Genomic DNA, 54963 nt, shown 5'->3' with positions numbered 1-54963 from the left:
TCGTGATCACGGACGTACGGGCCGAGTCGGTGGACCGCGTCACGGCCAGGCACCCCGGGGTGACCGCCGTCGCCGACACCGACGCGCTGATCCCCACGAACAACACAGCCCCTCGGCTATGCCGGCCAGGATCTGCTCGTGGCCACCGCGGTCGCTGCGTAGAGCAGGGCCACCGTCACCACCAGCAGGGGGGAGTGGCCGTCGGGCGGCAGCATGAGCGCCGCCACCCCGGCGGCCGCGACGAAGGCGACATTGAAGAGCACGTCGTAGAGCGAGAAGATCCGGCCGCGGAAGCCGTCGTCCACCGAGGTCTGAACCACCGTATCCGTGGCGATCTTCGCGCCCTGGGTGATCAGGCCCAGGACGAATGCGGCGACCAGCATCGGCGCGGGTTCGAAGGGCAGCCCGAGGCCGGGCTCGAGGACGGCCGCGGCGGCCGAGCAGACGATCACCCAGCGGACTTGGACATCCGGACTCAGCCTGGTGGCCGTCCGGAGCCTGTCGACCGCCCACGGTGTGACCACTGCCGCAGCGAAGAACCCCGCGCCCGACGCGGCGACGGCCAGGCCGAGCAGGGCAAGCCCATGGGATTCGCTGTTCGACCAGGCGTACCGGCAGAGCATCAGCACCATCACGGTCAGCGCGCCGTAGCAGAAGCGCATCAGTGTCATCGCGGCGAGGGCGCGCGCGGCCACGTGGCGCTCGGCCAGGTGGCGTAGTCCGGCGGTCAGCCCCTGGGTGGTGTTTCCGAGGGCCTCTCGCAGCCGGGGCCGGACCAGTTCCGGGTCCGGACCCAGCAGCCCTCGTGCCATCCGCAGCGCCGCGAGCGCCGCGCAGAGATACAGTCCTGCGCCGAGCAGCACGGTCACCGCATCCGAATCCGAGCCGGCGAGACGTACGGCGAAGGCCAGCCCGCCGCCCGCGGTGGCGGCGAGTGTCCCCACTGTCGGCGAGAGCGCATTGGCGACGACCAGACGGTCGCTGTCGACCACCCGGGGCAGGGCGGCGGAGAGAGCCGCCAGGACGAAGCGGTTCACGGCGGTCACCGACAGCGCTGAGGCGTAGAACAGCCAGTCCGGCACCCCCGCGATGATCAGCAGGGCCGTGCCGGAAGCCAGTACGGCCCGGAGCAGATTGCCGTACAACAGGACCTGGCGCCGGCGCCAGCGGTCCAGGAGAACACCCGCGAACGGACCGATCAGGGAGTAGGGCAGCAGCAGCACGGCCATGGCTGACGCGATGGCGGCCGGTGAACTCTGCCTCTCGGGTGAGAACACGACATAGGTGGCGAGCGCGACCTGATAGACCCCGTCGGCGGACTGGGACAGCAGACGCACTGCCAGCAGCCGGCGGAAGCCGCGCAGCCGCAACAGCACCCGCAGATCACGCAGAACAGCCATGGCGCACAGCCTCACACAGCGCACGGACCCCCAGGCGGATTGCCCGGAGGTCCGTGATCAGAAGCCAGGATCGGCGCGGTGTCGGCGCGCCGAGCCGTGCCGGGGGAGTTACTGGTCGACCTCGCCCTTGATGAACTTCTCGACGTTGTCACGCGCTTCGTCGTCGAAGTACTGCACCGGCGGCGACTTCATGAAGTACGAGGAGGCCGAGAGGATCGGGCCCCCGATGCCCCGGTCCTTGGCGATCTTCGCGGCGCGCAGCGCGTCGATGATGACGCCGGCGGAATTGGGGGAGTCCCACACCTCGAGCTTGTACTCCAGGCTCAGCGGGACGTCGCCGAACGCGCGGCCCTCGAGACGCACGTACGCCCACTTGCGGTCGTCCAGCCAGGCGACGTAGTCCGACGGGCCGATGTGCACGTTGTTCTCGCCCAGCTCGCGGTCACGGATCTGCGAGGTGACGGCCTGCGTCTTGGAGATCTTCTTGGACTCCAGGCGCTCGCGCTCGAGCATGTTCTTGAAGTCCATGTTCCCGCCGACGTTCAGCTGCATCGTGCGGTCCAGGATGACTCCCCGGTCCTCGAACAGCTTGGCCATCACACGGTGCGTGATCGTCGCGCCGACCTGCGACTTGATGTCGTCACCGACGATCGGAACGCCTGCCTCGGTGAACTTGTCCGCCCACTCCTTGGTTCCGGCGATGAAGACCGGGAGAGCGTTGACGAAGGCGACCTTGGCGTCGATGGCGCACTGCGCGTAGAACTTCGCGGCGTCCTCGGAGCCGACCGGCAGGTAGCAGACCAGAACGTCGACCTGCTTGTCCTTGAGGATCTGGACGACATCGACCGGGGCCTCGGAGGACTCCTCGATGGTCTGGAGGTAGTACTTGCCCAGACCGTCGAGGGTGTGACCGCGCTGCACGGTGATGCCGGTGGACGGCACGTCGGTGATCTTGATGGTGTTGTTCTCGCTGGCACCGATGGCATCCGCGAGGTCGAGCCCGACCTTCTTCGCATCGACGTCGAAGGCGGCCACGAACTCGACATCACGGACGTGATAATCGCCGAACTGCACGTGCATCAGACCCGGCACGCGGCTGTTCGGGTCGGCGTCCTTGTAGTACTCGACGCCCTGCACCAGCGAGGCGGCGCAGTTGCCCACGCCGACGATGGCTACGCGAACCGAACCCATTCCGGTTGCTCCCTGTGTGTACTCGACGAAGCCCTGCCCGATGCAGGACCTCACTTGGCGGTGTCGTCGGACGGATCCGGCCGGGAGCTACCCCGGTCCCGGGGCAGGCCGCCCGTGCTCCCTGACTGGTTCTGAGATTCCTGTGATGCGCTCTGCTCGGCGGGGCCGGACGGGGGCCCCGGCACCGACCCGGCGCCCTCTGTGCCCGATCGGCGCTGATCACGCCCTGTCCGCTCACTCTCGATCAATTCGTTGAGCCAGCGGACCTCCCGCTCCACCGACTCCATACCGTGCCGCTGCAGCTCGAGGGTGTAGTCGTCCAGCCGCTCGCGCGTCCGGGCCAAGGAGGCTCGCATCTTCTCGAGGCGCTCCTCCAGCCTGCTGCGGCGCCCCTCGAGCACCCGCATCCGTACGTCCCGCGAGGTCTGCCCGAAGAAGGCGAAGCGGACGCCGAAGTGCTCGTCCTCCCACGCCTCGGGACCCGAGTGGGCGAGCAACTCCTCGAAGTGCTCTTTCCCCTCCGCCGTCAGCCGGTAGACGATCTTCGCCCGCCGGCCCGCAAGCGACGCGGCGAGCGCGTCCTCGGGCGCGCTGCCCGGCTCTTCGATCAACCATCCCTGGCCGACCAGAGTCTTGAGGCAGGGGTAGAGGCTGCCGTAACTGAACGCGCGGAAGACGCCCAGCGACGTGTTGAGCCGCTTGCGCAGCTCGTAACCGTGCATCGGGGACTCGCGGAGCAGACCGAGAACGGCGAACTCGAGGATGCCGGAGCGTCTGCTCATCCTCCGCCTCCCCTGCCTCTTCGTCCCTTATACCGACGTGATGTATCGACTCGATACATCCAGACGATAGAACGGTCGTCCGGCTGCGACAAGAGGGATCACGGTGAACGGCGTCACATCACCGATTCGTACGAATCAACATGACTGATTTGGGGTGAAGATACGCGCTGAGTGGGTTTTGGCCGTGCGTAGTCTGTGCGCCATGCAGACCAACGGGAACCGCGAGACACCCTGGAGCGTCCTCGTCCTCGGTGCAGTGCGGCCTGCCGCCCGTAGAGGCAGGGCCGCACTTCGGGGGGACCGGAAGTCATCTGTCGCCTTCAGGCGGCAGCGCCTGCCCGAGGAGTAGCAGTTCCATGAGCGAGCACCGTCGCAAACCACCTCAGCCACAGGGTGGTGGACGCGCCGCGGCACGGCGCGGCGCGCAGCAGCCGCCGTCCGGCCGCCGAGCCGCGCCTCAGCGCGGCGCCACCGGGTCCGCCGCGGGCCCGGCAGGTGATCAGCGACCTTACGGCGGCCGCGCGGAGGCGCGCCGCGCCGCACAGCGGACCGGAGGTGGCCGACGGCGAGCAGCCGTCGGCCACGATGGCGGAGGGCGAGGCCGCGCGGCGGCCCGTGAGCCGCAGCAGAAGCGGCTGATCGACTACCCGCGCTCGGACCGGTACGGTCCGCGCCGCTGGGTCCCGTCGTGGAAGCAGGTCATCGGGTCCTGCATCGGCTTCTTCGGCCTGATCGTCCTCGCGGCCGGCGTAGCGCTGGCGTGGGTGGATGTGCCGAACCTCAACGACGCGGCCAAGACCCAGAAGAACGTCTACTACTGGTCGAACGACAAGCGCATGGCGGTGGCCGGCGGTGGCGATCTGAACCGTCAGATCGTGCCGATCGCCAAGATCCCGAAGTCGATGCAGTCCGCTGTGATCTCGGCCGAGAACGCCACGTTCTACGAGGACTCCGGCGTCGACCCCGTGGGCATCGCCCGGGCTGTGGTCAATATGGCCATGGGCGGCAGCACCCAGAGTGGTTCCACGATCACGCAGCAGTACGTGAAGAACGCCATGCTGAGCCAGGACCAGACGGTCAAGCGAAAGCTCAGCGAGCTCTTCATCTCCATAAAGGTCGGCGCCACCAAGGACAAGAACGAGATCCTCGAGGGCTATCTGAACACCGCGTACTACGGACGCGGTGCGTACGGCATCCAGGCGGCGGCGCAGGCGTACTACGACAAAGACTGCGAAGACCTGAACGCGAGCGAGAGCGCCTTTCTGTCCGCGGTGCTCAACGGCCCAAATCTCTACGACCCTGTCGGTGGGGAAGGCCCCACCGCGACCGCCGCTTTGAACACCGACCGGGCGCAGAAGCGCTGGGAGTGGACCCTCAATCGTGAGGTCGAGGTCGGGCGGATGTCTGCCACCGAGCGTGACAAGTGGGTGAAGCAGCGCTTCCCGATGCCGGAGAAGCCGAAGCCGGCGACGGACAGGGCAGGCCAGAAGGGCTACCTGATCAACCTCGCCGACAACTTCGTCGTCGCCAACAGCAAAATCACCAAGGCGCAGCTGGACAAGGGCGGCTACGAGATCCACACCACCTTCGACCAGAAGAAGGTCGGGCAGCTCGAGGCAGCCGTCAAGAAGGTCACCAAGGAGAACCTCGACCCGAAACAGCGCAAGGTGGACAATCACGTCCAATTCGGCGGCGCGTCCGTCGAGCCGCACACCGGCAAGATCGTCGCGATCTACGGTGGTAAGGACGCCACGGAGCACTTCACCAACAACGCCGACTACACCGGTGTCCAGGTCGGCTCCACGTTCAAACCCTTCGTGCTGGCCGCGGCCATGACCGACGGCAAGCGGGACCCGAAGGGCGAGCGTCAGCAGGGACCGGATGAACGGAAGCTGGTCTCGCCGGCGAGTATCTACGACGGCGACAACAAGCTGACGCTCAAGGACTACGACGGCTCCGTCTGGCTCGACGAGCACAACAGGGAATGGCACCAGAAGAACGACGGGAACGAGGACCGTGGCCCCATCGATCTCCGTAAGGCCATGCAATTCTCCGTGAATACCCCGTACATCCAGCTCGGCATGGACGTCGGCACGGACAAGGTGAAGGAAGCGGCGATCCGCTCGGGCCTGAACGAGGACCAGCTCGCCTCGATCACACCGTCGTTCTCGCTCGGCACCTCGGCGCCCAGCGCCATCCGGCTCGCCGGGGCGTATTCCACCTTCGCGGCCAGCGGTAAGCAGGTCGATCCGTACTCGGTCGAATACGTCGAGAACAAGAACGGCGAGGCCTTCCGCTACAAGGCCAAGCAGAAGCCGGGAATCACGGAGAACGTGGCGAACAATGTCACGGATGTCCTGAAGAACGTGGTGGAGAAGGGCACCGGAACCTCGGCCCGCCTTCCCGGCCGGCCGGTGGCGGGCAAGACCGGTACGACCGACGGCAACAAGTCCGCGTGGTTCGCCGGCTACACCCGGCAGCTGTCCACCGCGATCGGCATGTTCCGGGTGAACGACCAGGCGAAGAGCCAGAAGTTCCTGGAGATGTACGGCGTGGGTGGTGAGAAGAGCATCCACGGTGCCTCGTACCCCGCCGAGATCTGGGGCGACTACATGGGCAAGGCCATGCAGGGCAAGAGGGTCATGCCCTTCCCCAAGCCGGAGCCGATCGGAGAGAAGATCTTCGGCAACGGCGCCAGCCCGTCCCCGACCCCGACGCCGTCCGTGACGCCGTCGGAGACCCCCTCCGAGTCCCCGTCCGAGTCGCCCAGCAGTACGCCGTCCACCTCGCCGAGCCCGACGGACAGCTGCAGCGTCTTCGACCCGCAGTGCCAGACGAGCGGTGGCACCAGTGACGGCGCCGACGCCGGAGCCGACGGCGGTACGGACTCCGGGTCCTCGGGTTCCCCGTCGCCCCCGGGCAACGGGAACGGCAATCCCGACGGAGGCGGAATCTTCGGAGGCCCGACCGGCACACGCCGCGACTGACCTCTCCCCCGCCACCGCAGCCGACACAGCCCCCGCCCGGTCCGACCGGGCGGGGGCTCCGTCGTACGGACTCGTACGGCAGGATGTGGCCCATGACGAGCGTGCACGAGGACCGGCAGCCCGTACGGCCGACCGTCCAGGACGAGGTGGCCGCGGCCGGCAGCGAGCTGATCGGCGGGCCGGTCGGCCGTCGCGCGCTGCTCGGGGCGGGCTGGTGGACGCCGGTGCGGATCATCGCACTCGTGGCCATTGCGATGTTTGCGCTGGGCATGGTGCAGAAGCTGCCGTGCTACAACGGCGGCTGGTTCTTCGGGGCGGGCAGCCAGTACACGCACGCGTGCTACTCGGACATTCCGCACCTCTACAACGGCCGCGGATTCGCCGACGGCCTGGTCCCGTACTTCGACCGGCTGCCGGGCGACATGGAGTACCTGGAGTACCCGGTCCTCACCGGGCTGTTCATGGAAGCCGCCTCCTGGCTCACCCCGCACAGCGGCTCCATCCAGGACCGCGAGCAGATCTACTGGCTGGTCAACGCCGGCATGCTGATGGTGTGCGCCGCGGTCGTCGCCGTCTGCGTGGCCCGTACGCACCGCCGCCGCCCCTGGGACGCGCTGCTGGTCGCTCTCGCCCCCGCTTTCGCGCTCACCGCCACCATCAACTGGGACCTGCTCGCGGTCGCCCTCACCGCCGCCGCGATGCTCATGTGGTCGCGCAGCCGGCCGCTCGCCGCGGGCGTCCTGATCGGCCTGGCGACCGCCGCCAAGCTCTATCCGGTGCTGCTGCTGGGACCGCTGTTCGTGCTGTGCCTGCGTGCCGGGCGCTGGCGGGCATGGGGAATGGCGGCAGGCGCTGCCGCCGCCTCCTGGCTGGTCGTGAACCTGCCGGTGATGGCCCTAGCGCCGGAGGGGTGGAAGAAGTTCTACACCTTCAGCCAGGAGCGGCCGGTCGACTTCGGCTCGTTCTGGCTGATCATCTCGCAGCGCACCGGCAACCCGCTGGACGGCGCGAACGCGTGGGCCACGGCGCTCACGCTGCTGCTGTGCGCCGGTATCGGCGCCCTCGCCCTCTACGCGCCCCGGCGACCGCGCTTCGCCCAGCTGGCCTTTCTGGTCATCGCCGTCTTCATCCTCGTCAACAAGGTCTACTCGCCGCAGTACGTGCTGTGGCTGATTCCGCTCGCGGCGCTGGCGCGCCCACGGTGGCGCGACTTCCTGATCTGGCAGACCTGCGAGGTGATGTACTTCATCGGCATCTGGATGTACCTCGCGTACACCTCGAGCGGCGACAAGCACCAGGGGCTGCCGCCCGAGGGCTACCAGTTCGCGATCCTGCTGCACCTGCTGGGGACGCTGTATCTGTGCGCCGTGGTGGTACGGGACGTCCTGCTGCCGGAGCGGGACGTGGTGCGCCGGGACGGCTCGGACGACCCCTCGGGCGGGGTGCTGGACGGGGCCGCGGACGTGGTCGTGCTCGGCCGGCGGCGGCAGCCCCGGCACGCGGCGGCGCACTTCGAGGGGACATATGTGCGGTGGGGGGCCCAGCGGGGCGGGATGACGCAGTCCGCTCCCATGGAGTGAGCCGTTTCCGGCTCAGGCGGGCCGGTCGGCTTCGCCGCCCGCCTTCCAGCGCCCGGCTGCTCAGGACCGACCGGCTGCTCAGGGAAAGGGCCCGACGCCGCGAGAGTCGGAGTTGCGGCCTCGGGCCCGGGTTCAGTGGCGGGAGCTTCCGCCGCGGAGCTCAGCGGTCGACCACCCGGTCGAACTGGGTCGTGGTGTGCCGGAGGTGCGCCACCAGCTCCTCGCCCACCTTCGGTTCCGGCGCGTCGCTCGGCACGAACAGGATCGACACCTGCATATGCGGAGGCTCGGCGAACCAGCGCTGCTTTCCCGCCCAGACGAAGGGTGAGAGGTTGCGGTTGACCGTCGCCAGACCGGCCCGGGCCACGCCCTTGGCACGCGGCATCACGCCATGGAGCGCCTTCGGGGCCTCCAGGCCCACGCCGTGCGAGGTGCCGCCGGCGACGACGACCAGGTACCCGTCGGACGCGGCTCGCTGCTGGCGGTAGCCGAAGCGGTCGCCCTTGGCGACGCGGGTGACATCCAGGACCCCGCCGCGGTACTCGGTGGCGTCGTGGTCACCGAGCCACAGCCGGGTACCGATCCGGGCCCGGAAGCGGGTCTGCGGGAACTGCTGCTGGAGACGCGCGAGTTCGTCGGCCTTGAGGTGGCTGACGAACATCGTGTGCAGCGGCAGCCGGGCGGCGCGCAGGCGGTCCATCCAGAGGATGACCTCCTCGACCGCGTCGGAGCCGTCGGTGCGGTCCAGCGGCAGGTGGATGGCGAAGCCTTCCAGTCGTACGTCCTCGATGGCGGCGTGCAGCATGGGAAGGTCCTGCTCGCTCACGCCGTGCCGCTTCATGCTGCTCATGACCTCGATGACGACCCGTGCGCCGACGAGGCCGTGCACGCCCTCGACGGACGACACCGAGCGGATCACCCGGTCCGGTAGCGGCACCGGTTCCTCGCCGCGCCGGAAGGGGGTGAGGACCAGCAGGTCGCCGCCGAAGAAGTCCTTCATCCGAGCGGCTTCGTACGTCGTGCCGACCGCGATGATGTCGGACCGGAACCTGCTGACCTCCTCGGCCAGACGCTCGTGGCCGAAGCCGTAACCGTTGCCCTTGCAGACCGGGACTATCCCGGGGAACTGCTGGATAACCGACTGCTGGTGCGCCCGCCAGCGCGCGGTGTCGACGTAGAGGGTGAGCGCCATGGCCGGTCCGGAACCTCTCTCGTATCTGCGGTGTATAGGAGGTATGAAGCAAACAACGTGGGTGACGGTTTCGTCGTCGAAGCCGGGGCCGGAGTGGGTGCCGGCACCCGGGGGGTCAGCGGCGCGACATGTAGAAGTCGAGAGCCTTGTGCAGCAGCTTGTTGAGCGGGAAGTCCCACTCGCCGAGGTATTCGGCAGCCTGCCCACCGGTGCCGACCTTGAACTGGATCAGTCCGAAGAGGTGGTCGTTCTCGTCGAGCGAGTCACTGATGCCGCGCAGGTCGTAGACGCCGGCGCCGAGCGCGTAGGCATCGCGCAGCATGCGCCACTGCATCGCGTTCGAGGGCCGGACCTCGCGCTTGTGGTTGGCGGAGGCGCCGTAGGAGTACCAGACGTGGCCGCCCACGATGAGCATGGTGGCGGCGGCGACGGCCTCTCCCTCGTGCGTGGCGAAGTAGAGCCGCATCCGGTTGGGGTCCTCGGAGTTGAGGGCTGTCCACATACGCTGGAAGTAGCCGAGCGGCCGCGGGCGGAAGTGGTCGCGCTCGGCAGTGATTTCGTACAGCCGCTGCCACTCGGCGAGGTCGTCGTAACTGCCCTGGACGACCTCGACGCCTGCCTTCTCGGCCTTCTTGATGTTGCGGCGCCACAGCTGGTTGAAAGCCTTGTGGACGTCCTCCAGGGAGCGGTTCTCCAGCGGGACCTGGAAGACATAGCGCGGCTGGACGTCACCGAAACCGGCGCCGCCGTCCTCGCCCTGCTGCCAGCCCATGCGGCGCAGCCGGTCCGCGACCTCGAAGGCACGCGACTCGACGTGGGTCGCCTCGACATCACGCAGCCGCTTCACGTCCGGGTCCTGAATGCCCGATTTGATCGCTGCGGCGTCCCACCGCCGGATGACGACGGGCGGGCCCATCTTCACGGAGAACGCGCCCTGCTGCTTGAGGTGGGCGAGCATCGGCTGCAGCCAGTCCTCGAGGTTCGGCGAGGTCCAGTTGATCACCGGCCCCTCCGGCAGATACGCCAAGTACCGCTTGACCTTGGGCAGCTGGCGGTAGAGGACCAGGCCTACGCCGACAAGTTTGTCGTCCTTGTCGAACCAGCCGAGGTTTTCGGAGCGCCACTCCGCCTTGACGTCGGCCCATGCCGGAACCTGCATGTGGCTCGCCGAGGGCAGGTTCTGGATATACGCCAGATGCTGCTCGCGGCTGATGGTCCTCAGGGTCAGGCTCATGCGGGGCGCTCCTCGGCAGGCTTGTCCCCAGGGTCGGGGCTCCGGCTCTCGCCGGGAAGCCTACTGCGCCAAGCCAGGTCCCCTCCCGGGCACGGTCTCCTCACCCGGAGTCCCCGTCTCGCCACGCTAGCCGAGCAAGCTGCCGAAGAGCCCGCCGTGCGCCATACCCAGGTAGAAGCCGACTGCGGCTGCTCCGAGGCCGATGATCAGGAGGAACCGCTCGCCGGTGGTCGACGAGATCATCTGGCCCCATGCGCCGGAGAGGACGCCCACCAGTCCGGTCCAGGAGCTGATCAGGTGGAGATGGTCGAACTGCGCTGTGATGAACGCGACCGCGCCGAGCACCAGAGTCGCCGCGACAAAGCTGTTCTCGACGGGGTGCGCCTTGCCGTCGCTGTTGAGGACAGAGCTGAGGGCCGAGCGGGGGCCGTGATGTGGTCGGACTGGTTGCGCCATGGGGTACCTCCTGGCGACGGGCGGCGCACTGTAGCGCCGCACACACCCGATGTGTACAGATTGCGGCCATCCAGGGCCGGATTTCAACCGGAAGCCTCCCTACAGGTACTCTGTACGGTCTGCACCGGTGTCTGTCCAGACCGGCGGCGGCACCGCTTCATGCGGGGCCAACCGCGCTGTCAGTGGCAGCCGATACCGTTGCTACGCATCACGACCCTCCTGCCACGGAAATGCCGTGGCCGCTGAGTCCAGAGGAGGTGGGTTCTACATGCGTCACTACGAGGTGATGGTCATCCTCGACCCCGATCTCGAGGAGCGAGCTGTCTCCCCGCTGATCGAGAACTTCCTTTCCGTTGTCCGTGAGGGCAATGGGAAGGTCGAGAAGGTCGACACCTGGGGCCGTCGTCGTCTCTCGTACGAGATCAACAAGAAGCCCGAGGGCATCTACTCGGTCATCGATCTGCAGGCCGAGCCTGCGGTCGTCAAGGAGCTCGACCGTCAGATGAACCTGAACGAGTCGGTCCTCCGGACCAAGGTCCTCCGTCCCGAGACCCACTGACCTCAGTCCGACAGGACTGGGCGTTTCAGCGGTAACCGGGTTCGAGTAGCAAGCAGCCAGCAGCACACCCGCCGAGAGGTTCACCCATGGCAGGCGAGACCGTCATCACGGTCGTCGGCAATCTCGTCGACGACCCCGAGCTGCGCTTCACCCCGTCCGGTGCGGCGGTCGCGAAGTTCCGCGTCGCGTCCACTCCCCGCACCTTCGACCGCCAGACCAACGAGTGGAAGGACGGCGAAAGTCTCTTCCTCACGTGCTCGGTATGGCGTCAGGCGGCGGAGAACGTCGCCGAGTCGCTCCAGCGCGGCATGCGCGTCGTCGTGCAGGGCCGGCTGAAGCAGCGGTCCTACGAGGACCGCGAGGGCGTCAAGCGCACGGTCTACGAGCTGGATGTCGACGAAGTCGGCGCCAGCCTGCGCAATGCCACGGCCAAGGTCACCAAGACCACCGGTCGCGGCGGCCAGGGTGGTTACGGCGGTGGGGGCGGTGGCGGCCAAGGTGGCGGCGGCTGGGGCGGCGGCCCCGGCGGTGGCCAGCAGGGCGGCGGCGGTGCTCCCGCCGACGACCCGTGGGCCACCAGCGCGCCGGCCGGCGGCCAGCAGAGCGGTGGCGGCGGTGGCTGGGGCGGCGGCTCCGGCTCCGGCTCCGGTTCCGGCGGCGGCTACTCGGACGAGCCGCCCTTCTAGACCGCATCCGCGGTCCGGTCTGGGCGACCTGCACAAACTTCTTGATCACACTGGAGAGAGACAATGGCGAAGCCGCCTGCTCGCAAGCCTAAGAAGAAGGTTTGCGTGTTCTGCAAGGAGAAGATCTCCTACGTCGACTACAAGGACACGAACCTGCTGCGGAAGTTCATTTCCGACCGCGGCAAGATCCGTGCCCGCCGGGTCACCGGCAACTGCACTCAGCACCAGCGCGATGTCGCCACGGCCGTGAAGAACAGCCGTGAGATGGCGCTGCTGCCCTACACCTCGACTGCGCGATAAGGGAAGGGTGACCGAATCATGAAGATCATCCTCACCCACGAGGTCTCCGGCCTCGGCGCCGCGGGCGACGTCGTGGACGTCAAGGACGGCTACGCTCGCAACTACCTGGTCCCGCGCGGTTTCGCGATCCGCTGGACCAAGGGTGGCGAGAAGGACGTCGCACAGATCCGCCGTGGTCGCAAGATCCGCGAGATCGCTACGATCGAGCAGGCCAATGAGGTCAAGGCCCAGCTCGAGGGCGTGAAGGTTCGTCTGGCCACCCGCTCGGGTGAAGCCGGCCGTCTCTTCGGCTCCGTCACCCCGGCCGACATCGCCTCGGCGATCAAGGATGCCGGTGGTCCGGACGTGGACAAGCGTCGCATCGAGCTCGGCTCGCCGATCAAGACCCTTGGTTCGCACCAGGTGTCCGTGCGTCTGCACGCCGACGTCGCCGCCAAGGTCGGCGTCGAGGTTGTCGCCGGTTGATTCGCAGTACTGGCATGGCGTGACGAAGGGCCGCACCCCTCGGGGTGCGGCCCTTCGTCCTTCCCGGACGCCGGTCCACGGACCGGGCACTGACGGCAGTGCACCCAGGTGGGGAAACGGGACAGTGATGGTCAGCGGGTGGCGCCGGTGACGATCCAGCGACCCGAGCGGGCACGGAGCGCGAGCCCGAGCAGACGGACCGACATCATCAGGCCCATCACCCACCACAGCGCAGTGAGTCCGCCACCCAGGCTCGGCACGGCGAGCGCCACCGGTGCGAACACCGCCAGCGTCACGATCATCGCCCAGGCCAGATACGGGCCGTCGCCCGCACCCATCAGCACTCCGTCGAGTACGAAGACCACCCCCGAGACCGGCTGGGCCACCGCGACCACGAGCAGGACCGGCAGCAGCAGTTCGTGCACGGCGGGGTCACTGGAGAACATCGGCAGAATCAGCGGCCGGGCGAGTACGACGAGCAGGCCCAGGACGACGCCCGCCGCGATGCCCCACTGCACCATGCGGCGGCAACCGGCTCGCGCCCCCGCCTCGTCCCCGGCGCCGAGATACCGCCCGATGATGGCCTGCCCGGCAATGGCGATGGCGTCCAGTGCGAAGGCCAGCAGCGACCAGAGGGTGAGGACGACCTGGTGGGCGGCGACATCGGCGTCACCGAGCCGGGCCGCGACCACCGTGGCGATCATCAGGACGGCCCGCAGTGAGAGGGTCCGGACCAGAAGTGGTGCTCCGGCCCGGGCGCAGGCCCGTATACCGGCGGCGTCGGGGCGCAGCGAGGCCGCGTGCTTCCTCGCGCCCCGCACCACGACGGCGAGGTAGACCGCGGCCATGCCGCACTGGGCGATGACCGTGCCCCAGGCGGAGCCGGCGATGCCGAGTCCGGCTCCGTAGACGAGGCCTGCGTTGAGTGCCGCGTTGGCGGCGAATCCTCCGACGGCGACATACAGCGGAGTGCGGGTGTTCTGGAGGCCGCGCAGGACTCCGGTCGCGGCCAGCACGACGAGCATGGCCGGGATGCCGAGTGCGCTGATGCGCAGATAGGTAACGGCATACGCTGCCGCGTCACCGGAGGCTCCGAAGAGGCCGACGATGGTGGACGCGGTGGGGAGGGCCGCGGCAACAACGGCTATGCCGAGGAGCAGAGCGAGCCAGATGCCGTCCATGCCTTGGCGGATCGCGGCCGGGAGGTCGCCCGCGCCGACCCTGCGGGCCACGGCCGCGGTGGTGGCGTAGGCGAGAAAGACGAAGACATTGACGGCAGTCAGCAGGAGCGCGGCGGCGATACCGAGCCCGGCCAGTTGGGGGGTGCCGAGATGGCCGACGACAGCGCTGTCGACCATGACGAAGAGGGGCTCCGCGACGAGTGCGCCGAAGGCGGGAAGGGCAAGCGCGATGATCTCGCGATCGTGGTGGCGGACGCTGCGTTTCCCGGTCGCGGGGGCCTGAGTCATGGGCTCCAATGTAATCTTCCACAGGTAAGAGACACAAGTAGCTGCCGGTCCTTACTCGGTGACCCGAGGGGCGTTCTTCTGTGTGCCGTTTGTCGCGATCTTGATCCGCTGGGGAAAGTTTTTCTTCTGCACAGCCCGTGGATGGAGAAAGTGCAGGTCGGAGCGGATGGGTCGGGGCGCCTGTGTGTTTGTCCACAGCGCCGTCCCCCGCTCCGTGCACAGGTTCGGTGAGGTTCTCCACAGGTTGGGTCCACTCGTCCACACGGCCTGTGGATAACCATCTTGGCTGACGGTGCCGCCGGCCATACCGTGGTGCGGCGCCCGCGGTCCGTCCCGGCCTCGAAACCATGTGAACTCGAAGCGTCGTAACCGGAGTCGGGCGTCCTAATTGTCTTAGCCGTGCCGTAAGAAAGAGACGCACGGGGAGCCGGGTGTGCGCAGGGCCCGGGAGGGCCCCGCGCCGCGGGACGGGAGGAGGTGTCGGGGTGAGCCAGCAGGAGACGGAAGACCCGTGGGCGGCGGACATGGGTCCGAGTGACCGCCTGCCGGCCGCCCGGACCCGCCGCGGCGACGACCGAGGGCAGCGATTCGGCGACCGGCACGACCGCGGTCCGGACGACTGGTCGGGTGGCCCCGGTTCCGGTTCCGGTTCCGGGCCGGGTTCCGGCTCCGCTTCCGGCTTCGAGCGGGTACCGCCGCAGGACCTCGACGCCGAGCAGTCGGTGCTCGGCGGCATGCTGCTCTCCAAGGACGCCATCGCCGACGTGGTGGAGGTACTCAAGGGCAACGACTTCTACCGCCCCGCCCACGAGACGGTCTACCAGGCGATCCTCGACCTGTACGCCAAGGGAGAGCCCGCCGACCCCATCACGGTCGCCGCCGAGCTGACCAAGCGCGGCGAGATCACGCGCGTCGGCGGCGCGTCGTATCTCCACACCCTGGTCCAGTCGGTGCCCACGGCGGCCAACGCCGAGTACTACGCGGAAATCGTCCATGAGCGTGCCGTGCTCCGCCGGCTCGTCGAGGCGGGCACCCGTATCACGCAGATGGGATACGCGGCCGACGGCGACGTCGACGACATCGTCAACAACGCCCAGGCGGAGATCTATGCGGTCACCGAGCAGCGGACCAGCGAGGACTACCTGCCGCTCGGCGACATCATGGAAGGCGCGCTCGACGAGATCGAGGCGATCGGCTCGCGCAGCGGCCAGATGTCCGGGGTGCCGACCGGATTCACGGACCTGGACTCGCTGACGAACGGGCTGCATCCCGGCCAGATGATCGTCATCGCCGCCCGCCCCGCGATGGGCAAGTCGACCCTGGCGCTGGACTTCGCCCGGTCCTGCTCCCTCAAGAGCAATCTGCCGAGCGTGATCTTCTCGCTCGAGATGGGGCGGAACGAGATCGCGATGCGGCTGCTGTCCGCCGAGGCACGGGTGGCGCTGCACCATATGCGGTCGGGCAGCATGACCGACGAGGACTGGACGCGGCTCGCCCGCCGGATGCCCGATGTGTCGGCGGCGCCCCTCTACATCGACGACTCACCGAACCTGTCGATGATGGAGATCCGCGCCAAGTGCCGCCGTCTGAAGCAGCGCAACGACCTGAAGCTGGTGATCATCGACTACCTCCAGCTGATGCAGTCGGGCGGCTCCCGCAGGCCCGAGAGCCGGCAGCAGGAGGTCTCCGACATGTCCCGTAATCTCAAGCTGCTCGCCAAGGAGCTCGAAGTCCCGGTCATCGCGCTGTCGCAGTTGAACCGTGGCCCGGAGCAACGCACGGACAAGAAGCCGATGGTGTCGGATCTGCGTGAGTCGGGTTCGATCGAGCAGGACGCCGACATGGTGATCCTGCTGCACCGCGAGGATGCGTACGAGAAGGAGTCACCGCGGGCGGGTGAGGCGGACCTGATCGTGGCGAAGCACCGTAACGGCCCCACCGCCACGATCACCGTGGCCTTCCAGGGCCACTACTCCCGCTTCGTGGACATGGCGCAGACCTGACCCGTCGGAGGACGGGGGCCGGGCGTTCCGAAGCGGGCCGCCGGGTACCTGAGCGTGCGGGGGCGTCGTGCCCGCCCGCTCGGCCGGCTCGCCGATCCGCACCCCCGTCCGCATGCGCCTGACGGTAGACCTTGACCCCGACGTCAACGCCGGCGCCGGCGGGGCAGTCGTTCGTTCTGTGCCGCGGGCGAGCAGCTGTGCCCCTCCGCCGGCGGGACGCGTTGCCGGGGAACGGTGAAACAGGTGCGCCGCGTTCGTCGGCCGGGTAGAAGTGATCTCCATGAGCGCGCCGTTCGCAGAGTTGCTGCCCGACACTCGCCGGGCCCTGTTCCACCGGATCGCCGCCGCGCAGGCCGAGGGCCGGGCCCCGTCCCTGGTGGGGGCGGTGGTGCGGGAGGGCCGGACCGTGTGGGCGGGTGCCCGCGGTTCGGTGGACGGCCGCGAGCCGGACGCCGCCACCCAGTACCGCATCGGCTCGATCACCAAGACCTTCACCGCCGTCCTCGTACTCCGGTTGCGGGACGAGGGACTGCTGGCTCTGGCCGACCCGCTGGACAAGCACCTTCCCGGGACCGGAGCGGGGGAGGTGACGGTGGCTCAGCTGCTCGCCCACACCTCGGGTCTCGCGGCCGAGGCGCCCGGCCCCTGGTGGGAGCGGACTCCGGGCACGCTGCGCCCCGAGCTGTCCGACGTGCTGGGCGAGGAGCCGCTCCGCCATCCCCCCGGCCGGCTCCACCATTACTCCAACCCCGGCTACACGCTGCTCGGTTCGCTCGTCGAGGAGCTGCGCGGCGCGCGGTGGGACGAGGTGCTGCAGCACGAGGTGCTGGAGCCGCTGGGCATGACGCGTACGTCCGCCCGGCCCCGGGCTCCGCACGCCGACGGATGGGCGGTGCACCCGTGGGCGGACGTCACGCTGCCGGAGCCCGCCGAGGACCTGGGACTGATGGCACCCGCCGGGCAGCTGTGGTCCACGGCCGAGGACCTCGGCCGCTGGGCCGGTTTCCTCGCCGAGGGCGACGAGCGGGTACTGGGGCCGGAATCCGTCGCGGAGATGCGTACCCCCGCGGCCGTGCCCGGTAGCGACAGCTGGGAGGACGGTTACGGCCTCGGGATCCAGCTGGTGCGGCGCGACGGCCGGACGCTGGTCGGCCACACCGGCTCCCTGCCCGGCTTCCTTGCGGCGCTGTGGGTGAGTGTCGAGGACGGGGCGGCGGCGGTCGCCCTGGCCAACACCACCTCGGGCCTCGCGGTCGGGACGCTCGCCGCCGACCTCGTACGGATCGTGGCCGACCGCGAGCCCCGCGTCCCCGCGCCGTGGAAGCCGCTCCCGGTGGCCGATCCGGAGCTGCTGGAGCTGACCGGTCCCTGGTACTGGGGTCCGGCGCCGTTCGCGCTGCGCCTCGCCGCCGACCGGGGACTTGCGCTGACTCCCCTGGCGGGCGGCGGCCGGGCATCCCGCTTCCGGGCCGAGCAGGACGGTACCTGGACCGGGCTGGACGGCTACTACGCGGGCGAAACGCTGCGCGTCGTGCGGCTCCGGGACGGGTCGGTGAGCCATCTCGACCTGGGCTCGTTCGTGTTCACCCGGAAACCGTACGACGCCGAGGCTCCGGTGCCGGGCGGTGTCGACCCGGAGGGCTGGCGGGCGAAGTAGTGGGGTGGCCGGGCCCGGCGGCCGCGAGCGCGGGGGTCGCGGAGCGCGGACCGGAGTACGGACGCCATCAGCGTTGAGACCGTCAGCCGTGGAACGGTACGAGGTGCCGGAGGCGCTCGTACGGTTCGTCGCGGCGCACCGGGGCTCCTGTTCGGTCCTGCACGACGGCTTGGGGGCCACCGATGGTCCGGCGGGCATGCCGATGGCCATGGGCGCTGCCCGACCGGACGGGGCGGGCAGCGGCGGTGCCGGGAGCGCTGTCGACGTGCTCGCCGCGTCAGCTGCCCGCATCGCGGGCGTGGTCGGTGCCGGGCAAGCGGGTCTTCGCGGACGCCGGTTGATACGGCCGGGGCTGGTACGGCTCGGCGCAGCCTCAGCCGATGAGGTGGCGCCGAGCCGCAGAGTTCGACGCTCCACCTCCGCCACCGAGGGGTCGGCCGGCCGGCCGCCGGCGGAGCGGAGACAGCCGCGGGGTCGATGGCGTGCCGACCGATGACCGCGTGCCGCCACCGCCGAGGAAACGGCCGACGGTGGGCGGGCGCGAGGCGGTGCCGGACCGCGAGCCGGGCGCGGTACTCCTTGCCCCCGATCCGCCGCCTGCGGCTGCCGCTCATCGCCCGCCGCCCTGATCCGTGCCGTGACCCGGCAGTCAACCCCGCCCGGCCCCGTCCGCGGGCGCCGCACTCACGGTAGGGCGGCCTGCCGGTCAGAGCTGAAGTTTGAAGCCGATGTGGGAGCCGGTGAAGCCCAGGCGCTCGTAGAAGCGGTGGGCCCCGGTACGGGCCGAGTCGGAGGTGAGCTGCACCAACTGGCAGCCCTGGCGCCGCGATTCCTCGATCGCCCACTCGATCAACCGGGTGCCGAGGCCGCTGCCCCGCACGTCGGCGTGGACGCGCACGCCCTCGATGACGGAGCGGGTGGAGCCGCGGCGGGACAGGCCGGGGATGACGGTGAGCTGGAGAGTGCCGACCGTGCGGCCGTCCCGGACCGCCACCATCAGATGCTGGTTCGGGTCGGCGGCCAGCCGGTCCAGGGCACGCTCGTACGGGATCAGGTCCTCGGGCGACTCGCGCTGCGCGCCGAGCGGATCGTCGGCCAGCATGGCGACGACGGCGGGTATGTCGGCCCGGACGGCCCTACGGATCTCAAGATCGCTCATGGTCCGCAGGCTACGCGCGGGTGCGCTGCCGATGCCGAGACCGGAAGCCGCGGACCGTCAGCCCAGCGCCACCATCAGCGGCGCGAAGCGGCGGCCGTGGTCGCCGGGAAGGCCGGCCGCGCCATGCACCATCACCGTGCTGGCCGTGACCGGGGCGACCCCGCGGTCCGCCAGCCAGGCCGCGAGCTCCGTATGGCGGTCGTCCACATCCAGCCGCACCGCGCCTTCCGTCGGCCCTGCGAGGTCGGCGATCAGCCGACGGGCGGTCGTGGTGTTCCCGGCGACGACGGGGCCGATCACGGTGTCGTCGGCACTGCGCCAGGCCGCGGCGAAGCCGGTGAGTCCGCGCCGGTCCTCGGCGACGCGGAACCGGTCGGCGAACGCGGGGAGCCGGGTGAGCAGCTGCATCCGGTCCGAGCCGAAGACCTCGGCGTCGAGCCGGAGGACGGCCGGGAGGTCGGCCGCGGCTGCGGGGCGCGTCGCGTCGGACTCCTCGGATGGGCCGGATGCGCCGGACTCCGGCCGGAAGCGGCCCGCGTACGTCGTCGAGCGCGTGACCGCGGTGAAGCCGTGGTGCTCGTACAGCGGGCGGGCGAGATCGGTGGCGTAACCGAGGACGGGCGTGCCACCGGCCTCCTCCAGCGCGTGCGCCATCAGCCGGCGGCCCAGCCCGCGCCGGGCGTGCCGTTCGGCGACCAGCAGCCTGCTCATACAGGCGAGCTCCGGGCCGTAGCGGGTGAGGACGTAACTGCCGATCAGGCCGTCGCCGTCCGGATCGTCGATGCCATGGCCGGCGCCCGCGGTGAGCAGCAGCTGCCAGGAGCGGTCGTCCGCCGGCCGGCCGCGATCGGCGGAGAGGTCGAGACAGCGGGTGAGGTCGGCGCGGGACAGACGGCGGATCGGTACGGTCCTCAGCAGCGTCATGGAGCCAGGCTCTCCGACGCGGCCTTCCTCCGTCGACCGGATTCGCCAACGGCAGCGGAACGTGTGGTGTCGCGTGCGCGACGCCCCCGGCGGGTGAGACCCCAGGGCTTGAGGACCGAGATCGCGGTGACGAAGAGGTACAGGGCCGTGGCGATCGACGGCGCCATGACCAGATCGGTGGCGGCGGTCCCGGCCGGCTCCCCGGCCGCGACGGCCGCCGCCGCGTCGTCGATGTGCGAGCGCAGGGCAAGGATCGAGGCGGCAGTTGCCCCGAGGGTGATCCAGAACTTGGCGTACACCCAGCGGTGCCGTGCCAGGCCCCAGTGCGTGCCCAGCGACAGCACCAGACCGCTGAGCAGCGAGAGCAGGCTGACCGGGACGATGAGCCAGTCGCCGAAGATCTTCATGGAGCGGTAGGCGGCCTCGGCGGTCGCCGCCGAGGCCGTGCCGGCGGCTGCGACACCGAGGACAAGGAGCCCGGCGGTCAGGCCGAGCCAGCCGACGGAGACGCACACGTGCATGACGAGGGTGGCTCTGCGGGCGGGACGGTTCAGCTGCATGTCCTCACGGTCGCCGCCCGGTGGCCGCTGCGCGACCGCCGGCGGGAGTATCCGTGGATACGCGCCGGCGAGTACGCCTACCCTCTCGCCATGGCGAAACTGCACTTGTTCGACCTCGACGGCACGCTGTTGTACGGATCCGCCGCGCCGGTCGAGATCTCCCGGCAGCTCGGCTTGGCAGAGGAGATCGCCGAGATCGAGCGAGCCTTCGTGACGCGGGAGATCGGACCGCCGGAGTTCGCGACCAGGGTGCGCGAACTGTGGGCGGACCTCACCGAGGCGCATGTGGCTGCCGCATTCGAGGGCGCCCCGTGGCTGTCGGGCATTCGCGAGGTGTGGGCGGATATCAGGGCGGGCGGTGACTACTGCGCGGTGGTCTCGCTGTCGCCCGGCTTCTTCGTGGAGCGGCTGCTCGGCTGGGGAGCACACGCGGCGTATGGATCGCGTTTCCCGGCGGTGCCGTTCCGTGAGCCGATCGACCCCGCGGGAATCCTCTCCGCCGCGGCGAAGGTGCGGATCGCCGATGAGCTGTGCGCGAAGTTCGGGGTCGGCCGGGCGGACTGTGTGGCGTACGGCGACTCCATGTCGGACGCGGAGCTGTTCGGGGCGCTCCCGGTGTCGGTGGCGGTGAACGCGGATCACCATGTGAGCGGGCTGGCCTCGTATGCCTATACCGGGAGTGATCTTCGGGAGGTTTACGAACTGATCCGTAACCGACGTTAATTCAGTACTCGTGAGTTGGTCGGCGAATTACCTGGATGTGTGGGAGATCACGGGATACGCCCGGCTTCCGGATGAGATCCGGACCGGGACTTGTGGATTCATCCGGGCCCGGTATGGTCGACTCCGGTTCGGCCGTGTACGGCTGACGAGAAGTCGTGCAAGGTACGGCAGTCTAGTGGGAACACAGTCGCGGTTACCCGGACTTCCGGCTATTTGTCCGACGCGATCACGGGGAGTGGCAAGCTGCAGCGAAGGGAACTGCGGCCAATGTCACACCAGGACGTTTCTGACCGCTTTGTGTGGCTTGCTGGGGTTGATATGAGTCGTAAAGAATTCTGATCCAGAGCGATGCATTGCGGGCACATTCCGGCGTCGGAAGTGCGAAGACCGACCGAAAGACGTTCGAGGCGAGGCAGACCATGGACGCTCCGACCACAACGTCGGCCGATAACAGCGGCTCTGGCGGAAACGGTGGGGATTGGGGCTGGTTCACTCCGACACCGGGCAAGAATCGGACGGGTCAGGGGGAGCAGGACCAGGGCCAGGACCAAGGCCACGGCCAGGACCAAGGCCACGGCCGGGACCAAGGCCACGGCCGGGAGGGCCACGGCCAGGACCAGACGGACCGGATACCCAGCCGACCGGTGAGCCCGATACGGCCGGTCGGCACCCGAGGCACGGACCGGAGGCCGCCGGAGCCTGCACCCGGACCTCACCGGGGCGGACCCGTCGCCGGCCATGACACACCGCCCGATCAGGGCGCCGCGCCATACGGCGCCAGGCCCCGGCACGATCAGGCACCGCCCGCCACCGGCGGCCCCCACGAGCACCGCCGCGCCGCCCCTGAACAGGCCCACCCCCAGGGCGTACGGCCCGAACAGGCCCCTGAGCGCCCTGCCTCGAGCGGTCCGGAGAACGCCTGGGACACCGCGCCCGGAAGCGGGCGAGCGGCCCCCTCCAGCGGAGACCGCGCACCGGGGCAGCCCCAGCCCGGAGCCAACGGCGCCCCTGCCGGAGCCGACGCCCCCGCCCCCTACGCCCCGCGCCGCCCCGAACCCGCGGCGACCGACCAGCCCGCCGCGCCGGGCACCGGCTTCGATGCCCAGCGCCGAGGCGACGGCGCTCACACGACCTATGCCGCCGACCGCCCCGGCTCAGCCCCGCCCGGTGGCGACAACGGGGCTGCCCCGAGCCGGCACGTCGGCACCAGACCCGAGGCGCCCCCGGCCGGTGGGGTGTCCACCGCGGCTCCTGACGGTGGCGGCGACATCTCCGGGCCGTCCGGTGCGGGCCGTCCGGGTGCCGGAGCGTCCGGGCCGTCCGGGTCCTCCGAGCCGGCCCAGCAGGCCGCGTCCGGTCCCGGTTTTTCGGCGTTCGGGCACTCCCCGTCGGGTACCGGCGGCGCCGCGCCCGCCGACGCCGGCGGGGCGTCCGCTGCCCCGAGCGCGACCACCTCAGCCCGCGCCGGCGGCGACAAGGCCTCACCCGACGCGATCCTGATCCGCCGCACCATGGCCGAGATCGAGCCCATCGCCGACAAGGTCACCTCGTACTTCTACGCGATGCTCTTCGTCCAGCACCCCTATCTGCGAGCCCTCTTCCCCGCCGCCATGGACTCCCAGCGGGACCGGCTCTTCAAGGCGCTGCTCACGGCCGCCAAGCATGTCGACGACTCCGAGACCCTCACCGATTACCTCGCCCACCTGGGCCGCGGCCACCGGAAGTACGGCACCGCCCCCGAGCACTACCCGGCCGTCGGCGAGTGCCTGCTCCTGGCACTCTCCCGGTACGCGCCCGGCAGCTGGAGCGCCGAGACCGAGGCCGCCTGGGTGCGGGCGTACACCGCGATCTCGCAGATCATGATCGACGCCGCCGCCGAGAACGAGCGGCACGCACCGGCCTGGTGGGACGCCGAGGTCGTCGCCCACGATCTGCGCACCCCCGACATCGCCATCGTCACCGTGCGCCCCGACCAGCCCTACCCCTTCAGGGCCGGGCAGTACACGACCCTCGAGACGCCCTGGTGGCCGCGCGTCTGGCGGCACTACTCCTTCGCCTCCGCGCCCCGCTCCGACGGCCTGCTCTCCTTCCACGTCAAGGCCGTTCCGGCGGGCTGGGTCTCGGGTTCCCTCGTCCACCGCGCCCGTCCCGGCGACATCGTCCGACTCGGTCCCCCCGGCGGCTCGATGACCGTGGACCACAGCAACGACAACGGCCTCCTCTGCCTCGGCGGCGGCACCGGCATAGCGCCGATCAAGGCGCTGGTCGAGGATGTCGCCGAGCACGGCCGCAAGCGCGCGGTCGAGGTCTTCTACGGCGCGCGCAACGACCACGACCTCTACGACATCGACACCATGCTGCGGCTGCAGCAGTCGCACTCCTGGCTCTCGGTCCGCCCGGTCGTCTCCAACGGCCCGACGACCGGCCTCAGCGGCCCCCTCCCCGACGCCGTACGGCAGTACGGTCCGTGGAACGCCTACGACGCCTATCTCTCCGGCCCGCCCGGCATGATCCGCAGCGGTGTCGACACCCTGGTCGGCATCGGCATACCGTCCCACCGGATACGGCACGACTCCATCGAAGAACTGGTTGCGGCAGGAGACTGAGGGACGTGGATGCAGACGTGGACGTGGAGCAGGCCGGGCCCGCCTACGAACGGACAGCCGCGGCACGCCCTGCCCGGCCCGGCAGCGACGGCGAGCACGCGCTCCAGCGCCGGATGGGAACCACGTCCCGGGCCGACCGCTTCTACGACGACCAGGTCCTCGACCGGCTCAACGAACGTATGCGCGAGTTCGTCGGCCGGCAGGAGATGTTCTTCCTCGCCACCGCCGACCGCAACGGCGACTGCGACAGCACCTTCCGAGCCGGTCCCCCCGGCTTCCTCCAGGTTCTGGACGACAGGACCCTCGCCTACCCCGAGTACCGGGGCAACGGCGTGCTGGCCAGCCTCGGCAACATCGAGGAGAACCCGCACCTCGGCATTCTCATGATCGATTTCCTCCGGGACCGGATCGGCCTGCATGTCAACGGCCGGGCCCGGATCGTCTCCGACGCCGAGATGCGCGCCGCCCACCCCGGACTGCCGATCGACGCGGTGCCCGGCCGCCGTGCCCAGCTCTGGGTCGAGGTCGCTGTCGAGGAGGCGTACATCCACTGCGCCAAGCACATACCCCGGCTGCAGAGGGTCCCGGCCCAACAGCGCGGCCGGGACTGGGGCACGGATGACATGAAGCGCAAGGGCGGCGACTTCTTCGGCTCGGCGGCCGAGGCACCGGACCGGTTGCCGTACCAGCGCCGGGTGCCCGCCGAGCAGGACGCGTTCCGCGAGGCGGCGGAGCGGGTGCTGGCCGAGGTGCGGCAGCGGGCCCCCGTGTCCGACGATCACGCCTTCCGCGGCTGGTTCCGCTGACTCCGGGCAGGAACCTGCCTGCCCTGGATCCGGATGGCCGGCCCGGTCCGCGGGACCGGTCGGGTCGGCCGGCGCAGTCGTGTCAGCCGAGATCGGGTGCGTGCATCGCGCGGATGCCCTCGATGTTGCCGTCCAGGTAGTGCCGCAGGGAGAGCGGTACGACCTCCACCGAGGCGATCCCCACCCGGGTGAACGGGATGCGCACGATCTCGTACTCCCCGCAGGGCTCCTCGACCTCCGGGCCGTGCCGCCGCGTGACGTCCATCGACTCCAGCCGGCAGACGAAGAAGTGCTGCACCTTCACTCCGGTCACACCGCCGTCGCTGATGTGCTCGACGGTGTCGACGAAGACCGGGACGGTATCGGTGACCTTCGCGCCCAGCTCCTCGTCCACCTCACGGTGCAGGGCGTCGACGACCGTGGCGTCCTCCGGCTCGACCCCGCCGCCCGGTGTGATCCAGTACGGCGGGCGGCCCGGCTTGGTCCGCTTGATCAGAATCATCTCGTCGCCGTCGAGCAGGATGGCACGGGCGGTGCGCTTGACCACGGGTCGAACGGTCATGCAGGAGATCTGGCCCGTGGCGCGCCCTCCGAAACGTTCCGGAACTCACCAGTCCACCGCCGCCCGCAGCAGCCACTCGTGCGCCCGCGCGATATGCGGCAGCGCGAGTGTCCCGGCGCGCACGGCCAGGAAGTACGTGCGCAGCGGCGGCACCGGCGGATCGAGCAGGGCGACGACCTCCCCGGTGTCCAGCGCGTCCTCGCACAGGTAGCGGGGAAGTACCGCCAGCCCCGCCCCCGCCGCCGCACAGGCGAGCGCCGCCCGTAGGTCCGGAGCGATGATCGTGCCCGCCACGGCCGGCTTGGCGTCGAACACGGCCGCCCAGTAGCGGGAGACCAGCGGCAGGCTCTCGTGCACCTCCACCACCGGCAGCTGCTCCAGCGCGCGTAACCCCCGGGCCTGGACCCCTCCCGCGGCACCGATCCGTGCCGCCCACCGCGGTGCGGCGACCAGCACATGCTCCTCGTCGCACAGCGGTGTCGAGCTGAGCAGTCCGCCGCGCGGCCGGGCGGTGCTGATGGCCAGATCGTGGTGTCCGGCGGCGAGCCCGTCGAGAGTCTCCTCCGCACTGCCGAAGGAGGCCCGCAGTGCCAGCCCCTGGCCGACGAGCGGGGTGAGGGCAGGCAGCGCGCGGCGGGCGGTGAACTCGGGCGGTCCCGCCATGTGGAGGGTGCGTTCCGCGGAGCGCTCGTCGGGGCCCGCCCCGGTGATCTCCACGAGGGCGTCGAGGTGCGGGGCGACCTTGTGGGCAAGCTCGTCCCCGATGGTCGTCGGGGTCACGCCGCGCGCCCGGCGGAGGAAGAGGGGACGGCCGAGCTGCCGTTCAAGAGCGCGGATCTGGCTGGTGACGGCCGGCTGCGAGAGGCCGAGCAGGGCGGCGGCGCGAGTGAAGGAGCCGGCCCGGTGCACGGTGACGAACGTACGGAGCAGAGCCAGATCCATGCCCACTCCTCCGCTCGCCGGCTGCCGCCTGTCGGACAACTATAAATTTGTCGATAGGTCTGTGTCGCTAGGGTGATTGGACACTGACGCAGAGTCAACTAGCCTTGATTACGCGGTTCGTTGCTCATTGAACCGGGGCGGCTCGAGCCATGAGGGGGGAGGCTCGAGCCGCCCGCCTCACGGCGCTCCGTCGCCGCTCCCGACTCATCCAGCGCCCTCAGCACATCCCTCACCAGGTCTTCTGCGTCCTCGACCCCTACCGAGAACCGGATGAAGCCCTCCGGTACCGCGTCCCCGCCCCACCGTCCGCGCCGCTCGGCCGTGGACCGTACGCCGCCGAAGCTGGTCGCCTCGTCCACCAGTCGCAGCGCGGCCAGAAATCGCTCTGCGCGCTCCCGGCCGGGCAGGGTGAAGGACACCACACAGCCGTACCGGCCACCGCGCATCTGCCGCGCGGCGACCGCGTGCGAAGGATCGTCGGGCAGTCCCGGATAGCGCAGACCGGTCACCTCGGGCCGCTGCGCGAGCGCCTCGGCGAGTGTGAGGGCGTTCGCCGCCTGCCGGTCCACCCGCAACTGGAGGGTGGCCAGTGAGCGGTGCGCGAGCCAGGCCTCCATCGGGCCGAGGATCGCCCCGGCCGTCTTGCGCCAGCGCCGTACGTCCGCCGCCGGCTCGGGGTCGCGGCAGGTGACATAGCCGAGCAGCACATCGCCGTGCCCGGTCAGCGCCTTGGTGCCACTGGCCACCGAGAAATCCGCGCCGAGCTCCAGCGGCCGCTGTCCGAGCGGCGTGGCAAGGGTGTTGTCGACGGCGACCAGCGCGCCCGCCGCGTGCGCCGCCTCGGTGAGCCGGCGGATGTCGCACACATCCAGCCCGGGGTTGGACGGCGACTCGATCCACAGCAGCTTCGCGCCGTCGAGTCGCGCCAGTTGAGCGTCCCCCGCGGTCGGCGCGGTGCGCACCTCGACCCCGTACGCCTCCAGCCGCTCGCGCACCAGCGGCAGCGCCTGGTAGCCGTCGTCCGGCAGCACCACGGCGTCCCCGGACCGCACCAGCGACAGCAGCACGGCGGAGACCGCGCCCATACCGGACGGGAAGACGATCGTCCCGACGTCCGCGCCGGGGGCCTCCAGCTCGCCGATGGCCCGTTCCAGGGCGGTCCAGGTCGGGTTCTCGTCGCGGCCGTAGGTGTACGGACCGACGGGCTCACCCGGCAGGTGGTAGTGGGCGGCGAAGACCGGACCCGGCATGCCCGGCTGATAAGCCTCGGGCTCCGGCAGCCCGGCCCGTACGACGCGCGTTCCGTCACCGGCCATGGGCCGCCTCCTCCGTGGGCCGCGAGCGGTGGACGCCGCCGGTGGCGACGGAACGCACCCGGTACCGGTACCGGGTGCGGCGGGCAGAAGTGCTCATACGCCCCATCATCCGTCAGGCGATCAGTCCTTGTCGGGCATGACCATGTTCAGCGCCCAGGAGACGATCGAGATGATCAGGCCGCCGAGCACCGCCGTCCAGAAGCCCTCGACATGGAAGGCGAGATCGACCTTGCCCGCCAGCCAGGAAGTGAGCAGCAGCATCAGCGCGTTGATCACGAGAGTGATCAGGCCGAGCGTGACGATGAACAACGGGAACGACAGCAGCTTGACCACCGGTTTGACGACGAAGTTCACCAAACCGAAGAGCAGCGCGACGAGTATGAGCGTGAGCGCCGTGCGCCCGGTGTTCCCACCGGTGAGCGTTATGTCCTTGAGCAGCCAGACGGCAACCGCCAGGGCTGCCGCGTTGGCGATCGTCTTGACTGCGAAAGTCTTCATGGTGTGATCGTGGCAGACACGATCGGTGAGACAAGGGGTGGGGCGGATGAAGGCATTCCGGCTGGAGGATCTCGAGGCGGAGCGGGCCGCCAACGAGGGTGCGTATCTACAGTTCCTTCACGAAAGGAACATGTCGGTCGGTCTCTACGCGCTGGCCGCGGGCACCGCCGACCCCCAGCAGCCGCACCGCCAGGACGAGGTCTACTTCGTCGTGAGCGGCCGCGCGTCGGTCACCGTCGGGACGGAGACGACACAGGTCGCGCGCGGCAGCGTGGTGTACGTACCGGCCGGGACGGTCCACAAGTTCCACCACATCAGCGAGGACCTCCGCGTCCTGGTCGTCTTCTCTCCCCCTGAGAGCTGACCCGGCCGCCCCGGCCCCGTAGGGGAACGGTCAGGGGAGGACAAGGGCCGCGGGCGCTCCGGTCGGCATTCGCCCCGCTTAGCATCGAAGACAGCCGGAAGAGCCGGTCGCCGGTCGGACGGACCGGCGGACATCGAATCGGAAGCAGGGGACGACAGTGGCAGTCAAGGAGATCTTCGCGGGTCTGCCGTGGTGGGTGAAGTGGGTCGCGGTACCGGTCCTCGCGCTCGTCGTGTTCGGCGGTCTGATCATGAGCGTGGTCGGCTTCCTCGCCGGCCTGCTCTTCAAGGTGCTGTTGTTCGCCGCGCTCGTGGCCGGACTGGTCTACGTGGTACGGAAGTTCAGCACGTCCTCCTCGTCCTCCCGGGGCGACTGGTGACCCGCCCAGGACACCCCGGCCCTTAGCCCACGCGGGGGACACCGGGGGCGAACCGCCGTCGGCCGACGGCAGGGCCGTTAAAGTCTCGCCCTTGCGGGGACCAGCCCCGCGGGCGGGCACGAGCAGTCCGTCGGGCACGCCTTGGGGGTGTCATGGCTACGGCGGGTGCGGTGTCCCCTCCCACGCTGATCGGCTCGGTGCAGCGCGCGCTGCGGCTGCTCGAAGCGGTCGGAAACCACAGCGGGGGAGCCCCGGCCAAGCAGCTCGCGCGGGAGGCGGGCCTGCCGCTCCCCACCGCGTACCACCTGCTGCGCACCCTCACCCACGAGGGCTATCTGCGCCGGGAGAAGGGCCTGTTCGTGTACGGCGAGGCCGCGGCGACGCTCGCGGCGAACAGCGGCCGGCAGCGCGCGCGGGCCACGCTCGCCGAATCGGTCCACGCCCTCAGCGGGCATCTCGGCGTACCGGTCTACTTCGCCCTCTATCGCGAGGGGGAGATCGATGTCGTCTCCGTCGCGGACAGCCCGGGGCTGCCGGCGGTGGAGGAGTGGGCGGACTTCCGGCAGACGGCGCACGCGCATGCGATCGGCCAGTGTCTGCTGGCACAGCTGGACGAGGAGGCCCGTCAGGACCACCTCTCCCGGTATCCGGTGCAGGCGATCACCCCGTACACGGTGCGGGACCGGGAGGCCATGCTGAACCGGCTCGCCGCTGTCCAGCCGCGGCAACCGGTCATCGAGCGGCAGGAGTACGCGCTCGGGACCGTGTGCGCGGCCTTTCCCGTCACCGCCGGTGCCGGAGCCGCCACGATGGCCATCTCTCTCCCCGTGCAACAGGCGGTACGGCTGGGGCCGGTGGCGGAGGAGTTGCGCAGAAGGATGGGGGAACTCCTCAACTCCCTTTCTTTCACTATCAGTATCTGAAAAATCACTCCTTGTGATCTTTCGGGGTGTGAAGCACGATGGCGACCATGCGTGACACCATCCAGGCAGAGCTGCTGATGAGCTTCCTTGTGTCCGACGAGCTCTCCTTCCGAATTCCGGTGGAGCTCCGGTACGAGGCGGCGGACCCGTACGCCGTCAGGTTCACCTTTCACCTCCCCGGAGACGCGCCCGTGACCTGGGCGTTCGCAAGAGAGTTGCTCCTCGACGGGCTGAGCACACCGAGCGGCGACGGCGATGTGCACATCCGCCCGATCTCGCAACGGCCGCCCTCCGATGTCTTCATCAGGCTCCAGGTCGGGGCCGAGTGCGCCGCCTTCCGCGCCGGCGCCGCACCGCTGGTGGCGTTCCTCAACCGCACCGACCGGGTCGTCCCCCTGGGCAAGGAGGAGTGGTACGCGGACTCCGACGGAAGTCTGGACGCGGCGCTCGACCGGATCCTCGCCACGGAGCGGAACGCGGGCTGAGCGGCCGCTGTCCGTACGCCTGCTTCCGGGATGCAGCCGCTCGTCCGTAGCCGGCTGCCCGTAGTCCCCGGCTCCCCCTGAGCGTCAGCGCTTGCGGCGGCGGCCGTGGCCCGTCCGTCCCGGCCCCGCCGGCGCCGGGCCCTTCGTCATGTCCGCACCGGGCGCAGGCCTGTCGGCCGAGACGACCAGCGCGGCGAGGCCCGTGGTCACCGGCACCGACGCGACCAGCCCGATGCTTCCCACCAGGGTCCGTACGATCTCCTCCGCGACGATCTCACTGTTCGCGACCGTCCCCACACTGCTCTGCGCGACCGAGAACAGCAGCATCAGCGGCAGCGCCGCGCCCGCGTACGCCAGCACCAGCGTATTGACCACCGAAGCGATGTGGTCCCGGCCGATCCGCAGGCCCGCCCGGTACAGCTGACGTGCCGTCATCGTCGGATCCGCCTGCTTCAGCTCCCACACCGCCGACGTCTGGGTGATCGTCACATCGTCCAGCACACCCAGCGAACCGATGAGCACGCCCGCCAGCAGCAGACCGCTCAACTCGATGTCCGGGAAGAGCCCGTGGATCAGACCGGTCTCGTCCGAGGTGTTGCCGGTCAGCTTCGCCCAGCCGATGAACAGCGAGCCCAACACCCCGATCAGCAGCAGCGATATCAGCGTACCGAGCACGGCGACGGACGTTCGGGCGGTGAGGCCGTGGCACATGTACAGCGCGATCAGCATGATGGCGCTGCTGCCGACCACCGCCACCACCAGCGGATTCGAGCCGTGCAGGATCGCCGGGAGAATGAAGAAGGACAGCACGGCGAAGCTCACGGCGAGCGCGATCAGTGCGAACAGACCGCGCAGCCTGCCGACGGCGACCACGGCGAGAGCGAAGATGCCCGCCAGCAGCGCCATCGGGAAACCGCGGTCGATGTCGCTGACCGAGTACTGCAACTCGCGCGGGGCGTCAGGGGCGTACGAGACGATCACGTCCTCCCCGTCGTCCAGCTGCCGGGGTGCGTCGGGCTGGACGATCTCGGTGAACGTCCGGCCCTTGTCCTTGCCCGAGGTGACCTCGACGGTCGCCTTCTCGCACGCGCCGCCGTCGGACGAGCCCTCACCGGGCGCCGACCGGGACGAGCCGCCGCCGGACGGCGGTTGCTGCTGCTGGACGTTGGCGTCCGCACAGCTGATCTTCTCGACCTTCACGACCCGGCCCGACTCGGTCTGCCGGTCGAACCCGACCCCGCTGGGCTTGTGCTCGGGGACGCCACCCGGCCAGAGCACGACGAGACCGGCGATGACGGCCGCGGCGAACGGGATCAGCACCGCCGCGATGACCTTGCGGAGGTGCTTCGACACGGGCGCGGGGGGCCCGTGGCTGTGGGAGTGCGCATGGGCATCGGGCGTAGGGGTCACCGCCCGATCATCGCAAGAACGACCCGGGGCCGCGGCCTGGCATGGCCGTTTTTCCTGCCGGAGTTGTCGCCCTTCTCCCGTTGTCGGCCTGGTTGTGCATGCGGTCTCACCGTCAGCGTCCGCCCGGCAGAGGCCCCGTCGCCCCGGGCCCTGCCGTGCCGGGAAGGACAGGGCAGGGCAGCCGTACGGGAGGCCCGTGCCGCGACACCTCTTTTCTCCCGCTGGAACGAACCGTTACCGTGGGGGCACTTTGCACACGCGGGAGCTCGGAGCACCGGGCTGAGAGGGCGCTACTGGATGGACCCGGGGAAACCCCCGGACCTCCGAGCTGCGTCGACCGCCGAACCTGTTACCGGGTAATGCCGGCGTAGGGAGTAGGTCTCATGACCGTTCAGGATGCACACACGCCTGCCTCCAACGAGGCGAAGACGATCGGGTGGCACAAGGGCTACCTGACCGGGTCGCGTCCGGACCTGCGGGTCCCGGTGCGGCAGGTGCACCTCACCAACGGGCAGGACGTCACGCTGTACGACACCTCCGGCCCGTACACCGACACCACCATCGACACCGATGTCCGCCGCGGCCTCGCGCCGTTGCGCGAGAACTGGATCATCGGCCGCGGCGACACCGAGGAGTACACCGGACGACCCCTGCGGCCGGAGGACGACGGCATCAAGCACACCTCGCCGCGCGGCGGGCTGAAGAACCTCGACGCGGTCTTCCCGGGCCGCCCGCGGCAGCCCCGGCGCGGCCGGAACGGAGCCGCCGTCACCCAGCTGGCCTATGCCAGGCGTGGCGAGATCACCGCGGAGATGGAGTACGTGGCCCTCCGCGAGAACGTCCCCCCCGAGGTCGTTCGCGAGGAGATCGCGGCGGGCCGCGCGGTGCTGCCGGCGAACGTCAACCACCCGGAGATCGAGCCGATGATCATCGGCAAGCGGTTCCTGGTGAAGGTCAACGCCAACATCGGCAACTCCGCGGTCACTTCCTCCATCGAGGAGGAAGTGGAGAAGATGACCTGGGCGACCCGCTGGGGCGCCGACACGGTCATGGACCTCTCCACCGGCCGCAACATCCACACCACCCGCGAGTGGGTGCTGCGCAACTCCCCTGTCCCCATCGGCACCGTGCCCCTCTACCAGGCGCTGGAGAAGGTCGACGGCAAGGCCGAGGAGCTGACCTGGGAGATCTACCGGGACACGGTCATCGAACAGGCCGAGCAGGGCGTCGACTACATGACGGTGCACGCCGGAGTCCTGCTCCGCTACGTCCCCCTCACGGCCCGCCGCAAGACCGGGATCGTCTCGCGCGGCGGTTCGATCATGGCCGCCTGGTGCCTGGCGCACCACAAGGAGAGCTTCCTCTACGAGAACTTCGAGGAGCTCTGCGACATTCTGGCGACCTACGACGTCACATTCTCCCTCGGCGACGGGCTGCGCCCCGGCTCGATCGCGGACGCCAACGACGAGGCGCAGTTCGCGGAGCTGAGGACGCTCGGCGAGCTCAACACCGTCGCCAAGTCCCGCGGTGTCCAGACGATGATCGAGGGCCCGGGCCACGTCCCGATGCACAAGATCAAGGAGAACATCGACCTCCAGCAGGAGATCTGCGAAGAGGCCCCGTTCTACACGCTGGGTCCGCTCACCACCGACGTCGCGCCCGCGTACGACCACATCACCTCGGGCATCGGCGCCGCGATGATCGCCTGGTGGGGGACGGCGATGCTCTGCTACGTCACGCCCAAGGAGCACCTCGGCCTACCGGACCGCGACGATGTGAAGACGGGCGTCATCACGTACAAGATCGCGGCGCATGCGGCGGATCTCGCCAAGGGTCACCCGGGCGCGCAGGAATGGGACGACGCGCTCTCCGACGCCCGTTTCGAGTTCCGCTGGGAGGACCAGTTCAACCTGGCGCTCGACCCGGACACGGCCCGCTCATTCCACGACCAAACGCTCCCGGCGGAGCCGGCGAAGACCGCTCATTTCTGTTCCATGTGCGGTCCCAAGTTCTGCTCGATGAAGATCTCCCAGGACATCCGCCGCGAACACGGCGGCGACCTTGCGCTCGATCCGGAAGCCGGGATGAAGCAGAAGTCCGAGGAGTTCGCGGCGAGCGGCAACCGTGTCTACTTGCCGCTGGCGGACTGACCACTACGTCATGGACCCGGCTCGCCGTTGTCACACGCGGGCCGGGTTCAACGTGTTCACTCCTTGGTCGGGACAGCGCTTTGCGTCGTCAGAGAAGCCTAGTAGAGGATCGAGGGCAAGTACGCTCCGGCCGGCTCGTTGTACAGGCCGATGGTCATCAGGCTCATGAGCTGTTGCACCTTGAGCTTGTTGTGCAGACACCACTGGAGCAGTGGGCTGTTGCTCGCAGGGACGAGGATTCCGGGGCCGCCGAAGGCGGGGGCCGCCGCGATGAGGGCCCGGATGTCCGCGGTGGTTTCACCCACGGCGTGGGAGAAGAACGCCAGATCCGTGGCGTAACCGGTGATCCGTCCGTCGTGTTCGACCACACGAGCCGTGCCCTGCTCGAGCGCGTCGACGACCTCGCCGCCGCGATCGACGCCGTGGACCCGCCGGCACAGATCGTTGCAGGACACAAGATCGGCGTCCATCGCCTCCCGCACGGCGTAGCCCGCAATCGTGCGCATGATCGGGGGTCCCTGCAGACAGGCGAGGGTTTCGCGGAACTCGAATCCGAGTCCCGCGTACAGCGCGAACGACCTGCTGTGGTAGCTGCTCTGCAGCAGGCGGATGCTCGGTACCCGGCGCTCATGCGGCACGGTCCATGACGTCCCGCATGAGCCGGCGGCCCACGCCCCGGTTCTGTACGGAAGGGTCGATGGTGACGGGACCGACGCCCACCACGGCCGAGCGTTCGTCAAGGAAGTTGCTGCCGACGATCCGCCCGTCGAGCTCGGCGACGACACTGTAGAAGCCCGGATGCCTCAGGGCCATCTCGGTGAGGGCGGCTCCCGCCTCCGGGCTGGGCACGTCGGGCGGAAACCCGTGCTCACGAGCAATGCCGGCGAAGGCCTCGAAACAGATCCTTCCGCATTCCCCGGCATCGGCCGCCGTGCCCGGGCGCAGTACGAGATCCATGATCGCCATCTCCCTCTTCGCACGGCCTGGGCACAGGGCTGCAGCTTGCGCCTCTTCTTCCATCTAAGAGAGCGTCGGCACCCTCTGCAACCGACAGGCCGTGTCCACGCAGGCGCCGGGACGGCGGCCGGACAAGGGGCGTCGGCCACTACTCGATCCAGCCTGATGATCTCTCGATGAAGATCTTCCAGAAAATCTGCCGCGAACACGTCGGCGACCTGGAGCTCGCTCCGGAAGCCGGGAGGAAGCAGAAGTCCAGGGAATGCGCCGCGAGTGGCACTCGTGTCCATCTGCCGTTGACCGACTCAGCCTTGGGGCAGGGCAGGTTCAGGAGCCCTTGGCGTCCAGGGCGTTGACGGCCTCCTTGGCGGCCGCGAGCGCGCCCTCGTGCATGGCCTCCGCGTCCGGGGCCTTCCGGGTCTCGAAATCGCTGCCGTTGTAGGTCAGCGTGACCACCGCGTTCTCCTTGCGTACGACCACCACCGCCGCGCGGGTCTGCTGTCCGTCGTCCTCGGTGAGTTCGGCGCCTTCCGAGGCTTCGTCGCCCAGGCCCGGCAGGGATGAGCTCTGCTTCCGTCCGTCGTACGCCTCACGGGCCGCCGGCGCGGGTGAGACCTCGAACGTCACGTCGAGCCAGCGGTAGTCGAAGCCCTTCAAGGCGTTCCAGGAGCAGCCCGTACGGCGCTTGGGGTCGCTGGCCTGAAGCTCCTTGCCGGCCGACTTGGCGCCCGGCACGAGCTTCTGGACGGTCTCCGCCGAGATGGCCTCGCACGGGGAGGGCGGCCTCTCGTAGGCCGGTCCGGTCGCTGCCTTCACGGACGGACGCCGGGAAGCGGAGGGCGCGGAGTCGGCCTCCGGTTGGGATCCGGTCGTCAGGTTCCAGCCCCCGACGGCGAGCACGGCGACGGGCAGCAGGCGGGCGGCCAGCGTGAGCGGCAGAGACAGCACAGCGTTGTTCTCTTCAGTCGTGAGGAGACGACGGAATATATGAGATTGCCATACGAATCCAGCCGCGAACAGACGCTTCGGTAACCGCTTCGCGCCGTCCATCGGTCCAGCGGGGGCCGCGGCGGATGTCCTCCGCCCGGCGGACCCGCCCGAGCCAGGCGCCGGACAGGGACTAGTCCGGCTGGTGTTCCGGGCCGCCGTAGTCCGGGCTCGTGTAGCCGGGGCTCTTGAAGCTCGGCCGCGGCGTGCTCTCCTCGGAACCGGATTCGGCGGCCGGGCTGCTGAAGCCCGGGCGGGAGTAGCCCAGGTGAGGCGTACGGCCGTGCAGGCCCGGGTCGCCGCCGTACGCGCCCTGGCCCGGCACCGGTGCCGTGGGATCGGCCAGCGCCTCGCGGAGGAAGGGCAGTACGCCGCGCTCCAGCAGCGCATGCCGCCAGGCCTCCCTGGCGCGGTCGACCTCGATGGAGAGTTCGTCCTCCGCCGAGGCCCGTAGGGAACTGGAGCCGTTGCGCAGGGCGGTGAGCAGCAGCCCGGCCATGGCGATGACGATGCCCGCGGCGGTCAGGGCCGCGAAGACCCAGCCCGCGTTGATGAGCGGGGCGGCGACCGCCTGGTCCTCGCTGACCGCCCCCAGCACATAGCCGATCAGAAGGAATATCACTGCGGCGGTGCCGGCCAGCACGGGGGCCAGGACGGCGAAGACCGCCACGAGCCCCGCGCCGGAGGAGGCTTGGGCGGCCTCGCCCATGGCGGTGGCGAGCCCCACGGCGCTGCTTCCGTGCTGTGGGGCATCGGCCGGCTCCGGCCGGGTCACGGGCGCGGGCGCCGGATCGCGCAGCTCGTCGCGGAGGTCGACGTATTGCTGGTACTCGGCAGCGGCGCAGGAGGATATGGCGGCCGAGGCGGCGAGCGCCATGGTGCGCAGCTGCTCGGCATTGAGCCGCCGGCCGATGGCGGCGAGATCCTGCCGTTGGTCGGCTGTGCGCAGCGCCTCTCCGAGGACCCGCTCGAATTCCGGGCGGTCCTCAGGAAGCAGATGCGGAGCGCTGTTCATGTGCATCCCCCGATGCTCCGTAGGCCGGCATGCCGGCTCTCACCGGACAGTTGGGCGGAAACGGAGGAGAGCCTGCTACGGATAAGCCGATGGTAGAGCGCTTTCGGCACGAGGTGACAGGGTGTTTCCGGAAAATGCCCCAGCTGTCGGCGCAGCCTCCGCGTTTCATCTGCCCCGATATGTGTCAGCCGGGCAGCGGAAGTTGAACGACCAGCAGCTTTCCGGCCATGGTGATGCCGCCGTCCATGGCGACCGCGAGTCCGTCGGCGTAGATGTGCGGCCCGTCCACGAGAGGGGCGCGGCTCTCTTCGCCGTCCTCGCCGTCCACCTCACCGAGCAGGTACGGGATCGGGCTGTGGCCGTGCACGATGCGCCGGCCGCCGTAGGCCGAGAGCAGCCGGTGCACCGCTTGCGGTCCGGTCTCGTCGCGGAAGGCGAAACGCTTGGTGAATTTGCGGAAGACGTCCCAGCACTCGTCGGCGTCGCTGCGCTGGAGGATCTCCGTGACCGTGTCGTTGACGGCTTCGATGGAGTCGCCGTACTCGAGGTAGGCGGTGGTGTCGGAGTGCACGAGCAGATGCCCGTCCTCCTCGGCGACGGCGTCGAGCCGGGCCATCCACTGGAGGTGGTGGTCCTCCAGGCGCTCCATGTCGGTGCGCTGGCCGCCGTTGAGCAGCCAGGCGGCCTGGAAGGAGGCGGTGCCCGCCCCGGAGTTCACCGGGGTGTCGCCGAACCGCTTGGCGCCGAGCAGCAGCAGCTCGTGGTTGCCCATCAGGGCCTTGCAGTAGCCGCCGGCGGCGGCGGCCTCGGCGGACAGCCGCATGACGAGGTCGATGACGCCGATGCCGTCGGGGCCGCGGTCGGTGAAGTCGCCGAGGAACCAGAGCCTGCTGTTGCCGGCGGCCCAGTGGTCCTCATCGTCGATCAGGTCCTGGGCGTGCAGGGCTTCGCGCAGGTCGTCGAGGTAACCGTGGACGTCGCCGACGACGTAGAGCGGGCCGAGGCCTTCGGCAGCGGCTGCGGCGCTCCCGGGTTCGTCCGAGGTGGCCGGAGCGACGGCGACCGTCGCCCGGTCGGTGACGGTGCCGCGCTGGATCACCGGGAGGTCGCGCTGGGTCGGCGTGTACTCCGGCGGGAGGTCCGGCGGGGTCGACGCGTCCAAAGGCGCGGGCGGCATGCCGTAGCCGGCCGCGGGCGGCATTCCTGCCGCGGCCCGCACTGCGGGTCCCTGACCGGCCCCCTGAGTCATCGACCCCTCCACCACCATCGCGCCGCCGTGCACCTGTCGGACCTGCCTGGTCGGCGGCGGTCCGCGGTGTCGTGCGCCCATCATAGGAATGCCACTCGCGGGTTGTGACGCACCAGGGGGCTGTCAATCGCGGCGGCGCTGACGATCTTCGGGGATTTCTCCTGAATTCTCCTGGTAGCGCCCTGTGGAGGGACCTGGCTCGAAGACCGGGAGGCCGGCTGGGCTCCGCGGGTCGGCCCAGCGGTCGGCCCGGTCGTCGGTTCCGCGGGTGGTCGCCGCACGTCCTCCCGCACGACCTCCCGTGCGTGGAGGCCGTGCGTGGAGGCCGTGCATGGAGTCCCGCGGTCAGCCCTGAGGGGCCGACCGCGGAGCGCTCACCGTGGTGCGCGGTGGGCGGCGTTGTGAGGAGCTCCGGACGATCAGCTCGGTGGGTATCACCTGCTCGACCGGCTGCTCGTGGTCCATGCCCTCGATGGCGTCGATGAGGAGTTGGACGACGGCGGTACCGATCCGGCGGGGTTTGAGGGAGAGCGTGGTCACGGGGGGATCGGTGGCGGCGTAGACGGTGGATTCGCTGCAGCAGATGAGCAGCAGATCGTCGGGTACGCGCAGACCGTAACGGCGCGCCGCCGCGAGCAGATCGGTGCCATTGGGGTCGAACAGCCCGTAGACGGCGTCGGGTCGGTCGGGTCGGGCGAGCAGCCGGTCGGCGGCGACGGCCCCGGCGCGCGGGTCGTGGGCCGGGTACTCCTCGTACACCGGGTCCTGGCCGACACGCTCGCACCAGGAGAGGTACGCGGTGGTGGACAGCCGGGTGTACGTGTCCGTGGTGGTGCCGGTGAGCAGGCCGATACGGCGGGCGCCGGCGTCGGCGAGGTGGTCGAGCAGGCCGAGGACGGCTGCCTCGTGGTCGTTGTCGACCCAGGCGGTGACCGGGAGAGAGCCGGCCGGGCGGCCGTCGGAGACGACGGGGAGGCCCTGCCGTACGAGCTCGCTGACCACCGGGTCCTGGTCGGACGGATCGATGACGACGGTGCCGTCGAGCGCCACGTTGGACCACACGTCGTGGCGGGAGGTGGCCGGGAGGATGACCAGCGCGTAGCCGCGCGCGAGCGCGGCTGAGGTGGCGGCGCGGGCCATCTCGGCGAAATACGCGAACTCGGTGAAGGTGAAAGGTTCATCCCCGTACGTGGTCACGGTCAGGCCGATGAGGCCGGATCTGCCGGTACGGAGCGTGCGAGCGGCGGCGGACGGGCGGTAGCCCAACCGTTCGGCGACCTCGCGGACATGGCGACGGGTGGCGTCGGGGAGCCGACCCTTGCCGTTGAGTGCGTCGGAGACAGTCGTGATCGAGACACCGGCCGCGGCGGCCACGTCTCTGATACCTGCCCGCGCCAGCCGGCGGCCGGACGACCGGCTCACCTGGTGCTTCCCTGCTGCTGTCATGGCGAGCCGATAGTAGGGCTCGCGTGGTCCGTTCGCGGGAAGCTGCGAATCGCTCCCGGAGGGTACGTTTCTGCATGACCGACTTCCGTCAATCGCCTTGGAAGTGCAGGTAGTTGCGGTGCCATGGGGGTGAGCGGCCGGTTTTGGGATGGCTTCGCCCGCTGTTGGACCGATGTCTCGGAGACGTCTCAAGTCACCTTCACGGGTGATGCGCGCCACGGCGTGAGCTACCGGCGCGCGCCATGGCGGCGAGCGCTCCCCCCCGGGGTCTCTACGCCGGGGGGGCCAATCCTCTTAGGGTGTGGAGTATTGCTTGGACGGACGGTCGAGGAGGACCCGCGGTGACTGAGAAGACCCCGAGGCTGCGTGATGCGCTGGACGGCATTCCCACCTACAAGCCGGGCCGGCCGGCTGCCGCGGGCGGCCCGGTGGCGTACAAGCTGTCCTCCAACGAGAACCCGTATCCGCCGCTGCCGGGCGTGATGGAGAGCGCGGTGTCGGCGGCCGCCTCCTTCAACCGCTACCCGGACATGGCGTGCACCGGGCTGATGGCCGAGCTGTCGGATCGCTTCGGCGTTCCGGTGGAGCACCTGGCGACCGGCACCGGCTCGGTGGGCGTCGCGCAGTCACTCGTGCAGTCGACCGCGGGGCCCGGCGACGAGGTGATGTACGCCTGGCGGTCCTTCGAGGCGTACCCGATCATCACGCAGATCAGCGGCGCCCGGCCGGTGCAGGTGCCGCTGACCGCCGGTGATGTGCACGACCTGGACGCCATGGCGGAGGCGGTCACCGACCGGACCCGGCTGATCTTCGTCTGCAACCCCAACAACCCGACCGGCACGGCCGTACGCAGGGCCGAGCTGGAGCGCTTCCTCGACCGGGTGCCGACCGACGTCCTGGTGGTCCTGGACGAGGCGTACAAGGAGTTCATCCGCGACCCCGAGGTCCCGGACGGCATCGGGATCTACCGGGAGCGCCCGAACGTGTGCGTGCTGCGCACCTTCTCCAAGGCGTACGGCCTGGCGGGCCTCCGGGTCGGCTTCGCGGTGGCGCACGAGCCGGTGGCGGCCGCGCTGCGCAAGACGGCGGTGCCGTTCGGGGTGAGTCAGCTGGCGCAGGACGCGGCTGTCGCCTCGCTGCGCAGTGAGGACGAGCTGCTGGGGCGGGTGGGCTCGCTGGTCTGTGAGCGGACGCGGGTGGCCCAGACCCTGGTCAAGCAGGGCTGGACGGTTCCCGATTCGCAGGCGAACTTCATCTGGCTGCGGCTGGGGAAGCGTACGGCCGACTTCGCGGCGGCGTGCGAGAAGGCGGGTGTGGTCGTACGGCCGTTCCCGGGGGAGGGCGTGCGGGCCACGATCGGGGAGACCGAGGCGAACGACCTGCTGCTGCGGGTTACGGAAGCCTTCCGCAAGGAGCTGTAGGGCGCGCGGGGTATCAGCTCCGCGCGGGTGGAGACGGCAGGGTGGTGGGGGCGCGGGCGCAGGGGACCCCCCCACCTGAAGATCCCGAATGTGTGTGCGCCATAATTGCTTGTGAATGTGAACGCGTTCACAAGCCCGCTCAATCGTCCCTGAATGGGCCGGTTCGGACTGCAGACTGCGGACGTGACCGCGGCGAAGTAAGGCGAAGTAAGGAGCGATGACGTGGATCTGGCTCTGGCGCCGGAGACTCTGGCGCGATGGCAGTTCGGCATCACCACCGTCTATCACTTCCTCTTCGTGCCCCTGACGATCTCCCTCGCCGCGCTGGTCGCCGGCCTGGAGACGGCCTGGGTACGTACGGGCAAGGAGAAGTACCTCAGAGCGACGAAGTTCTGGGGCAAGCTCTTCCTGATCAACATCGCCATGGGTGTCGTGACGGGGATCGTCCAGGAGTTCCAGTTCGGAATGAACTGGTCCGACTACTCGCGCTTCGTCGGGGACGTCTTCGGTGCCCCGCTCGCCTTCGAGGCGCTGATCGCCTTCTTCTTCGAGTCCACCTTCATCGGGCTGTGGATCTTCGGCTGGGACAAGCTTCCCCAGCGGATCCACTGCGCCTGTATGTGGATGGTCTCGATCGGCACCATCCTCTCCGCGTACTTCATCCTGGCCGCCAACTCCTGGATGCAGCACCCGGTCGGCTACCGGATCAACGCCGCCGCCGGGCGGGCCGAGCTCACCGACTTCTGGCGGGTGCTCAGCCAGGACACCACCTTGGTCGTTGTCTTCCACACCCTCACCGCGGCTTTCCTCACCGGCGGCGCTTTCATGGTCGGTATCGCCGCGTACCACCTGGCACGCGGGAAGCACGTCCCGGTGATGCGGACCTCGCTCCGCGTGGGCCTGATCACCCTCGTCGTGGCCGGGGTGCTCACCGCTGTCAGCGGCGACCAGCTGGCCAAGGTCATGTTCAAGCAGCAGCCGATGAAGATGGCCGCGGCCGAAGCGCTGTGGGACAGCGAGGCGCCGGCGCCGTTCTCCGTCTTCGCCTACGGCGATGTCGAGAAGGGCCACAACACGGTCGCCATCGAGATCCCCACGGCGCTCTCCTTCCTCGCCAACGGCGATTTCTCCTCCGAGGTCCCCGGCATCAACGACGTCAACAGGTCCGAGCAGCAGAAGTACGGACCCGGCGACTACCGGCCCAACATCCCCGTCACGTACTGGGGTTTCCGCTGGATGATCGGCTTCGGCATGACGTCCTTCGCGATCGGTCTGGCCGGGCTCTGGCTCACCCGCAAGAAGTTCTGGCTCGCGCCCGGGCTGCGTACTGCCGAGGATGAGCCACCCCGGCTCGCCCTCACCCGTGGCAGGGCGCTCGGTCCCCGGCTCAGCTCCTGGTACTGGCGGATCGCCCTGCTCACCACCGCCTTCCCGCTGATCGCCAACTCCTGGGGCTGGATCTTCACCGAGATGGGCCGCCAGCCCTGGGTCGTCTACGGCGTGCTGCGGACGACCGACGCCGTGTCCCCCGGCGTCTCCCAGGGGGAGGTCCTCACCTCGATGATCGTCTTCACGTCGCTGTACGCGGTCCTCGCCGTCATCGAGGTCAGGCTCCTGGCGAAGTACGTCAAGGCCGGGCCGCCCGAGCTGACCGACTCCGACCTCAACCCGCCCACGAAGATCGGCGGCGACGACGCCGACCGCCCCATGGCCTTCTCGTACTGAGACGTACCGAGAACCGAGAACTGAGAGGAGCGGGGCATGCAACTCCACGACGTCTGGTTCGTCATCATCGCCTTCCTCTGGACCGGCTACTTCTTCCTCGAGGGCTTCGACTTCGGGGTCGGCATCCTCACCAAGCTGCTCGCCCGCGACAGGCGCGAGCGCCGGGTCCTCATCAACACCATCGGGCCGGTCTGGGACGGCAACGAGGTATGGCTGATCACCGCGGGCGGCGCCACCTTCGCCGCCTTCCCCGAGTGGTACGCGACCCTCTTCTCCGGCTTCTATCTGCCGCTGCTGCTGATCCTGGTCTGTCTGATCCTGCGGGGAGTCGCCTTCGAGTACCGGCACAAGCGGGACGAGGAGCGCTGGCAGGCCAACTGGGAGCAGACGATCTTCTGGACCTCGCTGCTGCCCGCCGTGCTGTGGGGCGTCGCCTTCGGCAACATCGTGCACGGGGTCAAGATCGACGCCGACAAGGAGTACGTCGGGACGCTCTTCGACCTGCTCAATCCGTACGCGGTCCTCGGCGGGCTGGTGACCCTGGCCCTGTTCACCTTCCACGGGGCGGTGTTCACGGCGCTCAAGACCGTCGGCGACATCCGGGTCCGGGCGCGCAGACTCGCCACTGTGCTGGGAGCGGTGTCCGCGGTTCTCGCGCCCGGGTTCCTGGTCTGGACGCAGATCGACAGCGGCGACGGCAGCAGCCTGGTCGCGATGCTCGTGGCCGCCGTGGCGCTCCTCGGAGCGATCGGGTTCAACATCGCCGGGCGGGAGGGCTGGTCGTTCGCGCTCTCCGGGGCGACGATCGTGGCGGCCGTCGCGATGCTGTTCCTGACGCTCTTCCCCGACGTCATGCCGTCCTCGCTGGACGAGTCCTGGAGCCTGACGGTCACCAACGCCTCCTCCAGCCCGTACACGCTGAGGATCATGACCTGGTGCGCGGGCATCGCCGCGCCGGTGGTGATGCTGTACCAGGGATGGACGTACTGGGTCTTCCGCAAACGGATCGGCACGCAGCACATCGCCGACGCCCACTGAACCGCCGACTGGACGGACGTTTCACGTGAAACCTGTCGACCCGCGACTGCTCCGGTACGCCCGTGCGACCCGCGCCTTCCTCGTGGCGGCCGTGGTGCTGGGTCTCGCCGGTGCGGCGCTGGTCGTCGCTCAGGCCATGCTCATCGCCGAGGTCGTGGTGGGCGCCTTCCAGCAGGATCTGGCGGTGGGCCGGCTGGGTACACCCCTGCTGCTGCTCGCGGCCGTGTCGCTGGGGCGGGGCCTGGTCTCCTGGCTGACGGAGCTGGCCGCTCACCGGGCGAGCGCATCGGTCAAGTCCGAGCTGCGGCTCCGGCTGCTGGAGCGCGCCGTACGGCTGGGCCCCGGCTGGCTCAGCGGGCAGCGCACCGGCGAGCTGACGGCGCTCGCCACACGGGGCATCGACGCGCTGGACGACTACTTCGCCCGCTGTCTGCCGCAGTTGGGGCTGGCGGTGGTGGTGCCGGTGGCGGTGCTCTGCCGGATCGTCACGGCGGACTGGGTGTCGGCGGTGGTCATCGCCCTGACGCTGCCGCTCATTCCGTTGTTCATGGTGCTGATCGGGTGGGCCACCCAGGCCCGGATGGACCGTCAATGGCGGCTGCTGTCACGGCTGTCCGGGCACTTCCTGGACGTCGTGGCGGGGCTGCCCACCCTCAAGGTCTTCGGGCGGGCCCGGGCCCAGGCGGAGTCGATCCGCTCGATCACCGGCGACTACCGGCGGGCGACGCTGCGGACGCTGCGCATCGCCTTCCTCTCCTCCTTCGCGCTGGAGCTGCTGTCGACCCTGTCGGTGGCGCTGGTCGCGGTCGGCATCGGCATGCGGCTCGTCCACGGTGACCTGGACCTCTATACGGGGCTGCTGGTGCTGGTCCTCGCGCCGGAGGCCTATCTGCCGCTGCGGCAGGTGGGGGCGCAGTACCACGCGGCGGCCGAAGGGCTGGCCGCGGCGGACGAGATCTTCGCGGTCCTGGAGACGGAGGCGCGCGCGGACGGTACGGCGGCGGCGCCCGACGCGCGGGGCGTGGAGCTGCGGGTGGAGGACCTGTCCGTACGCCATCCGGGCCGCCACGAGCCCTCGCTTTCCCGGACCTCCCTCACCGTCTCCCCGGGGGAGACGGTGGCTCTCGTCGGCCCCAGCGGTGCGGGCAAGACGACCCTGCTGAACGCGGTGCTGGGCTTCGCCGAACCGGCCTCGGGCCGCGTCCTCCTCGGTGACACGGACCTGGCGGGCGTATCGCGGGACAGCTGGTGGCAGCAGATCGCCTGGGTGCCGCAGCGGCAGTATCTCTTCGCGGGGACGATCGCGGAGAACGTCCGGACGGCCCGGCCGGAGTCGGATGACGGAGCCGTACGGGAGGCGCTACAGGCGGCGGACGCCTGGGAGTTCGTCTCCGCGCTGCCCGATGGCGCCGGTACGGCCGTCGGCGAGAACGGCGCGGGCCTGTCCGCCGGTCAGCGCCAGCGCATCGCCCTGGCCCGGGCCTTCCTGGCGGACCGCCCGGTGCTCCTGCTGGACGAGCCGACGGCGAGCCTGGACGGAAGGACCGAGGCCTCGATCGTCGACGCGGTCCGCCGTCTGTCGGTGGGCCGCACGGTCCTCCTGGTGGCCCACCGCCCGGCACTGCTGTCCCTCGCGGACCGGGTGATCCGGCTGGACCGGTCCGCCGCTCCGGGGACCGCCGCTGTGGGGCACATCGCAGCGGCGGCAGGCGCCGTGCGACCCACCCATTCCTCCTCTGTCCCGGAACAGCACGCGGAGCAGGCGCCCGACCCGGCCGGCACCCCCGGCGTGCCGCCGCGGGGCTCCGCCGCCGACGGGCCGTCGCCGCGCCCGGAGACCCCCCGGGCACAGGGCGGCGACCCCTTGCGACGGGTGCGACGGATGGCGCACGCGCGGCGCAGCCGGTTCGCCCTCGCGCTGCTGCTGGGAAGCCTCTCACTCGGGAGCGCCGTCGGGCTCATGGCGGTGTCCGGCTGGCTCATCTCGCGGGCCTCCGAGCAGCCGCCGGTGCTGTATCTGATGGTGGCAGTGACCGCTACCCGCGCGTTCGGAATCGGACGCGCCGTCTTCCGGTACGCCGAGCGCCTGGTCGCCCACGACGCCGTCTTCCGTATGCTCGCCGACCTGCGCGTCGCCGTCCACGTACGGCTCGAGCGGCTGGCCCCGGCCGGTCTGCGGGAGACCCGCCGCGGCGACCTGCTCTCCCGGCTCGTCACCGACGTCGACTCCCTCCAGGACTACTTCCTGCGCTGGCTTCTGCCCGCCGGCGCCGCCCTCCTCGTCGGCGCCGGATCCGTCGGTTTCACCGCCTGGCTGCTCCCCGAGGCCGGTGCCGTGCTTGCCGCCGGGCTGCTTGCCGCGGGCGTCGGCGTGCCGCTGCTCTCCGCCGTCCTGTCCCGCCGTGCCGAGCGGCAGCTGTCCCCCGCCCGCGGCGCCCTCGCGACGCGGGTGGTCGACCTCCTCACCGGCTCCGCCGAACTGGCCGTCGCGGGCGCGCTCGACGCCCGTACGGACGACGCTCGCCGTGCCGATCAGCGCCTGACCCGGCTCGCCGCCCGGTCCGCTGCCGCCGCGGGCACCGGAGCCGGACTCTCCGCCCTGGTCTGCGGCCTCACCGTGGCTGCGGCCGCTTGGACCGGCGTGCAGGCCGTGCACGACGGCCGCCTCGCGGGGGTGGCTCTGGCCGTCGTCGTGCTGACCCCGCTCGCCGCGTTCGAGGCGGTGACGGGTCTCCCTCTGGCCGTCCAGTACCGGCAGCGCGCCCGCCGCTCCGCCAGCCGTGTGCAGGAGGTTCTTGACGCACCCGAGCCCGTACGGGAGCCCGCGCACCCGGCTGAGCCGCCGGCCTCTCCCTTCCCCCTGGCCGTACGGAACCTGACCGCCCGCCACCCCGGGCAGCGCGAAGCAGCCCTCGACGGGCTCGACCTGGATCTGGCCGGCCCCGGCCGCCGGATCGCCGTCGTCGGCCCGTCCGGCTCGGGCAAGACGACGCTCGCCCAGGTGCTGCTCCGCTTCCTGGACGCCGTACCCGGCACGTCGTACACCCTCGCCGGGACCGAGGCATCCGCCCTTGACGGCGACGCCGTACGCCGTCTGGTCGGCCTCTGCGCCCAGGACGCGCACATCTTCGACAGCTCCTTGCGCGAGAATCTGCGTCTGGCCCGCCCCGCCGCGACCGACGACGACCTGCGCACCGCCCTCGCCCGTGCCCGGCTGCTCGACTGGGTGGACGGGCTCCCGCAGGGCCTCGGAACCCTCGTGGGCGAGCACGGCGCCCGGATGTCGGGCGGCCAGCGCCAACGCCTCGCGCTCGCCCGCGCGCTCCTCGCCGACTTCCCCGTCCTGGTCCTCGACGAGCCCGCCGAGCACCTCGACCTGCCGACCGCCGACGCGCTCACCGCCGACCTGCTCGCCGCCACCGAGGGCCGGGCGACCGTCCTGATCACCCACCGCCTGGCCGGTCTCGATGCTGTCGACGAGGTGATCGTGCTGGACCGCGGCCGCGCCGCGCAGCGCGGCGGGTACGAGGAACTGGCTGCATCGGACGGCCCGTTCCGGCGGATGCTGGCCCGCGAGGCGGCGGCGGACGCCCTGGCGGCCGGTGCCGGTGACGGCCGGCTCTCCCTGGCGTAAGGGCCGTCTCAGGCGCGGCGGCCCGACGGGCGTGACCGCGTACGGGGTGCGGCGACGGCATCCGGCTGACGGCGGAGCACCACGGCGTCGGTACCCCGGCATCGCTACCCCGGCGTCGGTACGCCGACGGGTGGGCGGCGCGCTCACGCCCCCGCAGTCGGGCTGAGCGGCGGGGGTCCGAACCCCTGCGGGGCGGCAGCGGCTGGGAAGGGGCAACGGAGGCCTTCCGGGAAGCCCCGCTCCACAGGCGGCTCAGCGTGCCGGTGACTGCGCCGCCAGGATCCGCTCGATGACGACCGCGACCCCGTCCTCGTTGTTCGCGACCGTGCGGGCCGAGGTGGCGGCGAGCACATCGGGGTGGGCGTTGGCCATCGCGTACGAAGTCCCGGCCCAGCTCAGCATCTCCACGTCATTGGGCATGTCCCCGAAGGCCACGACCTCCTCCGGCGCGATCCCGCGCTCGGCGCAGCAGTGCGCGAGGGTGGAGGCCTTGCTGACGCCCAGGCCGCTGATCTCCAGCAGGGCGGTGGGGCTGGAGCGGGTGAAGGAGCCGTGCTCGCCGGCCGCCGTACGGGCCAGGGCGAGAAAGTCGTCCGGAGTGAGGCGGGGGTTGTGGGCGAGGAGTTTCAGCACCGGCTGGTTCGCCCCCTCCCACTCCTCGGAGAGCAGTTTCTCGGCGGCGGCGACGGTGGCGGCGGCGTCCAGGTGGAAGGGCGGATAGTCCGGCTCGTAGTGGATGCCGGTGGACAGCTCGACGGCGAAGGTGGAGCCGGGCGCGACGTCGCGCAGCGCCTTGACCACGGCAAGCGCCTCGGGCCGCTCCAGTGGGCGCACCTCGAGGATCCGGCCGTTCTGGTGCAGATCGACGACCGCGGCGCCGTTCGCGCAGATGGCGAGGCCGTGGCCGTGCACGTGCTCACTGACGACGCCCATCCAGCGGGCAGGGCGGCCGGTGACGAAGAAGACCTCGATCCCGGCCCGCTCGGCGGCGGCGAGCGCCGCGACCGTACGTTCCGAGACCGACTTGTCGTCCCGCAGGAGCGTGCCGTCCAGATCTGTGGCGATCATCCGTACGGGCCGAGGAGGGAGCCCCGAGCGGTCGGATTCCGGCATCTGCGGCTCGGGCCGCTCGGTAGCTGAGGTCACACGACCATCTTCCCGCACATGAGGGCACAACAGTGCGATGGGGTGACGGGGCGAGCGCGTCGGGACGGCCGCATGCCCCTCGTGCCTCGCCCGGGCGGGGCGGTCTCCTCACCCCGACGAACCTGGTCCCGCCGCGACCTTCCGGTGGCGCGGGACGGATGCGCGGGACCGATTCCACTCCCCGCGACCGTGCCGCTTAGGCTCATCCGCATGGCGTCTTCTCTGCGACTGAGCACCGTGATCCTTCCCGTCCGCCGCTGGCACGAAGGTGGCCGCGAGGTATGGCAGCGGGCCGAGGAGCTCGGCTTTCGCACAGCCTTCACCTACGACCACCTCTCCTGGCGCGGCAACTTCCGGGACGGCCCGTGGTTCGGTGCGGTGCCGACGCTGACGGCCGCCGCCGCGGCGACGGAGCACATACGGATCGGCACCCTGGTCACCTCCCCGAACTTCCGCCACCCCGTCACGCTCGCCAAGGAGCTGATCTCCCTCGACGACATCAGCGGCGGCCGCGTCACCCTGGGTATCGGCGCCGGCGGCAACGGCTTCGACGCGACCGCGCTCGGGGGGCAGGGGTGGACCCCGCGCGAGCGCGCCGACCGCTTCGGCGAGTTCGTACCGCTCCTCGACCGGCTGCTCAGTGAGGACGTCGTCTCCTTCGACGGGGAGTTCACCTCCGCGCACGAGGTCCGCAACATCCCCGGCTGTGTGCAGCGCCCCCGCCTCCCCTTCGCTGTCGCGGCGACCGGCCCCCGTGGAATGAAGCTCGCCGCTCGCCACGGCCAGGCGTGGGTCACCACCGGTGACCCGAAGGTCTCCTCCGCCGGCACGCCCGCCGAGTCGCTCGCCGCCATACGGGGCCAGCTGGACCGGCTGACCGCCGCCTGCGGCGAGATCGGCCGTGACCCCGCCGAGCTGGAGAAGGTCCTGCTCACGGGCTTCACCCCGGACCGCCCGCTCGACTCCTTCGACGCCTTCGTCGACTTCGCCGGAGCCCACGCGGAACTCGGCTTCACCGAGATCGTGCTGCACTGGCCCATACCGGACTCGATCTTCGCCGCCGACGAGAAGGTCTTCGAGCGCATCGCGGCAGAGGGCCTGGCAGAGCTCGGCTAGGCCCCGTCGGAACGAGTTCGATCGTCTGTTCACTGCCCTTATCCCACCTATAGGTGGGAAAGGAGCAGAATTGGAGGAGAGGGGTAGGACAAAAGCCGCGCTCTGGAGGTCGGAGCATGTCACAAACCCGAGCCCGGACCCGATTCGCTCCCGACCAGGGACTGACCGCCCGCATGGTGACGACCATGTTCCTGATCGGACTGCTGTACGTGGTTTTCGTCGGCGTCCTGCTGGCCCTGCTCCGCGGCGCCTGGCCGCTCATCCTGCTGCTCGCGGGCGGCCTGTTCATCGTGCAGTTCTGGTTCAGCGACCGGATCGCCGCGTACAGCATGGGTGCCCGTGAGGTCACCCCGGAGCAGGCTCCCGAACTGCACGGCGCCGTCGACCGGCTCTGCGCCCTCGCCGATATGCCCAAGCCGCGCGTGGCGATCGCCGAGAGCGATGTGCCGAATGCCTTCGCGACCGGCCGTAACCAGCGGTCGGCCCTGGTCTGCGCCACCACGGGGCTGCTCCGCCGCCTGGAGCCGGAGGAGCTGGAGGGAGTCCTGGCCCACGAGCTGTCGCACGTCGCCCACCGCGATGTCGCCGTGATGACCATCGCCTCTTTCCTCGGCGTGCTCGCGGGCGTGATGACCCGCGTCGCCCTCTGGGGCGGTCTCAGCCGGGGCGGCGGCCGCGACCAGAACACCACCATCGCGTTGATCCTCATTCCGCTGGTCAGCGCGGTCGTCTACGCGATCAGCTTCCTGCTGACCCGCATGCTGTCCCGGTACCGTGAACTGTCCGCCGACCGCGCCGCAGCGATCCTCACCGGCCGCCCGTCGGCGCTCGCCTCCGCGCTCACCAAGATCAACGGCCAGATGGCGCGGATCCCGACCCAGGACCTGCGGAAGGCCGAGCCGTTCAATGCCTTCTACTTCGCCCCGGCGTTCTCCTCCAAGCAGAGCCTCGGCAGGCTGCTCTCCTCGCACCCGACGCTGGAGCAGCGCCTCGACCAGCTGGGCAGGATCTCCGCCCAGCTCGGCCGCCCGTGACAACGATCAGGATCTGATGTCCCGTGGGTCTCCTCGACACCATCCTCGGCCGCAGCAGACCGGTCCGTCCCGACCTCGACCAGCTCTTCGGCCTGCCCTCCGCCGCGATCACCCTCGAGGCGGGCGCGGGGTTCACCCCGACCGGCCTCGGCTCGGTCTGCTTCGCCTCCGTCGAGGGCGGCGCGTTCGCACAACTCCAGCAGGACGTACGGGAACTGCTCGACGCCGACACCGCCCGCGGCGGTATCCCCGTCGAGTTCAGCCAGGACACGTACGGCTACACCTGGCTCCTCGTCCGGCACACCGCCGACGACACGGCCGGTCTCGTCAACGACCTGCACGCCGTCAACACCCTGCTCCAGGAAGCCGGCTTCGGCCCGCAGCTGCTCTGCTCACTGGTCGCCTTCCGGGATGCGCAGCACCGCTCCCTCGCGCTCGTCTACCTCTACAAGCGCGGCACGTTCTACCCCTTCGCGCCGCTGCCCGGTGGAGTGGAGAAGCGCGACAACGCCCTCGAACTCCAGGCCAAGGGGCTGCTCGGCGACGATCTGCGGATCGAGACGGATCTCAGCCGCTGGTTCCCGGTGTGGGGCGCGCCGGGTCTGTGACGAGCCCTGTGGATACCTCCGGTAACAGTCAGGGGGTACGCAGGGCGTACAGACCCCTACGGGACATCACCCTCGAGGCGTACGTGTAATCGGGCTCCAGGTCTGACGAGAACGGTGGTCCGCGCCACTACCGTCGATGACGTGACTGTGATCGCGACCGAAAGCCTCAGCAAGCGGTTCCCCCGGGTGACCGCTCTCGACCGGCTCTCCATGGACATCACGCCGGGCGTGACGGGCTTGGTGGGTGCCAACGGAGCCGGGAAGTCCACTCTGATCAAGATTCTGCTCGGACTGTCCCCCGCCACCGAGGGCCGGGCCGCCGTGCTCGGACTCGACGTGGCCACACAGGGCGGCGCCATCCGCGAGCAGGTCGGCTACATGCCCGAGCACGACTGTCTGCCGCCCGATGTCTCGGCCACCGAGTTCGTCGTCCACATGGCGCGGATGTCCGGGCTGCCGCCGACGGCCGCGCGTGAGCGCACCGCCGACACGCTGCGCCACGTCGGCCTGTACGAGGAGCGCTACCGCCCCATCGGCGGCTACTCGACCGGTATGAAGCAGCGGGTCAAGCTCGCCCAGGCGCTCGTCCACGACCCGCAGCTGGTCCTCCTCGACGAGCCGACCAACGGACTCGACCCGGTCGGCCGCGACGAGATGCTGGGTCTGATCCGCCGTGTCCACTCCGACTTCGGTATCTCGGTCCTGGTCACCTCCCACCTGCTCGGTGAGTTGGAACGCACCTGCGACCACGTCGTCGTCATCGACGGCGGCACACTGCTCCGCTCCAGCTCCACCAGCGACTTCACCCAGAGCACCACCACGCTCGCCGTCGAGGTCACCGACACCGACCGCCACCCGGACGGTACGGGAGCACTGCGCAGCGCTCTCGCGGCGGCGGGTATCGAGGTGCATGCGGGTGGGCGCGCGCCCGGCGCGGGCCACGTCCTGCTGCTGGAGTCCGTCGACGAGACCACCTACGACACGGTCCGTGACACCGTCGCCGAACTGGGGCTCGGGCTGGTGCGGATGGAGCAGGGCCGGCACCACATCGCCGAAGTCTTCCGTTCGGAAGAGGAGAACGGAGGAGGCACCGATGCCGTCTGAGACCACTGCCGCACAGGTGCCCGCGCAGAGCGCGGACCCGGCCCGTATCCACAACATCGGCTACCGCAACTACGACGGGGCGCGTCTGGGACGGGCGTACGCCCGGCGCTCGCTCTTCGCCCAGAGCCTGCGCGGCGCGTACGGCCTCGGCCGCTCCGCGAAGTCCAAGGTGCTGCCGATGCTGCTGTTCGCCGTGATGTGCCTGCCGGCCGGCATCGTCGTCGCGGTCGCGGTGTTCACCAAGGCCAAGGACCTGCCACTGGAGTACACCCGCTACGCGCTGTACCTCCAGGCGGTGATCGGCCTCTATCTCGCCGCCCAGTCGCCGCAGTCCGTCTCGCGCGACCTGCGCTTCAAGACCGTGCCGCTCTACTTCTCCCGTCCGATCGAGCGTGCCGACTATGTGGTGTCGAAGCTCGCGGCCATGGCATCCGCCCTGTTCATCCTGACCGCGGCGCCGCTCCTCGTCCTGTATGCCGGAGCGCTGCTCGCCGAACTCGATTTCGCGGACCAGACGAAGGGCTTCGCGCAGGGCCTGGTGTCGGTGGCTCTGCTGTCCGTCCTCTTCGCCGGCATCGGTCTGGTCGTCGCCGCGCTCACCCCGCGCCGGGGTTTCTGCGTCGCCGCCGTCATCGCCGTACTCACCATCTCCTACGGGGCCGTGAGCACCGTCCAGGCCATCGCCTACGAGCAGGGCAACTTCGACACGGTGGGCTGGCTCGGACTGTTCTCGCCGATCACGCTCATCGACGGAGTGCAGACGCGGTTCCTGGGAGCCGACTCCGCCTTCCCCGGTGGCTACGGCCCGCCGAGCGCCCTCGCCGGAGTCGTCTATCTGGCCGTCGTCCTCGGCCTGATCGCCGGTTCGTACGCCCTGCTGATGCGCCGCTACCGAAAGGTCGGGCTGTGACCGCCCACCCTCCCCCAGCTGACGCTGGGCGGTGCCCCCAGCCCACCACCACCCTTCTAGAGAATGGGCTGCGCCCATGACCACCATTCATATCGACCACACGTCCCGCTGGTTCGGGAATGTCGTCGCCGTGAACGACATCACGATGACGATCGGCCCCGGTGTGACCGGACTGCTCGGGCCCAACGGCGCGGGAAAGTCCACCCTCATCAACATGATGGGCGGATTCCTGGCGCCCTCCACCGGTTCCGTCACCCTCGACGGCACGGCGGTCTGGCGCAACGAACAGGCATACCGGCAGATCGGTATCGTCCCCGAGCGCGAGGCGATGTACGACTTCCTGACGGGCCACGAGTTCGTCCTCGCCAACGCCGAGCTGCACGGAATGGGGAACCCCGCCGCGGCGGCCAGGAAGGCGCTGGCCACGGTCGGGATGGAGTACGCGCAGAAGCGCAAGATCTCGACGTACAGCAAGGGCATGCGGCAGCGCGTGAAGATGGCGTCCGCGCTCGTCCACGAGCCGTCCGTGCTCCTGCTCGACGAGCCGTTCAACGGCATGGACCCGCGGCAGCGCATGCAACTGATGGATCTGCTGCGGCAGATGGGCGAGGAGGGCCGTACGGTCCTGTTCTCCTCGCACATCCTGGAAGAGGTCGAGCAGCTCGCCAGCCACATCGAGGTGATCGTGGCGGGGCGGCACGCGGCCTCCGGCGACTTCCGCAGGATCCGTCGGCTGATGACGGACCGGCCGCACCGCTATCTCGTACGGTCCAGCGCAGACCGGGAACTGGCCGCCGCGCTGATCGCCGACCCGTCCACGGCGGGCATCGAGGTCGATCTCGTCGAGAACGCCCTGCGCGTCCAGGCCGTCGACTTCCCGCGCTTCACCGAGCTGCTGCCGCGGGTCGCCCGCGAGCACGGCATCCGGCTCCTCACGGTCTCGCCTTCGGACGAGTCCCTGGAGAGCGTCTTCTCGTATCTCGTAGCGGCCTGAAGGAGCCTGAACCGATGTACAACTCCACGGTCGCCCGGCTCACCTACCGGGCTCTGCTGGGCCGCCGCCGGGCGCTGATCCTCTTCGCGCTGCCCGCCCTGCTGCTGGTCATCTCGCTGCTGGTGCGGACGCTGACGGGCGCCGACGATCAGATCGCGGCCGACGTGCTGGGCGGATTCGCGCTGGCGACGATGGTGCCGCTGATCGGGGTGATCGCCGGTACCGGCGCGATCGGCCCGGAGATCGACGACGGCTCGATCGTCTATCTGCTCGCCAAACCGGTGAAGCGGCCGACGATCATCTTCACCAAGCTGATCGTCGCCATAGGGGTCACCATCGCCTTCTCGGCGGTGCCGACCCTGCTCGCGGGCTACATCCTCAACGGCAACAGCCAGCAGATCGCGATCGCCTACACGGCCGCGGCGGCGGTCGCGTCGGTGGCGTACGCCGCGCTGTTCCTGCTGTTCGGCACCCTCACGCGGCACGCGGTCGTCTTCGGCCTGGTCTACGCCCTGGTGTGGGAGTCGCTGTTCGGCAGCCTCGTCCCCGGCGCACGGACGCTCAGCGTCCAGCAGTGGGCGCTCGCTCTCGCCGAGAAGATCGGCGGAGGGGATCTGGTCAGCTCCGACGTCGGGCTGTCGCTCGCGGTCGCCCTGCTGGCCGCGGTCACGGTGTGCGCCACCCTGTATGCGGGACAGAAGCTGCGCGGCCTGACCCTGGCCGGGGAGGAGTAGGCCGGGCAGGGGGCAATCCAGCGAGGCGCAGGGCGCAGACACGGGAAGCGGGGGCGCGCACCATCTGGTGCGCGCCC

At 70.0% G+C, this 54963-nt stretch carries 49 protein-coding genes and 1 riboswitch; of the genes, 27 read left to right on the top strand and 22 right to left on the bottom strand.

Going from position 1 to position 54963, the window contains the following annotated elements; translation table 11 throughout:
- Positions 1-116: 116 nt before the first annotated feature.
- From ABZW18_RS23175 to ABZW18_RS23165, 3 genes are all read right to left on the bottom strand, one after another.
- Positions 117-1400, bottom strand: coding sequence for an MFS transporter (locus ABZW18_RS23175; protein WP_356190369.1), 1284 nt, complete (start codon positions 1398-1400; stop codon positions 117-119).
- Between the two features lie 108 nt (positions 1401-1508).
- A complete protein-coding gene (locus ABZW18_RS23170; protein WP_356190366.1) occupies positions 1509-2591 on the bottom strand; it encodes an inositol-3-phosphate synthase in 1083 nt (360 codons plus the stop codon).
- 50 nt (positions 2592-2641) lie between these two features.
- On the bottom strand, positions 2642-3373 hold the full coding sequence (locus ABZW18_RS23165) for a helix-turn-helix transcriptional regulator (protein ID WP_356190363.1): 732 nt from the start codon (positions 3371-3373) through the stop codon (positions 2642-2644).
- Positions 3374-3729: 356 nt separating this feature from the next.
- Between ABZW18_RS23165 and ABZW18_RS23160 the strand changes: the two genes are divergently transcribed.
- Both ABZW18_RS23160 and ABZW18_RS23155 read left to right on the top strand, forming a co-directional pair.
- The gene (locus ABZW18_RS23160; RefSeq protein ID WP_356190361.1) at positions 3730-6360 is read left to right on the top strand and encodes a transglycosylase domain-containing protein; all 2631 of its coding nucleotides are present in this window, start codon (positions 3730-3732) and stop codon (positions 6358-6360) included.
- A 92-nt stretch (positions 6361-6452) separates the two neighbouring features.
- Positions 6453-7940, top strand: coding sequence for a glycosyltransferase 87 family protein (locus ABZW18_RS23155; RefSeq protein WP_356190358.1), 1488 nt, complete (start codon positions 6453-6455; stop codon positions 7938-7940).
- A 160-nt stretch (positions 7941-8100) separates the two neighbouring features.
- Here ABZW18_RS23155 and ABZW18_RS23150 read toward each other — a convergent pair whose 3' ends face one another.
- From ABZW18_RS23150 to ABZW18_RS23140, 3 genes are all read right to left on the bottom strand, one after another.
- Complete coding sequence (locus ABZW18_RS23150; protein ID WP_356190355.1) at positions 8101-9132, bottom strand: alanine racemase; 1032 nt, start codon at positions 9130-9132, stop codon at positions 8101-8103.
- Between the two features lie 115 nt (positions 9133-9247).
- Positions 9248-10366 carry a peptidoglycan bridge formation glycyltransferase FemA/FemB family protein gene (locus ABZW18_RS23145; RefSeq protein ID WP_356190352.1) on the bottom strand — a complete coding sequence of 373 codons (1119 nt, stop codon included), beginning with the start codon at positions 10364-10366 and terminating at the stop codon, positions 9248-9250.
- A gap of 126 nt (positions 10367-10492) precedes the next feature.
- Positions 10493-10822, bottom strand: a complete 330-nt coding sequence (locus tag ABZW18_RS23140; protein WP_356190350.1) for a hypothetical protein — start codon at positions 10820-10822, stop codon at positions 10493-10495.
- A gap of 268 nt (positions 10823-11090) precedes the next feature.
- Here ABZW18_RS23140 and rpsF point away from each other — a divergent pair, with 268 nt between their 5' ends.
- The 4 genes from rpsF to rplI all read left to right on the top strand — a co-directional run bounded on the left by rpsF (position 11091) and on the right by rplI (position 12832).
- On the top strand, positions 11091-11381 hold the full coding sequence (rpsF, locus tag ABZW18_RS23135) for a 30S ribosomal protein S6 (RefSeq protein WP_003978891.1): 291 nt from the start codon (positions 11091-11093) through the stop codon (positions 11379-11381).
- Positions 11382-11467: 86 nt separating this feature from the next.
- Positions 11468-12067 (top strand): single-stranded DNA-binding protein, encoded by a 600-nt coding sequence (locus ABZW18_RS23130; protein ID WP_356190348.1) that lies wholly within the window; start codon positions 11468-11470, stop codon positions 12065-12067.
- Between the two features lie 63 nt (positions 12068-12130).
- Positions 12131-12367: a 30S ribosomal protein S18 gene (gene rpsR / locus ABZW18_RS23125; protein WP_003978893.1), complete on the top strand. Its 237-nt coding sequence runs from the start codon at positions 12131-12133 to the stop codon at positions 12365-12367.
- 18 nt (positions 12368-12385) lie between these two features.
- Positions 12386-12832: a 50S ribosomal protein L9 gene (rplI, locus tag ABZW18_RS23120; protein WP_356190346.1), complete on the top strand. Its 447-nt coding sequence runs from the start codon at positions 12386-12388 to the stop codon at positions 12830-12832.
- Positions 12833-12963: 131 nt separating this feature from the next.
- Here rplI and ABZW18_RS23115 read toward each other — a convergent pair whose 3' ends face one another.
- Positions 12964-14301, bottom strand: a complete 1338-nt coding sequence (locus tag ABZW18_RS23115; protein WP_356190344.1) for an MATE family efflux transporter — start codon at positions 14299-14301, stop codon at positions 12964-12966.
- 524 nt (positions 14302-14825) lie between these two features.
- On the opposite strand from ABZW18_RS23115, the gene dnaB reads away from it, so the two are divergent.
- Positions 14826-16304: a replicative DNA helicase gene (gene dnaB, locus ABZW18_RS23110; RefSeq protein WP_356190377.1), complete on the top strand. Its 1479-nt coding sequence runs from the start codon at positions 14826-14828 to the stop codon at positions 16302-16304.
- Between the two features lie 280 nt (positions 16305-16584).
- Positions 16585-17961, top strand: a complete 1377-nt coding sequence (locus ABZW18_RS23105) for a serine hydrolase domain-containing protein (RefSeq protein WP_356190342.1) — start codon at positions 16585-16587, stop codon at positions 17959-17961.
- Positions 17962-18667: 706 nt separating this feature from the next.
- On the opposite strand, the gene ABZW18_RS23100 is transcribed toward ABZW18_RS23105, so the two are convergent.
- Genes ABZW18_RS23100 through ABZW18_RS23090 form a run of 3 tightly spaced genes read right to left on the bottom strand, consistent with a single transcriptional unit; the run spans position 18668 to position 20604 of the window.
- Positions 18668-19120, bottom strand: coding sequence for a GNAT family N-acetyltransferase (locus ABZW18_RS23100; RefSeq protein ID WP_356190340.1), 453 nt, complete (start codon positions 19118-19120; stop codon positions 18668-18670).
- 57 nt (positions 19121-19177) lie between these two features.
- The gene (locus ABZW18_RS23095) at positions 19178-20044 is read right to left on the bottom strand and encodes a GNAT family N-acetyltransferase (RefSeq protein ID WP_356190338.1); all 867 of its coding nucleotides are present in this window, start codon (positions 20042-20044) and stop codon (positions 19178-19180) included.
- Positions 20041-20604, bottom strand: coding sequence for a DUF2269 domain-containing protein (locus ABZW18_RS23090; protein ID WP_356190335.1), 564 nt, complete (start codon positions 20602-20604; stop codon positions 20041-20043). The genes ABZW18_RS23095 and ABZW18_RS23090 overlap by 4 nt, the downstream gene beginning before the upstream one ends.
- A 90-nt stretch (positions 20605-20694) precedes the next feature.
- Between ABZW18_RS23090 and ABZW18_RS23085 the strand changes: the two genes are divergently transcribed.
- From ABZW18_RS23085 to ABZW18_RS23075, 3 genes are all read left to right on the top strand, one after another.
- Positions 20695-21327 carry a haloacid dehalogenase-like hydrolase gene (locus ABZW18_RS23085; protein WP_356190333.1) on the top strand — a complete coding sequence of 211 codons (633 nt, stop codon included), beginning with the start codon at positions 20695-20697 and terminating at the stop codon, positions 21325-21327.
- Between the two features lie 644 nt (positions 21328-21971).
- Complete coding sequence (locus ABZW18_RS23080) at positions 21972-23933, top strand: globin domain-containing protein (protein ID WP_356190331.1); 1962 nt, start codon at positions 21972-21974, stop codon at positions 23931-23933.
- Between the two features lie 113 nt (positions 23934-24046).
- Entirely contained in the window at positions 24047-24739 is a 693-nt protein-coding gene (locus ABZW18_RS23075; RefSeq protein ID WP_356190375.1) for a pyridoxamine 5'-phosphate oxidase family protein, read from the top strand.
- A gap of 82 nt (positions 24740-24821) precedes the next feature.
- On the opposite strand, the gene ABZW18_RS23070 is transcribed toward ABZW18_RS23075, so the two are convergent.
- From ABZW18_RS23070 to ABZW18_RS23055, 4 genes are all read right to left on the bottom strand, one after another.
- Positions 24822-25301 carry an NUDIX hydrolase gene (locus ABZW18_RS23070; protein WP_356190328.1) on the bottom strand — a complete coding sequence of 160 codons (480 nt, stop codon included), beginning with the start codon at positions 25299-25301 and terminating at the stop codon, positions 24822-24824.
- Between the two features lie 45 nt (positions 25302-25346).
- Positions 25347-26243, bottom strand: a complete 897-nt coding sequence (locus ABZW18_RS23065) for a LysR family transcriptional regulator (protein ID WP_356190326.1) — start codon at positions 26241-26243, stop codon at positions 25347-25349.
- Positions 26244-26341: 98 nt separating this feature from the next.
- Positions 26342-27559 carry a cystathionine gamma-lyase gene (locus tag ABZW18_RS23060; RefSeq protein ID WP_356190323.1) on the bottom strand — a complete coding sequence of 406 codons (1218 nt, stop codon included), beginning with the start codon at positions 27557-27559 and terminating at the stop codon, positions 26342-26344.
- Positions 27560-27679: 120 nt separating this feature from the next.
- Positions 27680-28057, bottom strand: coding sequence for a phage holin family protein (locus ABZW18_RS23055; RefSeq protein ID WP_356190320.1), 378 nt, complete (start codon positions 28055-28057; stop codon positions 27680-27682).
- A 46-nt stretch (positions 28058-28103) separates the two neighbouring features.
- Between ABZW18_RS23055 and ABZW18_RS23050 the strand changes: the two genes are divergently transcribed.
- From ABZW18_RS23050 to ABZW18_RS23035, 4 genes are all read left to right on the top strand, one after another.
- Positions 28104-28421, top strand: a complete 318-nt coding sequence (locus ABZW18_RS23050; protein ID WP_356190318.1) for a cupin domain-containing protein — start codon at positions 28104-28106, stop codon at positions 28419-28421.
- Between the two features lie 157 nt (positions 28422-28578).
- Entirely contained in the window at positions 28579-28800 is a 222-nt protein-coding gene (locus tag ABZW18_RS23045) for a DUF5326 family protein (RefSeq protein WP_356190316.1), read from the top strand.
- Between the two features lie 152 nt (positions 28801-28952).
- Complete coding sequence (locus ABZW18_RS23040) at positions 28953-29723, top strand: IclR family transcriptional regulator C-terminal domain-containing protein (protein ID WP_356190313.1); 771 nt, start codon at positions 28953-28955, stop codon at positions 29721-29723.
- Between the two features lie 47 nt (positions 29724-29770).
- A complete protein-coding gene (locus tag ABZW18_RS23035; RefSeq protein WP_356190309.1) occupies positions 29771-30208 on the top strand; it encodes an SsgA family sporulation/cell division regulator in 438 nt (145 codons plus the stop codon).
- An 84-nt stretch (positions 30209-30292) separates the two neighbouring features.
- Here the strand turns inward: ABZW18_RS23035 and ABZW18_RS23030 are convergent, their stop codons facing one another.
- Positions 30293-31618, bottom strand: coding sequence for a YibE/F family protein (locus tag ABZW18_RS23030; protein ID WP_356190306.1), 1326 nt, complete (start codon positions 31616-31618; stop codon positions 30293-30295).
- Positions 31619-31866: 248 nt separating this feature from the next.
- Positions 31867-32009, top strand: a riboswitch (TPP riboswitch).
- Between ABZW18_RS23030 and thiC the strand changes: the two genes are divergently transcribed.
- Positions 32002-33768, top strand: a complete 1767-nt coding sequence (gene thiC / locus ABZW18_RS23025; RefSeq protein ID WP_356190303.1) for a phosphomethylpyrimidine synthase ThiC — start codon at positions 32002-32004, stop codon at positions 33766-33768. Its footprint overlaps the riboswitch before it by 8 nt.
- Positions 33769-33866: 98 nt before the next feature.
- Here thiC and ABZW18_RS23020 read toward each other — a convergent pair whose 3' ends face one another.
- From ABZW18_RS23020 to ABZW18_RS22995, 6 genes are all read right to left on the bottom strand, one after another.
- Positions 33867-34406 carry a hypothetical protein gene (locus tag ABZW18_RS23020; RefSeq protein ID WP_356190301.1) on the bottom strand — a complete coding sequence of 180 codons (540 nt, stop codon included), beginning with the start codon at positions 34404-34406 and terminating at the stop codon, positions 33867-33869.
- Positions 34396-34725 (bottom strand): GNAT family N-acetyltransferase, encoded by a 330-nt coding sequence (locus tag ABZW18_RS23015; protein ID WP_356190298.1) that lies wholly within the window; start codon positions 34723-34725, stop codon positions 34396-34398. The genes ABZW18_RS23020 and ABZW18_RS23015 overlap by 11 nt, the downstream gene beginning before the upstream one ends.
- Positions 34726-35052: 327 nt before the next feature.
- On the bottom strand, positions 35053-35673 hold the full coding sequence (locus ABZW18_RS23010) for a hypothetical protein (protein ID WP_356190296.1): 621 nt from the start codon (positions 35671-35673) through the stop codon (positions 35053-35055).
- Between the two features lie 172 nt (positions 35674-35845).
- Positions 35846-36733: a hypothetical protein gene (locus tag ABZW18_RS23005; RefSeq protein WP_356190294.1), complete on the bottom strand. Its 888-nt coding sequence runs from the start codon at positions 36731-36733 to the stop codon at positions 35846-35848.
- Positions 36734-36911: 178 nt separating this feature from the next.
- Complete coding sequence (locus tag ABZW18_RS23000; RefSeq protein WP_356190373.1) at positions 36912-37904, bottom strand: metallophosphoesterase; 993 nt, start codon at positions 37902-37904, stop codon at positions 36912-36914.
- Positions 37905-38321: 417 nt separating this feature from the next.
- Positions 38322-39422: a LacI family DNA-binding transcriptional regulator gene (locus ABZW18_RS22995; RefSeq protein ID WP_356190291.1), complete on the bottom strand. Its 1101-nt coding sequence runs from the start codon at positions 39420-39422 to the stop codon at positions 38322-38324.
- A 341-nt stretch (positions 39423-39763) separates the two neighbouring features.
- On the opposite strand from ABZW18_RS22995, the gene hisC reads away from it, so the two are divergent.
- The 4 genes from hisC (at position 39764) to cydD (ending at position 47240) form a co-directional block, all read left to right on the top strand.
- Positions 39764-40843, top strand: a complete 1080-nt coding sequence (gene hisC / locus ABZW18_RS22990; protein WP_356190289.1) for a histidinol-phosphate transaminase — start codon at positions 39764-39766, stop codon at positions 40841-40843.
- A 222-nt stretch (positions 40844-41065) separates the two neighbouring features.
- Positions 41066-42568, top strand: coding sequence for a cytochrome ubiquinol oxidase subunit I (locus tag ABZW18_RS22985; protein ID WP_356190286.1), 1503 nt, complete (start codon positions 41066-41068; stop codon positions 42566-42568).
- A gap of 36 nt (positions 42569-42604) precedes the next feature.
- Complete coding sequence (gene cydB / locus ABZW18_RS22980) at positions 42605-43606, top strand: cytochrome d ubiquinol oxidase subunit II (protein ID WP_356190284.1); 1002 nt, start codon at positions 42605-42607, stop codon at positions 43604-43606.
- 25 nt (positions 43607-43631) lie between these two features.
- Positions 43632-47240: a thiol reductant ABC exporter subunit CydD gene (cydD, locus tag ABZW18_RS22975; protein WP_356190282.1), complete on the top strand. Its 3609-nt coding sequence runs from the start codon at positions 43632-43634 to the stop codon at positions 47238-47240.
- A 252-nt stretch (positions 47241-47492) separates the two neighbouring features.
- On the opposite strand, the gene ABZW18_RS22970 is transcribed toward cydD, so the two are convergent.
- Positions 47493-48353: a Cof-type HAD-IIB family hydrolase gene (locus ABZW18_RS22970; protein ID WP_356190371.1), complete on the bottom strand. Its 861-nt coding sequence runs from the start codon at positions 48351-48353 to the stop codon at positions 47493-47495.
- 243 nt (positions 48354-48596) lie between these two features.
- On the opposite strand from ABZW18_RS22970, the gene ABZW18_RS22965 reads away from it, so the two are divergent.
- From ABZW18_RS22965 to ABZW18_RS22935, 7 genes are all read left to right on the top strand, one after another.
- Entirely contained in the window at positions 48597-49502 is a 906-nt protein-coding gene (locus ABZW18_RS22965) for an LLM class flavin-dependent oxidoreductase (protein ID WP_356190279.1), read from the top strand.
- 116 nt (positions 49503-49618) lie between these two features.
- On the top strand, positions 49619-50536 hold the full coding sequence (htpX, locus tag ABZW18_RS22960; protein WP_356190276.1) for a zinc metalloprotease HtpX: 918 nt from the start codon (positions 49619-49621) through the stop codon (positions 50534-50536).
- A 23-nt stretch (positions 50537-50559) separates the two neighbouring features.
- Positions 50560-51144, top strand: coding sequence for a hypothetical protein (locus tag ABZW18_RS22955; RefSeq protein ID WP_356190274.1), 585 nt, complete (start codon positions 50560-50562; stop codon positions 51142-51144).
- Between the two features lie 141 nt (positions 51145-51285).
- Positions 51286-52248: an ABC transporter ATP-binding protein gene (locus tag ABZW18_RS22950; RefSeq protein WP_356190272.1), complete on the top strand. Its 963-nt coding sequence runs from the start codon at positions 51286-51288 to the stop codon at positions 52246-52248.
- Entirely contained in the window at positions 52238-53158 is a 921-nt protein-coding gene (locus ABZW18_RS22945; protein WP_356190269.1) for an ABC transporter permease subunit, read from the top strand. The genes ABZW18_RS22950 and ABZW18_RS22945 overlap by 11 nt, the downstream gene beginning before the upstream one ends.
- A gap of 76 nt (positions 53159-53234) precedes the next feature.
- Positions 53235-54152 carry an ABC transporter ATP-binding protein gene (locus tag ABZW18_RS22940; RefSeq protein ID WP_356190267.1) on the top strand — a complete coding sequence of 306 codons (918 nt, stop codon included), beginning with the start codon at positions 53235-53237 and terminating at the stop codon, positions 54150-54152.
- A 14-nt stretch (positions 54153-54166) separates the two neighbouring features.
- Positions 54167-54886: an ABC transporter permease subunit gene (locus ABZW18_RS22935; RefSeq protein WP_356190265.1), complete on the top strand. Its 720-nt coding sequence runs from the start codon at positions 54167-54169 to the stop codon at positions 54884-54886.
- The last annotated feature ends 77 nt before the right edge of the window (positions 54887-54963 follow it).

Origin of the sequence: Streptomyces sp. NPDC004647, from assembly GCF_040609575.1 — a bacterium.
Classification (GTDB): domain Bacteria; phylum Actinomycetota; class Actinomycetes; order Streptomycetales; family Streptomycetaceae; genus Streptomyces.
This window is presented reverse-complemented; position numbering and strand designations above follow the sequence as displayed.

Excerpts from the sequence above, each read along its gene's own strand:
- ABZW18_RS22965 (WP_356190279.1), top strand. The coding sequence starts at position 48,597 with ATGGCGTCTTCTCTGCGACTGAGCACCGTGATCCTTCCCGTCCGCCGC.
- ABZW18_RS23115 (WP_356190344.1), bottom strand. The coding sequence starts at position 14,301 with ATGACTCAGGCCCCCGCGACCGGGAAACGCAGCGTCCGCCACCACGAT.
- rplI (WP_356190346.1), top strand. The coding sequence starts at position 12,386 with ATGAAGATCATCCTCACCCACGAGGTCTCCGGCCTCGGCGCCGCGGGC.
- ABZW18_RS23075 (WP_356190375.1), top strand. The coding sequence starts at position 24,047 with ATGGGAACCACGTCCCGGGCCGACCGCTTCTACGACGACCAGGTCCTC.
- rpsF (WP_003978891.1), top strand. The coding sequence starts at position 11,091 with ATGCGTCACTACGAGGTGATGGTCATCCTCGACCCCGATCTCGAGGAG.
- ABZW18_RS23170 (WP_356190366.1), bottom strand. The coding sequence starts at position 2,591 with ATGGGTTCGGTTCGCGTAGCCATCGTCGGCGTGGGCAACTGCGCCGCC.
- ABZW18_RS23165 (WP_356190363.1), bottom strand. The coding sequence starts at position 3,373 with ATGAGCAGACGCTCCGGCATCCTCGAGTTCGCCGTTCTCGGTCTGCTC.
- ABZW18_RS22940 (WP_356190267.1), top strand. The coding sequence starts at position 53,235 with ATGACCACCATTCATATCGACCACACGTCCCGCTGGTTCGGGAATGTC.
- ABZW18_RS23085 (WP_356190333.1), top strand. The coding sequence starts at position 20,695 with ATGGCGAAACTGCACTTGTTCGACCTCGACGGCACGCTGTTGTACGGA.
- ABZW18_RS22945 (WP_356190269.1), top strand. The coding sequence starts at position 52,238 with ATGCCGTCTGAGACCACTGCCGCACAGGTGCCCGCGCAGAGCGCGGAC.
- ABZW18_RS23005 (WP_356190294.1), bottom strand. The coding sequence starts at position 36,733 with ATGCACATGAACAGCGCTCCGCATCTGCTTCCTGAGGACCGCCCGGAA.
- ABZW18_RS22935 (WP_356190265.1), top strand. The coding sequence starts at position 54,167 with ATGTACAACTCCACGGTCGCCCGGCTCACCTACCGGGCTCTGCTGGGC.
- ABZW18_RS23035 (WP_356190309.1), top strand. The coding sequence starts at position 29,771 with ATGCGTGACACCATCCAGGCAGAGCTGCTGATGAGCTTCCTTGTGTCC.
- ABZW18_RS23040 (WP_356190313.1), top strand. The coding sequence starts at position 28,953 with ATGGCTACGGCGGGTGCGGTGTCCCCTCCCACGCTGATCGGCTCGGTG.
- rpsR (WP_003978893.1), top strand. The coding sequence starts at position 12,131 with ATGGCGAAGCCGCCTGCTCGCAAGCCTAAGAAGAAGGTTTGCGTGTTC.
- ABZW18_RS23050 (WP_356190318.1), top strand. The coding sequence starts at position 28,104 with ATGAAGGCATTCCGGCTGGAGGATCTCGAGGCGGAGCGGGCCGCCAAC.
- ABZW18_RS23140 (WP_356190350.1), bottom strand. The coding sequence starts at position 10,822 with ATGGCGCAACCAGTCCGACCACATCACGGCCCCCGCTCGGCCCTCAGC.
- ABZW18_RS23065 (WP_356190326.1), bottom strand. The coding sequence starts at position 26,243 with ATGGATCTGGCTCTGCTCCGTACGTTCGTCACCGTGCACCGGGCCGGC.
- ABZW18_RS23145 (WP_356190352.1), bottom strand. The coding sequence starts at position 10,366 with ATGAGCCTGACCCTGAGGACCATCAGCCGCGAGCAGCATCTGGCGTAT.
- ABZW18_RS23090 (WP_356190335.1), bottom strand. The coding sequence starts at position 20,604 with ATGCAGCTGAACCGTCCCGCCCGCAGAGCCACCCTCGTCATGCACGTG.
- ABZW18_RS22970 (WP_356190371.1), bottom strand. The coding sequence starts at position 48,353 with ATGCCGGAATCCGACCGCTCGGGGCTCCCTCCTCGGCCCGTACGGATG.
- ABZW18_RS23000 (WP_356190373.1), bottom strand. The coding sequence starts at position 37,904 with ATGCCGCCCGCGCCTTTGGACGCGTCGACCCCGCCGGACCTCCCGCCG.
- ABZW18_RS23175 (WP_356190369.1), bottom strand. The coding sequence starts at position 1,400 with ATGGCTGTTCTGCGTGATCTGCGGGTGCTGTTGCGGCTGCGCGGCTTC.
- cydB (WP_356190284.1), top strand. The coding sequence starts at position 42,605 with ATGCAACTCCACGACGTCTGGTTCGTCATCATCGCCTTCCTCTGGACC.
- thiC (WP_356190303.1), top strand. The coding sequence starts at position 32,002 with ATGACCGTTCAGGATGCACACACGCCTGCCTCCAACGAGGCGAAGACG.
- htpX (WP_356190276.1), top strand. The coding sequence starts at position 49,619 with ATGTCACAAACCCGAGCCCGGACCCGATTCGCTCCCGACCAGGGACTG.
- ABZW18_RS23105 (WP_356190342.1), top strand. The coding sequence starts at position 16,585 with ATGAGCGCGCCGTTCGCAGAGTTGCTGCCCGACACTCGCCGGGCCCTG.
- ABZW18_RS23095 (WP_356190338.1), bottom strand. The coding sequence starts at position 20,044 with ATGACGCTGCTGAGGACCGTACCGATCCGCCGTCTGTCCCGCGCCGAC.
- ABZW18_RS23150 (WP_356190355.1), bottom strand. The coding sequence starts at position 9,132 with ATGGCGCTCACCCTCTACGTCGACACCGCGCGCTGGCGGGCGCACCAG.
- ABZW18_RS23055 (WP_356190320.1), bottom strand. The coding sequence starts at position 28,057 with ATGAAGACTTTCGCAGTCAAGACGATCGCCAACGCGGCAGCCCTGGCG.
- ABZW18_RS22995 (WP_356190291.1), bottom strand. The coding sequence starts at position 39,422 with ATGACAGCAGCAGGGAAGCACCAGGTGAGCCGGTCGTCCGGCCGCCGG.
- ABZW18_RS23100 (WP_356190340.1), bottom strand. The coding sequence starts at position 19,120 with ATGAGCGATCTTGAGATCCGTAGGGCCGTCCGGGCCGACATACCCGCC.
- ABZW18_RS23015 (WP_356190298.1), bottom strand. The coding sequence starts at position 34,725 with ATGGATCTCGTACTGCGCCCGGGCACGGCGGCCGATGCCGGGGAATGC.
- ABZW18_RS23155 (WP_356190358.1), top strand. The coding sequence starts at position 6,453 with ATGACGAGCGTGCACGAGGACCGGCAGCCCGTACGGCCGACCGTCCAG.
- ABZW18_RS23060 (WP_356190323.1), bottom strand. The coding sequence starts at position 27,559 with ATGGCCGGTGACGGAACGCGCGTCGTACGGGCCGGGCTGCCGGAGCCC.
- ABZW18_RS23160 (WP_356190361.1), top strand. The coding sequence starts at position 3,730 with ATGAGCGAGCACCGTCGCAAACCACCTCAGCCACAGGGTGGTGGACGC.
- ABZW18_RS23070 (WP_356190328.1), bottom strand. The coding sequence starts at position 25,301 with ATGACCGTTCGACCCGTGGTCAAGCGCACCGCCCGTGCCATCCTGCTC.
- ABZW18_RS23130 (WP_356190348.1), top strand. The coding sequence starts at position 11,468 with ATGGCAGGCGAGACCGTCATCACGGTCGTCGGCAATCTCGTCGACGAC.
- dnaB (WP_356190377.1), top strand. The coding sequence starts at position 14,826 with ATGGGTCCGAGTGACCGCCTGCCGGCCGCCCGGACCCGCCGCGGCGAC.